The 57,671-nt window shown below is 67.7% G+C and carries 50 protein-coding genes (2 of these 50 only partly in view); 33 read left to right on the top strand and 17 right to left on the bottom strand.

Annotated features, from left to right (window positions below; genetic code table 11):
* From DPM12_RS07590 to DPM12_RS07580, 3 genes are all read right to left on the bottom strand, one after another.
* Positions 1 to 218, bottom strand: partial view of a 2,4'-dihydroxyacetophenone dioxygenase family protein gene (locus tag DPM12_RS07590; protein ID WP_112257744.1) — the 5' portion only. 280 nt of this gene lie to the left of the window's left edge; the window shows 218 of its 498 coding nt (coding positions 1–218); its start codon is at positions 216 to 218; its stop codon lies beyond the left edge, outside the window.
* Positions 219 to 256: 38 nt separating this feature from the next.
* Complete coding sequence (locus DPM12_RS07585; RefSeq protein WP_211658601.1) at positions 257 to 1,000, bottom strand: SDR family NAD(P)-dependent oxidoreductase; 744 nt, start codon at positions 998 to 1,000, stop codon at positions 257 to 259.
* A 157-nt stretch (positions 1,001 to 1,157) separates the two neighbouring features.
* On the bottom strand, positions 1,158 to 2,222 hold the full coding sequence (locus DPM12_RS07580) for a peptidoglycan DD-metalloendopeptidase family protein (RefSeq protein ID WP_112257676.1): 1,065 nt from the start codon (positions 2,220 to 2,222) through the stop codon (positions 1,158 to 1,160).
* A 239-nt stretch (positions 2,223 to 2,461) separates the two neighbouring features.
* Here DPM12_RS07580 and DPM12_RS07575 point away from each other — a divergent pair, with 239 nt between their 5' ends.
* The 17 genes from DPM12_RS07575 to DPM12_RS07495 all read left to right on the top strand — a co-directional run bounded on the left by DPM12_RS07575 (position 2,462) and on the right by DPM12_RS07495 (position 22,943).
* Positions 2,462 to 4,045, top strand: coding sequence for an ABC transporter substrate-binding protein (locus DPM12_RS07575; RefSeq protein WP_112257675.1), 1,584 nt, complete (start codon positions 2,462 to 2,464; stop codon positions 4,043 to 4,045).
* A 100-nt stretch (positions 4,046 to 4,145) separates the two neighbouring features.
* On the top strand, positions 4,146 to 5,102 hold the full coding sequence (locus DPM12_RS07570) for an ABC transporter permease (RefSeq protein ID WP_112257674.1): 957 nt from the start codon (positions 4,146 to 4,148) through the stop codon (positions 5,100 to 5,102).
* 228 nt (positions 5,103 to 5,330) lie between these two features.
* A complete protein-coding gene (locus DPM12_RS07565; RefSeq protein WP_425467580.1) occupies positions 5,331 to 6,218 on the top strand; it encodes an ABC transporter permease in 888 nt (295 codons plus the stop codon).
* Positions 6,215 to 7,225: an ABC transporter ATP-binding protein gene (locus tag DPM12_RS07560; protein ID WP_112257673.1), complete on the top strand. Its 1,011-nt coding sequence runs from the start codon at positions 6,215 to 6,217 to the stop codon at positions 7,223 to 7,225. The genes DPM12_RS07565 and DPM12_RS07560 overlap by 4 nt, the downstream gene beginning before the upstream one ends.
* 4 nt (positions 7,226 to 7,229) lie before the next feature.
* Complete coding sequence (locus DPM12_RS07555) at positions 7,230 to 8,291, top strand: ABC transporter ATP-binding protein (protein ID WP_112257672.1); 1,062 nt, start codon at positions 7,230 to 7,232, stop codon at positions 8,289 to 8,291.
* A 292-nt stretch (positions 8,292 to 8,583) separates the two neighbouring features.
* Complete coding sequence (gene rpsB, locus DPM12_RS07550) at positions 8,584 to 9,513, top strand: 30S ribosomal protein S2 (RefSeq protein WP_112257671.1); 930 nt, start codon at positions 8,584 to 8,586, stop codon at positions 9,511 to 9,513.
* 132 nt (positions 9,514 to 9,645) lie between these two features.
* The gene (tsf, locus tag DPM12_RS07545) at positions 9,646 to 10,464 is read left to right on the top strand and encodes a translation elongation factor Ts (RefSeq protein ID WP_112257670.1); all 819 of its coding nucleotides are present in this window, start codon (positions 9,646 to 9,648) and stop codon (positions 10,462 to 10,464) included.
* Between the two features lie 178 nt (positions 10,465 to 10,642).
* Positions 10,643 to 11,449, top strand: coding sequence for a UMP kinase (pyrH, locus tag DPM12_RS07540; protein WP_112257742.1), 807 nt, complete (start codon positions 10,643 to 10,645; stop codon positions 11,447 to 11,449).
* A 145-nt stretch (positions 11,450 to 11,594) separates the two neighbouring features.
* The gene (gene frr, locus DPM12_RS07535) at positions 11,595 to 12,152 is read left to right on the top strand and encodes a ribosome recycling factor (protein WP_112257669.1); all 558 of its coding nucleotides are present in this window, start codon (positions 11,595 to 11,597) and stop codon (positions 12,150 to 12,152) included.
* 23 nt (positions 12,153 to 12,175) lie between these two features.
* A complete protein-coding gene (locus DPM12_RS07530; protein ID WP_112257741.1) occupies positions 12,176 to 13,054 on the top strand; it encodes a phosphatidate cytidylyltransferase in 879 nt (292 codons plus the stop codon).
* Positions 13,055 to 13,189: 135 nt separating this feature from the next.
* Positions 13,190 to 14,311 (top strand): dual-specificity RNA methyltransferase RlmN, encoded by a 1,122-nt coding sequence (rlmN, locus tag DPM12_RS07525; RefSeq protein WP_112257668.1) that lies wholly within the window; start codon positions 13,190 to 13,192, stop codon positions 14,309 to 14,311.
* A gap of 156 nt (positions 14,312 to 14,467) precedes the next feature.
* Positions 14,468 to 15,568, top strand: a complete 1,101-nt coding sequence (locus DPM12_RS07520) for a DivIVA domain-containing protein (RefSeq protein ID WP_158542811.1) — start codon at positions 14,468 to 14,470, stop codon at positions 15,566 to 15,568.
* 87 nt (positions 15,569 to 15,655) lie between these two features.
* Positions 15,656 to 16,492 (top strand): M55 family metallopeptidase, encoded by an 837-nt coding sequence (locus tag DPM12_RS07515; protein WP_112257666.1) that lies wholly within the window; start codon positions 15,656 to 15,658, stop codon positions 16,490 to 16,492.
* Positions 16,485 to 17,828 (top strand): M20/M25/M40 family metallo-hydrolase, encoded by a 1,344-nt coding sequence (locus DPM12_RS07510; protein WP_112257665.1) that lies wholly within the window; start codon positions 16,485 to 16,487, stop codon positions 17,826 to 17,828. Before DPM12_RS07515 ends, DPM12_RS07510 begins: the two co-directional genes overlap by 8 nt.
* A gap of 14 nt (positions 17,829 to 17,842) precedes the next feature.
* A complete protein-coding gene (locus tag DPM12_RS07505; protein ID WP_112257664.1) occupies positions 17,843 to 19,843 on the top strand; it encodes a prolyl oligopeptidase family serine peptidase in 2,001 nt (666 codons plus the stop codon).
* Between the two features lie 262 nt (positions 19,844 to 20,105).
* Positions 20,106 to 21,059: a S66 peptidase family protein gene (locus DPM12_RS07500; RefSeq protein ID WP_170313676.1), complete on the top strand. Its 954-nt coding sequence runs from the start codon at positions 20,106 to 20,108 to the stop codon at positions 21,057 to 21,059.
* 303 nt (positions 21,060 to 21,362) lie between these two features.
* Positions 21,363 to 22,943, top strand: a complete 1,581-nt coding sequence (locus DPM12_RS07495; protein ID WP_112257739.1) for a PucR family transcriptional regulator — start codon at positions 21,363 to 21,365, stop codon at positions 22,941 to 22,943.
* Between the two features lie 80 nt (positions 22,944 to 23,023).
* On the opposite strand, the gene DPM12_RS07490 is transcribed toward DPM12_RS07495, so the two are convergent.
* On the bottom strand, positions 23,024 to 24,097 hold the full coding sequence (locus tag DPM12_RS07490) for a LacI family DNA-binding transcriptional regulator (RefSeq protein WP_158542809.1): 1,074 nt from the start codon (positions 24,095 to 24,097) through the stop codon (positions 23,024 to 23,026).
* 146 nt (positions 24,098 to 24,243) lie between these two features.
* Between DPM12_RS07490 and DPM12_RS07485 the strand changes: the two genes are divergently transcribed.
* Complete coding sequence (locus DPM12_RS07485) at positions 24,244 to 25,248, top strand: asparaginase (RefSeq protein WP_112257662.1); 1,005 nt, start codon at positions 24,244 to 24,246, stop codon at positions 25,246 to 25,248.
* 119 nt (positions 25,249 to 25,367) lie between these two features.
* The gene (locus DPM12_RS07480) at positions 25,368 to 26,258 is read left to right on the top strand and encodes a polysaccharide deacetylase family protein (RefSeq protein WP_112257661.1); all 891 of its coding nucleotides are present in this window, start codon (positions 25,368 to 25,370) and stop codon (positions 26,256 to 26,258) included.
* Between the two features lie 69 nt (positions 26,259 to 26,327).
* Here the strand turns inward: DPM12_RS07480 and DPM12_RS07475 are convergent, their stop codons facing one another.
* The 5 genes from DPM12_RS07475 to DPM12_RS07455 form a co-directional block, all read right to left on the bottom strand.
* The gene (locus tag DPM12_RS07475) at positions 26,328 to 27,476 is read right to left on the bottom strand and encodes an oxidoreductase (protein ID WP_112257660.1); all 1,149 of its coding nucleotides are present in this window, start codon (positions 27,474 to 27,476) and stop codon (positions 26,328 to 26,330) included.
* A 129-nt stretch (positions 27,477 to 27,605) separates the two neighbouring features.
* A complete protein-coding gene (locus tag DPM12_RS07470) occupies positions 27,606 to 28,262 on the bottom strand; it encodes a DUF1989 domain-containing protein (RefSeq protein ID WP_112257659.1) in 657 nt (218 codons plus the stop codon).
* Positions 28,263 to 28,418: 156 nt separating this feature from the next.
* The gene (sppA, locus tag DPM12_RS07465) at positions 28,419 to 30,089 is read right to left on the bottom strand and encodes a signal peptide peptidase SppA (protein ID WP_112257658.1); all 1,671 of its coding nucleotides are present in this window, start codon (positions 30,087 to 30,089) and stop codon (positions 28,419 to 28,421) included.
* Positions 30,090 to 30,215: 126 nt separating this feature from the next.
* Positions 30,216 to 31,184: an ornithine cyclodeaminase family protein gene (locus tag DPM12_RS07460; protein ID WP_112257657.1), complete on the bottom strand. Its 969-nt coding sequence runs from the start codon at positions 31,182 to 31,184 to the stop codon at positions 30,216 to 30,218.
* The gene (locus tag DPM12_RS07455; RefSeq protein WP_112257656.1) at positions 31,181 to 32,008 is read right to left on the bottom strand and encodes an alpha/beta fold hydrolase; all 828 of its coding nucleotides are present in this window, start codon (positions 32,006 to 32,008) and stop codon (positions 31,181 to 31,183) included. The genes DPM12_RS07460 and DPM12_RS07455 overlap by 4 nt, the downstream gene beginning before the upstream one ends.
* Positions 32,009 to 32,136: 128 nt before the next feature.
* Between DPM12_RS07455 and DPM12_RS07450 the strand changes: the two genes are divergently transcribed.
* Positions 32,137 to 33,015 (top strand): N-acyl homoserine lactonase family protein, encoded by an 879-nt coding sequence (locus tag DPM12_RS07450; RefSeq protein WP_211658591.1) that lies wholly within the window; start codon positions 32,137 to 32,139, stop codon positions 33,013 to 33,015.
* Between the two features lie 201 nt (positions 33,016 to 33,216).
* Positions 33,217 to 35,451, top strand: coding sequence for an MMPL family transporter (locus tag DPM12_RS07445; protein ID WP_112257655.1), 2,235 nt, complete (start codon positions 33,217 to 33,219; stop codon positions 35,449 to 35,451).
* A gap of 129 nt (positions 35,452 to 35,580) precedes the next feature.
* Here DPM12_RS07445 and DPM12_RS07440 read toward each other — a convergent pair whose 3' ends face one another.
* The 5 genes from DPM12_RS07440 to DPM12_RS07420 are packed head-to-tail and all read right to left on the bottom strand — an operon-like array spanning position 35,581 to position 41,632.
* Positions 35,581 to 36,585, bottom strand: a complete 1,005-nt coding sequence (locus tag DPM12_RS07440; protein ID WP_112257654.1) for an ABC transporter ATP-binding protein — start codon at positions 36,583 to 36,585, stop codon at positions 35,581 to 35,583.
* Positions 36,582 to 37,703: an ABC transporter ATP-binding protein gene (locus tag DPM12_RS07435; protein WP_211658590.1), complete on the bottom strand. Its 1,122-nt coding sequence runs from the start codon at positions 37,701 to 37,703 to the stop codon at positions 36,582 to 36,584. Before DPM12_RS07435 ends, DPM12_RS07440 begins: the two co-directional genes overlap by 4 nt.
* 10 nt (positions 37,704 to 37,713) lie before the next feature.
* Positions 37,714 to 38,643, bottom strand: a complete 930-nt coding sequence (locus tag DPM12_RS07430; protein WP_112257653.1) for an ABC transporter permease — start codon at positions 38,641 to 38,643, stop codon at positions 37,714 to 37,716.
* A complete protein-coding gene (locus DPM12_RS07425) occupies positions 38,640 to 39,743 on the bottom strand; it encodes an ABC transporter permease (RefSeq protein WP_112257652.1) in 1,104 nt (367 codons plus the stop codon). Before DPM12_RS07425 ends, DPM12_RS07430 begins: the two co-directional genes overlap by 4 nt.
* A gap of 11 nt (positions 39,744 to 39,754) precedes the next feature.
* Positions 39,755 to 41,632, bottom strand: a complete 1,878-nt coding sequence (locus DPM12_RS07420; protein WP_158542807.1) for an ABC transporter substrate-binding protein — start codon at positions 41,630 to 41,632, stop codon at positions 39,755 to 39,757.
* Between the two features lie 636 nt (positions 41,633 to 42,268).
* Between DPM12_RS07420 and DPM12_RS07415 the strand changes: the two genes are divergently transcribed.
* Positions 42,269 to 43,648: a multidrug effflux MFS transporter gene (locus tag DPM12_RS07415; RefSeq protein WP_211658589.1), complete on the top strand. Its 1,380-nt coding sequence runs from the start codon at positions 42,269 to 42,271 to the stop codon at positions 43,646 to 43,648.
* 136 nt (positions 43,649 to 43,784) lie between these two features.
* Here the strand turns inward: DPM12_RS07415 and DPM12_RS07410 are convergent, their stop codons facing one another.
* Entirely contained in the window at positions 43,785 to 44,471 is a 687-nt protein-coding gene (locus tag DPM12_RS07410; RefSeq protein ID WP_112257650.1) for a GAP family protein, read from the bottom strand.
* A 68-nt stretch (positions 44,472 to 44,539) separates the two neighbouring features.
* On the opposite strand from DPM12_RS07410, the gene DPM12_RS07405 reads away from it, so the two are divergent.
* The 9 genes from DPM12_RS07405 to DPM12_RS07365 all read left to right on the top strand — a co-directional run bounded on the left by DPM12_RS07405 (position 44,540) and on the right by DPM12_RS07365 (position 54,799).
* Positions 44,540 to 45,178, top strand: a complete 639-nt coding sequence (locus tag DPM12_RS07405) for a TetR/AcrR family transcriptional regulator (RefSeq protein WP_112257649.1) — start codon at positions 44,540 to 44,542, stop codon at positions 45,176 to 45,178.
* Positions 45,179 to 45,270: 92 nt separating this feature from the next.
* A complete protein-coding gene (gene dxr, locus DPM12_RS07400) occupies positions 45,271 to 46,476 on the top strand; it encodes a 1-deoxy-D-xylulose-5-phosphate reductoisomerase (RefSeq protein WP_112257735.1) in 1,206 nt (401 codons plus the stop codon).
* Positions 46,477 to 46,598: 122 nt separating this feature from the next.
* Positions 46,599 to 47,918, top strand: coding sequence for a M50 family metallopeptidase (locus tag DPM12_RS07395; protein ID WP_112257648.1), 1,320 nt, complete (start codon positions 46,599 to 46,601; stop codon positions 47,916 to 47,918).
* A 115-nt stretch (positions 47,919 to 48,033) separates the two neighbouring features.
* The gene (gene ispG, locus DPM12_RS07390; protein ID WP_112257647.1) at positions 48,034 to 49,188 is read left to right on the top strand and encodes a flavodoxin-dependent (E)-4-hydroxy-3-methylbut-2-enyl-diphosphate synthase; all 1,155 of its coding nucleotides are present in this window, start codon (positions 48,034 to 48,036) and stop codon (positions 49,186 to 49,188) included.
* A 152-nt stretch (positions 49,189 to 49,340) separates the two neighbouring features.
* Positions 49,341 to 50,186: a GNAT family N-acetyltransferase gene (locus DPM12_RS07385; protein WP_211658588.1), complete on the top strand. Its 846-nt coding sequence runs from the start codon at positions 49,341 to 49,343 to the stop codon at positions 50,184 to 50,186.
* A gap of 98 nt (positions 50,187 to 50,284) precedes the next feature.
* A complete protein-coding gene (locus DPM12_RS07380; protein WP_112257733.1) occupies positions 50,285 to 51,511 on the top strand; it encodes a CapA family protein in 1,227 nt (408 codons plus the stop codon).
* Between the two features lie 128 nt (positions 51,512 to 51,639).
* Positions 51,640 to 53,397 carry a proline--tRNA ligase gene (locus tag DPM12_RS07375; protein WP_211658586.1) on the top strand — a complete coding sequence of 586 codons (1,758 nt, stop codon included), beginning with the start codon at positions 51,640 to 51,642 and terminating at the stop codon, positions 53,395 to 53,397.
* A 69-nt stretch (positions 53,398 to 53,466) separates the two neighbouring features.
* Complete coding sequence (locus DPM12_RS07370) at positions 53,467 to 54,321, top strand: helix-turn-helix domain-containing protein (protein WP_112257645.1); 855 nt, start codon at positions 53,467 to 53,469, stop codon at positions 54,319 to 54,321.
* 73 nt (positions 54,322 to 54,394) lie between these two features.
* Positions 54,395 to 54,799 (top strand): VOC family protein, encoded by a 405-nt coding sequence (locus DPM12_RS07365; protein WP_112257644.1) that lies wholly within the window; start codon positions 54,395 to 54,397, stop codon positions 54,797 to 54,799.
* 36 nt (positions 54,800 to 54,835) lie between these two features.
* Here the strand turns inward: DPM12_RS07365 and DPM12_RS07360 are convergent, their stop codons facing one another.
* Positions 54,836 to 55,336, bottom strand: coding sequence for a ferritin-like domain-containing protein (locus DPM12_RS07360; RefSeq protein WP_112257643.1), 501 nt, complete (start codon positions 55,334 to 55,336; stop codon positions 54,836 to 54,838).
* On the bottom strand, positions 55,333 to 55,947 hold the full coding sequence (locus DPM12_RS07355) for a hypothetical protein (protein ID WP_123788429.1): 615 nt from the start codon (positions 55,945 to 55,947) through the stop codon (positions 55,333 to 55,335). Before DPM12_RS07355 ends, DPM12_RS07360 begins: the two co-directional genes overlap by 4 nt.
* 239 nt (positions 55,948 to 56,186) lie before the next feature.
* Here DPM12_RS07355 and rimP point away from each other — a divergent pair, with 239 nt between their 5' ends.
* Both rimP and nusA read left to right on the top strand, forming a co-directional pair.
* Positions 56,187 to 56,663 carry a ribosome maturation factor RimP gene (rimP, locus tag DPM12_RS07350; protein WP_211658585.1) on the top strand — a complete coding sequence of 159 codons (477 nt, stop codon included), beginning with the start codon at positions 56,187 to 56,189 and terminating at the stop codon, positions 56,661 to 56,663.
* A 7-nt stretch (positions 56,664 to 56,670) separates the two neighbouring features.
* Positions 56,671 to 57,671: the 5' portion of a transcription termination factor NusA gene (gene nusA / locus DPM12_RS07345; protein ID WP_112257640.1), read on the top strand. 4 nt of this gene lie beyond the right edge of the window; the window shows 1,001 of its 1,005 coding nt (coding positions 1–1,001); its start codon is at positions 56,671 to 56,673; its stop codon lies off the right edge, out of view.

The raw sequence follows: 57,671 nt of genomic DNA, 5'->3' as shown, positions 1-57,671 counted from the left end.
CCGAACACGGCGCCAGGATGGCGGTGCCGGGAGACGATCCCGGCAGCGGTGACCTTGAGCAGGTTGCACCACTGGCCGATCACGGTGTTGAACATCAGCGGGCGAAACCACACGTCTGGTGCCTGCGGCACCCACACCCTGGGATCGTCCGGCTCGGCAGCGACGGCGATCTCGTCGGGAAAGTCACCGGATTCGGCGATCAATGGTGCGATAGTCATGGGCTCCTCCTTCTCGATGTTCAGGCTGCTCGTGCCGCTCACGTGGCCAGGTAACCGCCGTCGACCGGCAGGACGACACCGGTGATGAACGCCGCATCCGGGCCAGCGAGGAACTCCACCGCGCCGGCCACATCGGAGGCCTCGCCCCACCGTCGCATGGGCGTGCGTTCGATGATCTTCCGGTCGGCTTCCGGCTCCTGGCGCAAGCCGTGTGTCAGGTCGGTGCGGATCCAGCCCGGCGCGATAGCATTGACGCGGATACCGTCGGCTGCCCAGGCGACGGCCAGGGACTTGGTCAACTGGACGACGCCGCCCTTGCTGGCGGCGTAGCCGGGCACCCGTGCGCCGCCGAAGAAGCTCAGCATTGATGCCATGTTGACGATGCATCCGCCGGATCCGGCGAGAATCTCCCGGGCCGCGACACACGCCCGCATGGTTCCGATCAGGTTGACGGTGAGTACGTCGTCGAAGACGTCGGGCTGGAACTCGTCGTCCCGCTGGATGACCCCCGCGGCGTTCACGAGGACATCGAGCCCGGGCATTCGTGTGATGAGTTCTTCGATCTGCGCAACACGGCGAAGATCGACCTCGACCACGGAGGCGCACTCGGTGAGTGTCTCGGCCGCACCGTCGGCTCCGAGGCCCGCAGCCGTGACCTCGGCACCCGAGCTGGCGAATCGGCGAGCGATCGCTGCCCCGATACCGCTGGTACCTCCGACCACGAGAACGCGCCGTTTCGGAGCTTCGGCCTGTCCGCGGTTTCCAGGGTGGTCGTCCGGCACGGCGTTCCCTTCTGGGTATGGACACGTCGAGCGTCCGTGGGCAGTGACCTCGGCGCGGCGTGCAGCAGATCGTTGGCGATCGGCACAACCACATTCTGACGTGCCGGGACGGTGGGGCGCTGTGGTCATTCACGTCAGGAATAGGACCTATCCGGCGCTACTGTCCTGATGGCAACCACGGCATGGGATTTTTCAGAGAACCATCGATATAGGTCATGAAGTGCAGGTGACAGCCCGTGGATCGGCCCGTGGTGCCGGCCCGGCCGATCACCTCTTGGCTGGCGACCCTCTGGCCCTCGTGCACGCCGACATGTGACAGATGGCTGTACGAGGTGGTGATCGATACTCCGGACAGCGAGCCGTGGTGGATGGTGACCTGTAACCCGTATGGGCCGTAATGGCCGGTGGCGCGCACCCGGCCAGGTGCGGCGGCCCGGATGGGTGTACCGCAGCGAGCGCGGAAATCAGTACCGTCGTGTAATCGGCGTTCTCCGGTCACGGGGTGGATGCGCATGCCGTAAGGCGAGGTCACGTAGGGATTGGTGACCGGCCAGTGCAGCCGCTCGGCGGTGCGATCGGTGTCATCCGGTGGATCCGGCGAGCCGTCCTCGAAATCGTCGGGTTTGTCGGGTTCGCCTGGTTCATCGGGTGGAGGTTCTTCGGTGAGGGCGCGATTGCCCAGCGGAAGCAGGCGCACGGCCAAGGTGTCGACGAGGGTGAGCGGATCGATGTAGGTGTTCGCCTCGATCGCACCCCAGTGCACGCACGACTCGGGGGCGCAGTGGTTGCCGTGCGCGGCCACGGTGCCGATCGGTTCCCCGGCCGATACCAGGGCGCCAGCCGAGACCGTGGCGTCGACCGGCTCGTATGTGGTGCGAAGCTCGTCGTGCTGGACGACGACCACACCGCGTCCGGCCAGGGGCCCGGCGTAGGTAACTTCTCCGGCGTTGGCAGCGCGCACCTCCGATCCGACGGGTGCGCGCAGCTCCACGCCCCGGTTACCCGCCAGCCAGGCCTGCTCTGGTGGCTCGAATCCGCGGACGACGTCGACCGGGCCAGCCGGGGGTCCCACCGGGTAGACCCAACCCTCATCCGGGGCTGCCGCAGCGGCCGTGGAGGCGAGCGGCAACGCGATCAGGAGAAGCGTGGCCACGTTTCGGACCGCGCTCACGGACCTGCGCAGGAGTCCGGCGACGGCATGAGAGATGCGAGCTCGGTTCATGCGCCCGAGCCTGGTCGTTCGGTGTGTCGAGGTCACTCCGGTCACGACAGAATGTGGATGAGTGGAGCCCTCGATTTCGGCCTGTGGATAACGTCACACCGAGGTGCACCGATAGCGTGGGTGCCACGTCAGTGAGCCAGGAAACGGGCTGACCTGGAACGGCACGAGTCAGCACGCGACGATCGGGCCATACCCAGCGGAATGGCCTGGCAGATGGGTGAGTGGGCATGACGAGAGTGATGACGGTGACGCCGCGGAATCGGCGATTCCCGACGATACTCAGGTTCCGAGCCTGGCGATGGGGTGCCGCGGTTCTTGCCGCGTCCCTCGCTCTCGCCGCATGCGACACGGGCGAGGGTGTCGACGTGGATGGTGACGAGGAGGGGACGGCAGGTGACGCACCTGAAGGCGGCACCTTGATCGCGGCGATCGGTGGTGAGCCCGACCAGTTCGACCCGCATGTCACCACCGCCCATGTGAGCTTTCAGGTCCTGGAGAACGTCTACGACACGCTGGTGGCACCAGATGCCGAAGGCGAATACCAGCCCAGCCTCGCACGCGACTGGAGCACCAGCGACGACGAGCTCACCTGGACATTCGAACTGCGGGACGACGTCACGTTCCACGACGGCAGTGACCTCACCGCTGACGACGTCGTCTATTCCTACAACCGGATCATCGAGGATGAGCTGGCCAACGCCTACAAGTTCTCCGAGGTCGACGATATCGAGGCGGTGGCCGAGCACACGGTAGAGATCACGCTGAACCAGCCGACGCCGGCCCTCCTGGACAATCTGGGCAGTCACAAGGGTCTGGCGATCATCCCGGAAGGTGCCGACGAGGACCTCGACCTCGTGACCGAGGCCGTCGGGACCGGGCCGTTCGAGCTCGGTTCACCCGAGGCCAGCGGGGTGACGATCACGGCGTACGAGAATCATTGGAATGGCTCACCCACACTCGACGCCGTGGAGTTCCGCTACATCTCTGAGGCCACGACGGCGTTGACGTCGCTGCGGGCCGGCGACATCCACTGGACCGACAACATCGCGCCGCAGGCGGTCGAGGATCTTCAGGGGGATGAGGAGGTCGAGCTCGGCATGTCTCCCAGCGTCGACTACTGGTACCTGGCCCTCAACCAGGAGCGAGAACCCTGGGATGAGGTCGAGGCACGGCAAGCCATCGCCTACGGCATCGATCGCGAGCAGATCGTCGAGGCCGCCCAGTTCGGCGCGGCGACGATCAACCAGACGGCCATTCCCGAACACAATCTCTGGCACCACGAATACGCGCCCTACGAGCACAACCCCGACGAAGCCGCGTCACTGCTCGAATCGGCGGGTGTCGACGAGGGGCAGCAGCTTGACGTGATGGTGGTGCAGGAGACCGAGGGTGTCCAGATCGCTCAGGCACTGGAGTCGCAGCTGGCGGACATCGGTATCGAGGTCACGATCGAGCAGGAACCGGAGAGTACCTGGCTCGACCGGCAGAGCGAGGGCGATTTCGACGCCTTCATGTGGAGCTGGGTCGGCAACCTCGATCCGTTCGGCTTCTACCATGCACAGCACGTCTGCGACGGTGGCCTCAACTTCCAGGGTTACTGCAATCCCGACGTCGATGAGCTCCTCAACGAGGCGGCGGGCGAGACCGACCAGGATGCTCGCAAGGAGTTGTACGACCAGGCCGCGGAGATGATCGTCGACGACGTCAGCTACCTGTACTTGTACAACCCCGACGTCGTCCAGGCGTGGGTTCCGGGCTTGGACGGCTACGAGGTCCGGCCGGACCGTGCAACCGAGTTCGAGAACGTGACGTTGCCCGAGTGAGCACGATGGCGTCGACGCCCGGGTGCCCGTCGGCAGCGTCGATGTCCCGAGACCGGCACCCGGCACGGCAGGTGGACACCGTCCGTAGGGAGAGCGATCGGTGACCGGTTATGTGCTGCGACGGTTGTGGCAGTCAGCCGTCGTGCTGATCGGTGTCAGCATCCTGGTCTTCGCGATCATGCATCTCGTGCCCGGCGATCCGGTGCGCCAGGCACTGGGTACGCGCGCCACGGAGGCGGCCTATCAGGCGATGCGCGAGCGAGCTGGCTTGGACGAGCCGCTGCTCACCCAGTACCTCGACTGGATCGGCTCGGCGTTCACCGGTGATCTCGGCGTGAGCTTTCGCACGGGCCGGCCGGTCATGGAGATGATCCTGGAGCGGGTGCCGGCTACGGTTTCCCTCGCCGCGGCAGCGATCGTCGTGGCGTTGCTCATCGCCATACCTCTGGGAACTATCGCCGCACTGAAACCCCGGTCACCGGTCGATTGGTTCGCGACGGCGAGCAGCCAGGCCGGTCTGAGTATTCCCGACTTCTGGATGGGGATCATGCTCATCCTGCTGTTCGCCGGGACGTTGGGGTGGTTTCCCTCCGGCGGCTACGTGGGGCTGACCAGCGATCCCGTGGGGTGGGCGCACCATCTCGTGATGCCCGCGGTCACCGCTGGCGTGGCCAGCGGTTCGATCCTGACCAGATTCGTCCGTTCGTCGGTTTTGGAGGCCCTGGGCCAGGACCATGTCCGTACCGCGCGGGCGAAGGGCATGCGCCGGCGGGACGTTCTCGGCTGGCACGTGTTGCGCAACGCGTTGATTCCGCTGGTCACCGTCGGCGGGGTGCAGCTCGCGTATCTGTTGTCGGGCGTGGTGATCGTCGAGATCGTCTTCGCCTGGCCAGGGCTGGGTCAGATGGCCTTGCAGGCTGTCGAGTCCCGGGACTATCCGTTGCTGCAAGGGTCTGTCTTGCTATTCGCGGTGATCTTCTTGCTTGTCAATCTCCTGGTCGATTTGTTGTACGCGAGGCTTGATCCCCGAATCTCGTATGTCGGAGCGGCGAAGTGACGAGCGAGCGGAGCTGGCGCGTGAGGGACGAGCGGGGCGGCGGAGTGAGTGAGGAGCTGAGCGTGACTGGTGGGGTTGGTGCGGCGAAGTGACGAGCGAGCGGAGCTGGCGCGTGAGGGACGAGCGGGGCGGCGGAGTGAGTGAGGAGCTGAGCGTGACTGGTGGGGTTGGTGCGGCGAAGTGACGAGCGAGCGGAGCTGGCGCGTGAGGGACGAGGCGCTCGATGCTTTGCCGGTCGAGGGGAAGCATCGGTCGCGCTGGGTGGAGACGTTGTTGCTTCTCGGCCGGAATCCGATGGCGCTCGTGTCTGGCGCGGTCTTGTTCGCTCTCGTGGTGGTGGCGGTGTTTGGTGCCGCTGTCGCTCCGTATGGATACAACGAGCAGTTCGCGGGGGGCCAGTTGGAGGCGCCGTCGGGCCAGCACTGGTTCGGCACGGACGAGTTCGGCCGCGATGTCTTCTCCCGGGTGCTTTTCGGCGCGGAGGTGTCGTTGCGCGTCGGGCTGGTGGCGGTGGGGATCTCCCTTGTCGCCGGGGTGCTCATGGGCCTGCTGGCCGGCTATTTCGGCCGGTGGCTGGATGACGTGCTGATGCGTTTCTCCGACATGCTGTTCGCGTTTCCGGCGATGCTGATGGCGATCGCCATCCTTGCCATCTTGGGGCCTGGTGAGAACAACGCGATGATCGCGATCGGTATCGTATACACGCCGATTTTCGCGCGGGTGACGCGTGCGAGCGTGTTGAGCGTGCGTGAGGAGATCTACATACGGGCGTCGAGGGCGAGCGGAGCGGGCAACACGCGGGTGCTCGCGCGGCACGTGTTACCCAATGTCTCGGCTCCGATCATCGTTCAGACGACGGTGAGCTTGGCCTTTGCGATCTTGTCGGAGGCCGCGTTGAGTTTCGTCGGGCTGGGAACGCAACCCCCGGATCCGTCGTGGGGCCGCATGCTGTCCGAAGGTCGCGGCTTCATCGAGCAGGCGTGGTGGATGGCCCTGTTCCCGGGCCTGGCGATTTTCGTCACGGTCTTGGCGTTCAACGTCTTGGGTGACGCGCTCCGCGATGTGCTGGATCCGCGGCAAAGGTCGGCGCTCTCGGGTAAAGGTGGTGGCGCGTGAGGGATGAGCAGGGCGGCCCGGTCCTGTCGGTGCGCGACTTGCGGGTCGCGTTTCGCACGCCACGAGGGCTGGCGAGGGTGGTGAACGGGCTGTCCTACGACGTCGAGCCGGGCCGCACGCTGGCGATCGTCGGGGAGTCCGGTTCGGGAAAGAGCGTCGGGGCGCTCGCGCTGCTGGGCCTGTTGCCAGGCGACGTGGCTCGAATCAGCGGTAGCGCGGTATTCGATGGATACGAGCTGATCGGCCGCGACGAGGAGGAGATGCGTGCGGTACGGGGTGCCGGCGTCGGCATGGTGTTCCAGGACCCGGCGACGTCGTTGAATCCGGTGCTGACGGTGGGGCGGCAGCTCGTGGAGGCGCTGCGGGCGCATGCGTCGATGCCGAAGGATGTGGCCCGGGCGCGGGCGGAGGAGCTGCTGGCGGAGGTCGGAATTCCGGATCCGCGGTCGCGTCTCGAAGCGTATCCGCACCAGCTTTCCGGGGGGATGCGCCAGCGGGTGATGATCGCGATCGCGCTGGCCGGGCAGCCGCGCGTGCTGATCGCCGACGAGGCGACGACGGCTCTCGACGTCACGGTGCAGGCGCAGATTCTCGACCTGCTGATGCGATTGCAGAAAGAGCACTCGACGGGCGTCATCTGGATCACCCACGATCTGGGTGTGGTGGCGGGGATCGCCGATCACGTACTCGTCATGTACGCGGGGCGTTGTGTTGAAGAAGGCAGCGTGGACGCGCTGTTCGAGCGTCCGGTTCACCCGTACACGCGGGGGCTCCTCGGTGCCACGCCCGTGGTCGACGATCCGCGCCCGGCACGGGAGCGGGATCTGCTGGTCACCATGCCGGGTCTGCCACCCGATCCGGTCGAGCTGCCGGAGGGATGCGCGTTCTATCCGCGTTGTCCGGTGCGCGCCGATGTGCGGTGCCGGACCGAGGAGCCACCGCTGGCTTCCGTGGCCGGGGACCCGGGTCACCGTGCCGCCACGTTTTACACGCCCGAGGGGGTGTGACGCCATGGCTGGCGAGCCGCCCCTGGTGCGTGCGTCGGGATTGCACGTGCATTTCCCGATGCGCTCGCAGATGCCCTTCCGCCGCTCCGTCACGGAGGTCGTGCGCGCGGTCGACGGCGTTGACCTGCACGTGCGTAGGGGAGAGACGCTGGGCCTGGTAGGGGAGTCGGGATGTGGGAAGTCGACGCTCGGTCAGGCGCTCGTGCGCCTCATCGACCCCAGCGCCGGCACGGTCGAGTTCGACGGTGTGGACACCGCCACGTTGTCCGCGTCGGCTCTGCGGTCGTTGCGCCGGCGCATGGCGGTGATCTTTCAGGATCCGTTCGCCTCGCTGGATCCCCGGCGCACCGTCGGCGACACTATCGGTGAACCGCTGGCCATCCACGGGCTGCACCGGGGCCGGAGGCGGCGCCGGGCCCGGATCGGTGAGTTGATGGAGGTTGTCGGGCTGGACCCTGATCACCGTGGCCGGTACCCGCACGAGTTCTCCGGTGGCCAGCGCCAGCGGGTGGGGATCGCCCGCGCGCTCGCGGGTGAACCGGAGTTCGTGGTCTGCGACGAGCCGATCGCCTCGCTCGACGTCTCGGTGCAGGCGCAGGTCATGAACCTGCTCGTGCGATTGCAGCGTGATTTCGGCCTGACGTATCTGTTCGTGTCGCACGATCTCGCAGCCGTACGGCAGGTGGCGGATCGGGTTGCGGTGATGTACCTGGGCCGGATCGTGGAGATCGGAGCGGCACCGTCAGTCGTCGACGATCCGCAACATCCGTACACCGAGGCGCTCGTGTCGGCGGTGCCGGCGCCGTCACCTCGCAAGGAACGCGCCCGTGACCGGATCGTGCTCGGTGGCGACATTCCCAGCCCGGCCGCTCCTCCGTCGGGATGCCGGTTCCGGACCCGGTGTCCGAAGGTCTTCGATCCCTGTCCGCACTACGATCCGGTGCTCCAGCCCGTCGGCGGCGACGACGCTCTCGGTGGCGACGACGCTGTCGGTGGCGACACGGGCGACGCGGATGCAGCGCAGGGGCACCAGGCTGCGTGCCATCTGCATGGCGTGCGAGGTTGAGCCGACCACTCCAGGCCGACCACTCCAGGCCGGCGATGCCTGGCCCGCGTGCTGACTCGCCAGCACGCGCGCCGGTGTGGAGAGACGCGCCATTGTGCCGTACACTGGCGGTGATCTGGCATGACTAGATCGACTACGCGTGTTCTCGACACGGCATTCCCCTGTGGTCCCCGGTGGTTTCCATCGGGGCGGCGGTTATGCCGAGGACACCAGGAGCGGCAGCAAGACCGCTGACCGCTGAAACCACGACGAAACGCCCCGTGGGTGGGCGTAGAAGGAGGCGGGCGCGGCCATGGCCGTCGTCACAATGAAGCAGCTCCTCGAAAGCGGAGTGCACTTCGGGCACCAGACTCGGCGCTGGAACCCGAAGATGAAGCGGTACATTTTCACGGAACGTAACGGCATTTACATCATCGATCTTCAGCAGTCGCTGAGCTACATCGATGGCGCCTACGAGTTCGTCAAGGAAACGGTCGCGCACGGCGGCACGGTGCTGTTCGTCGGGACCAAGAAGCAGGCCCAAGAGGCAGTGCGGGAACAAGCTACCCGGGTCAACATGCCGTACGTCACCGAGCGGTGGCTCGGTGGGATGCTGACGAACTTCCAGACGGTCAACAAGCGGCTGCAGCGGCTCAAGGAGCTTGAAGAGATCGACTTCGACGACGTCGCGGCATCCGGGCTGACCAAGAAGGAACTTCTCATGCGCAGGCGTGAGAAGGACAAGCTGGAGCGCACCCTGGGCGGCGTGCGCAACATGACCAAGGTTCCCAGCGCGATCTGGATCGTCGACACCAAGAAGGAACACCTGGCCGTCGACGAAGCCCGGAAGCTGGGCATCCCGGTCGTGGGAATCCTTGATACCAACTGCGATCCCGACGAGGTGCAGTTCCCCATTCCCGGCAACGACGACGCGATCCGCGCGGTCACATTGCTGACTCGGGTGGTTGCCGATGCCGTTGCGGACGGGTTGATCGCCCGGCACGGGCAGCGCGGCGGCGACGAGGGCACCGCGGAGGTCGCGGCTGACGAGCCCTTGGCCGAATGGGAGAAGGAACTACTGGTCGGATCCGATGCCGAGGCGGAGGGCACGGGCCAGGCCAGCGATGAGACGCCGGCCGGTACCGATTCCACCTCCGATTCGGCCTCCGAGTCCGGCGCTGCGCAGCCGGAGGCTGCGCAATCGGAGTCCGATCTCGCGCAGACTGCGACATCGCAGGCCTGAGCCAGGTAGGACGGCGGGACGGCACGCACGGGTAGCGTCTCGCAACCTGACGGACAACGGCAGTGGTGCTCCCGGGAGGCCGGGGAGCGCCGCTGCCGTCGTATGTGGACAACGAGGAGAGAGAAGCACACGATGCCGAACTTCACTGCCGCGGATGTGAAGAAGCTCCGCGACACGACCGGCGCCGGGATGATGGACGCCAAGAAGGCGCTCGAGGAGAGCGACGGCGACTTCGACGGTGCCGTCGAAGCGCTGCGGATCAAGGGCGCGGCGAAGGCCGCCAAGCGCGCCGCCGAGCGTACGACGGCGAACGGGTTGGTCGCCGCCGAGGGCGGCGCGATGATCGAGCTAGCCTGCGAGACGGATTTCGTGGCGAAGAACGCCGATTTCCAGAAGCTGGCATCCGACATTGCCTCGGCCGCAGCCGTGACGATGCCGGCCGACGCGGCGGCGTTGAACGCGGCGACCTTGCCGGATGGACGCACGGTGGCCGACGCGGTCGAGAACGCGAACGCGGTCATCGGCGAAAAGGTCGAGGTGCGCCAGGTGGCCAGCTTCGACGGCAATGTCGTGACCTACCTTCACCGGCGTTCGGCCGACCTTCCCGCCCAGGTCGGCGTGATTGTCGAGTACGAGGGCGACGACGAGGCGGTGGCGCGCGATATTGCCATGCAGGTCGCTGCCATGCGCCCGCAGTACGTCACCCGCGACGACGTGCCGGCCGAGGTTGTGGAGAACGAGCGCCGGATCGCCGAGGCGACGGCGCGCGAGGAAGGCAAGCCCGAGCAGGCGCTGCCGAAGATCATTGAAGGCCGGGTTAACGGTTTCTACAAGGACAGTGTTCTCGTGGACCAGCCGTCGGTGAAAGACTCGAAGAAGACGGTCAGTGCGATTCTCGAGGAGGCGGGCGTGACCGTGACGCGTTTTGCCCGGTTCGAGGTGGGTGCCTGAGCGAATATGACCGAATTCGTGATCATCAACGATCGTGGGCGTGGTGACGCGTCAGATCGTTGATGATCACGAGGGGAGCAGCCGAGCATGCGAGGAGGCCGGCACCATGGCGGAGACAACAGCGGGAGGGGTGCCAGCCGTGGCGTTGAGCGATGGCGTGCCGAAACAGGACGGCGAGATGTCGCGGCACAGTGGCGATCCGGATGCGGCGGACACGTCTCCGGCGCCCGACGTCTCCCCGCAACAGGCGGCCGAACGGCGACGGGTGCTGCTCAAGCTCTCCGGTGAGGTCTTCGGCGGTGGCAAGGTGGGCGTGGATCCGCAAGTGGTCAAGTCCATTGCTGAGCAGATCGCCGGAGCGGTCAGCGAGGGCGTGCAGGTCGCCATCGTCGTTGGCGGCGGGAACTTCTTCCGCGGCGCGGAGTTGCAGAACAACGGCATGGACCGGGCTCGCGGCGATTACATGGGCATGCTCGGGACGGTGATGAACTGCCTGGCGCTGCAGGACTTCCTGGAGCAACGGGGGGTCGACACCCGCGTACAGACGGCCATCACGATGGGCCAGGTGGCCGAGCCGTACATTCCCCGGCGTGCCGCGCGCCACCTGGAGAAAGGCCGTGTCGTGATCTTCGGGGCCGGGGCGGGAATGCCCTACTTCACCACGGACACGGTGGCGGCCCAGCGCGCACTGGAGATCGGATGTGACCGGCTCCTGATGGCCAAGAGCGGGGTCGACGGCGTATACGAGGCCGACCCTCGCGAGGACACCTCGGCCCGCAAGTACGTGAGCATCACCTATCGCGACGTGATCCGGCGCCGGCTGGAGGTCGCCGATCCGGCGGCGTTCAGTCTCTGCGCGGACAACAAGCTTCCCATCGTGGTCTTCGGGCTGGACGAGGACCACGGCATCGCCCGTGCGATCCGTGGCGATCCGATCGGTACCATCGTCGCCGCTGGGGTGGATACGGTCGTGACTGAGGAATGAGGTCCCGATACTGTCATCGACAACTTGAAGCCCGATGCGGGACACTGCGTTTTCTCGGCGGCTTGAACGGGCAGATCGCCGAGAGCTGCTGATTGGCGTCACCCGCATGTCAGAGTCAGGGCGCACACGAGGCAAAGGAGCAGCGGTGATCGAGGAAACACTCTTCGAGGCCGAAGAGAAGATGGACAAGGCGGTATCGGTCGGCAAGGAAGACTTCGCGGCGATCCGGACGGGACGGGCTCATCCGTCCATGTTCAACAAGATCATGGTCGACTATTACGGCTCACAGACACCTATCAACCAGCTGGCCTCGTTTCACGTCGCCGACGCCCGGATGATCACGGTTCAGCCGTATGACAAGTCCTCGATGGGTGTGATCGAACGGGCCATCCGGGACTCCGACTTGGGAGTCAACCCGTCGAACGACGGGCAGGTCATCCGGGTCGTGTTGCCAGAGCTGACCGAGGAGCGCCGGCGGCAGTACATCAAGCTGGCCCGGGAGAAGGCCGAGAACATCCGGGTTTCGATCCGGAGTGTCCGCAGGCATGCCAAGGACGCGCTGGAGAAGCTGGTCCAGGACAGCGAGGTGGGTGAAGACGAGGCCGCCCGTGCGGAGAAGCAGCTGGAGACGATGACGAAGAATCACGTCGACCAAGTCGACGAGCTGCTCAAGCACAAAGAGTCCGAGCTTCTCGAGGTCTGAGAGAGCCGGTGTCGGGCTCGGTGATGGCAGACCAGCCGGCGGACTCTGATGACAACTCGGAGCCGTCGCGGCGACCGCCGGGCCGAGCGAAACGGCGTCCCGGGCGGGATTTGCGCGCGGCGACGGCAGTGGGCTTCCTGCTGGCGGGCCTTGCCGTGGGAACGTTGTTCCTGTACGCGCCGGCCTTCGTCGGGCTCGTCGTCGTCGTGATGGTGGTCGCGGTATGGGAGCTGGCGCACGCGTTCGCCTCCCGTGAGGTGCACGTACCCGTCGTGCCGGCCGTACTCGGTACGGTGCTGATGCTCGTGGGTGGCTTTGTCGCCGGGGATTCGGCGCTGGTCGTGGGGTTGGCGCTGACAGTCCTGGCGATCGTGGTGTGGCGGCTGGGCAGCCCGATGGCCGGATACCTTCGCGACGTCGCGTCCGGCATCTTCACGGTTGTCTACGTGCCGTTCCTGGCCGGTTTCGCGGTCTTGATGGTTCGCGCTGACGACGGGCACTGGCAGGTCTTCGCGCTGCTGGCCGTGGTCGTGGCCTCGGACGTGGGCGGATACTTCACCGGCGTGCTGATCGGCAGGCATCCGATGGCGCCGAGTGCGAGCCCGAAGAAGACGTGGGAGGGATTCGCCGGCTCGCTGCTGCTGGGAGTTCCCGCAGGTATGGCGATCGCCGTACTCGCGTTCGAGGCACCGTGGTGGAGTGGCGTGCTGCTGGGCGCCGTCGGCGTCCTCGGGGCGACGCTGGGGGATCTGGGCGAGTCGATGATCAAGCGTGATCTGAACATCAAGGACATGAGTTCGCTGCTTCCGGGCCACGGCGGGATCATGGACCGGCTGGATTCGCTGCTGCCCACCGCCCCGCTGGTGTGGCTCGTGCTCGCTTTCGTGGTCACGGCGAACTGATGAGGTGATCATTAGTGTCCATATGTTGGGACACGCCAGGTGACATAACGAGAGCCAAACGAGGCAACGCAGAGTTGTCGCTCCGGCAGCGTGGGAGAATCGATACCGTCAACACCCGAGCCGGAAGGATGCACCATGCCCAGACCAGGAGAGCTTCAGCTCACGCCGGCGCGCCGGGGTAAGCCTCCGCGACACCTGGCAGATCTGGACGTGGATGCCCGGCGCGAGGCGGTGTCCGAGCTCGGTGAGCGGCCGTTCCGGGCCGATCAGCTCTCGCGCCACTATTTCGCCCGGTTCCTCGCGGATCCCGAGGCGATGACGGACATTCCCGCGTCCGCCCGTTCCGGGCTGGTCGGTGAGCTCCTGCCGCCGCTGGTCTCGCCGGTGCGGCACCAGGACACCGATGGCGGTTACACGCGCAAGACGCTGTGGCAGCTGTTCGACGGCTCGTTCGTGGAGAGCGTGATGATGCGCTACACGGCCAGCCGGGACCGGATCACCGTCTGCGTGTCCAGCCAGGCCGGATGCGGAATGAACTGCCCCTTCTGCGCCACCGGCCAGCAGGGCCTGACGCGCAACATGTCCGCAGCGGAGATCGTCGAACAGGTGGTGGCCTCCGCACGGATGGCTGGCGCTGGCGAGCTCGCCGGCGGGCCGGGACGGATCACCAACGTGGTGTTCATGGGGATGGGCGAGCCGCTGGCCAACTACAACGCCGTGCTCTCCGCCGTGCGCAGGTTCATCGATCCCGTTCCCGCCGGTCTCGGGATCAGCCAGCGTAGCGTCACCGTCTCCACGGTCGGCCTGGCTCCGGCGATCGATCGGCTGGCTGAGGAGGATCTCTCGGTGACTCTCGCGCTTTCGCTGCACGCACCCGACGACGGCTTGCGCGACGAGCTGGTCCCCGTGAACACGCGATGGAAGGTCGGCGAAGCGCTGGACGCGGCGCGGCGGTACTTCGACCGCACCGGCCGCCGCGTGTCCATCGAGTACGCGCTGATCAGAGACATCAACGATCACGAGTGGCGGGCGGATCTCCTGGGCGAGCTGCTCACCGAGCGCGGGCGCGGCTGGGTGCACGTCAACCCGATCCCGCTGAACCCCACACCAGGTTCGCGCTGGACGGCGTCGGACCCCGAGGTGGAGCGCGCGTTCGTCGCCGCCCTGGAGCGGCACGGTATTTCGGTCACCGTGCGTGACACTCGCGGGCGTGATATAGACGGGGCGTGTGGCCAGTTGGCTACGTCACCGACCTGAGTTGTCCCTCGCGCGTCGTGGAGCGTTTAGACTACGTTCTGCTTGGAGTGGCCGATCTCGGGGGATTCGACGGCTCGGATGGTGCGCGGTGTCTGCCGCGGGCTGTGGACGTGTCCGAGGTCGGTCGTTCTCGTTCCTGAGGAGTGTGACGACACCGTGGCTGTGAGTCGCGAACCCGAGTTTCGTACGGTACGGATGCGCGAGGGCTACGACCTCGACGCCGTGGATGACTTTGTCGATCAGGTCATCGAAGCGCTCGACGGCCGCCCGGGGGGAAGGGGGATCACGCCCGAGCGGATCGAAGCCGAGGAGTTCAAGGTCGTGCGGATGCGCGAAGGCTACTCGATGGATGACGTTGACGACTGGCTCGACGCCGCAGCGGCCGAGCTTCGTCAGCGTCGCGATGCCGAGCGCAAGTCGCAGCCCTCGCAGCAGCATCAGTATGCCGCTCCCGCGCAACACACCCAGAACATGCCGCGTGGCCCCGAGCACGGTTGGCCCGGCAGCGATCCGATGGGCTATCCAGCAGGCGGGATGCCGCCCGCTGCTCCGCCGGCCGGCGGACCACCCGCTGGTGGCCCGCCGGCGGGCGGGCCACCACCAGGCGGACCACCGGCTGCCCCTGCTCCGCCGGCCGCGCCATCGGGATACCCCCCTGGATCCCCGCAGCCTACGTATCCGGGATACAACGAGCCACAACGTATGGACGAGCCGTTGACCGATTCGGCGGTCAACGAGCTCGACCCCGCCCTGCGGGCTCTCGAGACGGGATACTCGGCGCCGGCGCAGCGGACACACCAGCAGCCGGCGGTGAACGCGTACGAGCCCGCAGATGACCCGTCGCTGTCCGATGTCCGCACGCCGTCCACCGGCCTGCATCACGTCGAGATCTGGACGCGCGATATCGAGGCTGCGACCCGCTCGTTCGGATGGCTGTTCGAGCGATTGGGCTGGACGCTGTTCCAGGTATGGGACACCGGCCGGTCGTGGCAGTCGCCGGGCGGCGGCCCATACGTGGTGATCGAGCAGTCGCCGGACATGTCGTGGGCGCCGTATGATCGCAAGGCACCGGGGCTCAACCATCTCGCGCTGGCCGTTCCGGAGCGGTGGATGGTGGACCGGATTGTCTCCGAGGCGCCGACCTACGGATGGCGGCTGATGTTCAGCGACCGTCACCCGTATGCCGGGGGTCCGCACCATTACGCCGCCTACTTCGAGAACGAGGAAGGCTTCGAGGTCGAGGTGGCAACTCCCTGAATATTCTCGGCATGAACTCGACATTCGGGAAGATTTCCGGGTAGCCCCCATGAGGGCATGACTTCGTTTCGCGTATCGTAGCGCCACATGAAGATTTTGATATCGGCCGACATGGAGGGCGCCACGGGCGCGACGTGGCCGGCCGATGTCGAACCGGGCACCGAGCCGTGGCAGCGATGCCGCGGCATGTTCACCTCTGACGTGAACGCCGCCATCGCCGGCCTGTTCGACGGCGGCGCCAGCGAGGTGCTCGTCAACGAGGCCCACGCGACCATGCGCAACCTTCTCCTCGAAGAGCTCGACCGGCGCGCGGAGATGATCACCGGCCGGCACAAGGACTTGACGATGGTCGAAGGCATCCAGGCTGGCGACGTCGACGGCGTGGTGTTCCTCGGCTACCACGCGGGCGCCGGCATGGAAGGTGTGCTGGCGCACACCTACCTCCCGAACTCCATCACCGGCGTCTGGGTCGATGGCGAACCGGCCAGCGAGGGGCGGCTCAATGCCCACGTGGCCGCCGAATACGGCACGCCCGTCATCCTGGTCACCGGCGACGACCGGGCATGCGCCGACGCCTCGACCTACGCGCCTGACGCCCAGACGGTCGCGGTGAAAGACTACGTGTCGCGCTACGCTGCGCGGTGCCGGACTCCCGCCCAGAGCTTCTCCGACATCCGTGCGGGCGCCACCGCCGCGGCGTCGCTGGCCACTCGTCATCCTCCCGTCACCCGCGAGGAACCGTTCACCGTGGACATCGAGGTCGACGCCACCCAGCTGGCGGGATTCGCGGCGATGGTGCCGACCGTGGAATGGATACGGCCACGGCGGGTGCGCTTTCTCGCTCCCACCGCCTACGACATGATCCGCTGCTTCAAAGCCGTCACGACGCTCATCTCCAACGCCATGGAGGAGAGATATGGCTGAGTCCGATGTCGCAACGAGACCTGGGGGCACCATGACCGATCCGGACGTCGTCACCCTCGCGTCCGAGCTCATCCGCATCGATACCACCAACCGGGGCGGAGGCGACTGCCGGGAGCGCCCGGCCGCCGAGTACGTCGCACGTCGCCTCGACGAGGTGGGAATCGAGTCGAAGCTGCTCGAATCGGCACCTGGCCGCGCCAACCTGGTGGCGCGGATTCCCGCGGCCGAGCGCGAGCGCCCGGCACTGCTCGTGCACGGCCACCTCGACGTCGTCCCGGCGGACGCTGCCGACTGGACCGTGCATCCGTTCTCGGGTGAGGTGCGCGACGGCATGGTGTGGGGCCGCGGCGCGGTGGACATGAAGAACATGGTCGCGATGATGATCAGCGTCGCCCGGGCCTGGGCGCGCGAGGGACGCGGCCCCCGTCGTGACATCGTGTTCGCCTTCACCGCCGACGAGGAAGACACCGCGGCCTACGGTGCGTCGTGGCTGGTCCGCGAGCACCCAGAGCTGTTCGAGGACTGCACGGAAGGAATCAGCGAGTCTGGCGGCTACACGTACCATGCCGACGGCCGCCGGATCTACCCGATCGGCGCCGGCGAACGCGGCACCGCCTGGATGAAACTCACCTCCCACGGCACGGCCGGACATGGCTCCAAGAGGAACGACGACAACGCCGTCGCGGCGCTGGCCGCCGCCATCACGCGCATCGACGAGTACCGGTGGCCGATGCGGCTCAGCCCGACGGTGCACGCCGCGCTGGTGCGGCTCGGCCAGGCGATGGGCGTGAAGATCGACCCGGATGCGCCGGACTTCGACGTCGACGCCGCGCTCCACCAGCTCGGCCGGGCCGGCAGGCTCGTGGAGAGCACGGTGCGCAACAGCGCGAACCCGACGATGCTCTCGGCTGGCTACAAAGTCAACGTCATACCGGGGGAGGCCACGGCACACGTCGACGGCCGGATGGTTCCCGGCGCCGAAGCGGAGTTCGAGGCGACCATGGACGAGCTCACCGGTCCGCGTGTCGAGTGGGACTACTACCACCGCGAGATCCCGCTGACGGCGCCAGTGGACTCGCCGACGTTCGCGGCGATGGCCGAGGCCATCCACGCCGAAGATCCGGATGGGCACGTCGTGCCGTACTGCATGGGTGGCGGCACCGACGCCAAGCAATTCTCCCGGCTGGGCATCGCCGGCTACGGCTTCACGCCGATGACACTGGCGCCCGACATCGAACTCGCACCGCTCGTGCACGGCGTGGACGAGCGGGTTCCCGCGCAAGCGCTGGAGTCCGGGGCACGGGTCCTGGACCGGTTCCTCAGCAGCGTGGGCTGACCGGAGGGCCCGTGATGACACGAACGGCACCACATGGCACCTGGCAGTCGTCGATCGACGCCCGGTCCGTGGCGGAGGTGGACGGCCGGCCGGGCTGGGTGAGCCAGTACGGCGGCGAGCTGTGGTGGACCGAGCCCCGGCCCACCGAAGGCGGCAGGCTGGCACTGCTGCGCGGCACCGGCGACGTCGTGCTTCCGCCGCCGTGGAACGTGCGCAGCCGGGTACACGAGTACGGAGGGCGCGCCTACGTCATCGCGCCGGCGCCAGGCGGAGCCGGTCCCGCCGTGGTGTTCTCGGAGTTCTCCGACCAGCGCCTGTACCGATACGAGCCCGAGGCGGGTGAGCGACCGGAACCGCTGACGCCCGAACCGGACCGGCCGGCGGGGCTGCGCTACGTCGAACCGGTGACAGCGCCGGACGGTCACGAGATCTGGTGCATCCGAGAGGAGCTCACCGGGCCCGAACCCACGGACGTGCGGCGGTGCGTCGTCGCCGTGCCACTGGACGGCTCCGGGGCCACCAAGCCGGAGGCCGTGCGCGAGCTCGTGGCGGACACGCACTTCCTGAGCTGCCCGCGTCCCTCGCCGGACGGTAGCTGGCTGTCGTGGATCGGCTGGAACCATCCGGCGATGCCGTGGGATTCGACCCTGCTGCGGGTGGCGCGGGTGCGTGCTGACGGCAGCGTCGGCGAGCCCGTCACCGTCGCCGGTGGTGCCGGACAGGCCATCGTGCAGGCGGAATGGGAATCCGACGGAGCCCTGCTGTATGCCGCCGACCCGGTGGGGTGGTGGAACCTGCACCGCGTCGAGCTCGACGCCGACGGGCACCCGGCGGGCGCACCGGTGAATCTGTGTCCACGGGAGGAAGAGTTCGGCGGGCCGCTGTGGCAGCTGGGTATGCAGTGGTTCACGCCGCTGGGCGGCGGGCGGGTTGCCGTCATCCACGGCCGCGCCGCGACCCGGTTGAGCATCCTGGACACGGCAGGCTCGCGAGGTGAGCTCGCGGCTGTCGAGCCGGAAAGCGGGGTGGGATTCACCGAGTGGGCACCGACCCTGGCGCCGTCGATCGCCGGCGTGGCGGGCAGCGACGAAGAACCGTACCGGGTGGTGGCGGTGGATCCGGACACGCTGGTGGCCACCGACGTCACCCGGCCGCGGACACCGCCGGGCGTCGCGGACGGGCACCTGCCGCGGGCGCAAGCACGGACCTTCTCTGGTCCGGGTGGCCGGGACATCCACGCCATCGTCTCCCCGCCGCGCAACGACGAATTCACCGGTCCCTCCGGGGAGCTCGCGCCGTACGTCGTCTTCGCGCACGGCGGGCCGACGAGCCGGGTACCGATGGTCGCCGACCTCGAAGTGGCCTACTTCACCAGCCGGGGCATCGGCGTCGTCGAAGTCAACTACGGCGGCTCAACCGGGCACGGCCGGGAGTACCGGGAACGGCTGCGCGAGAACTGGGGAGTCGTCGACGTCGAGGACTGCGTGGCGGTGGCACGGGCGCTGGCCGACGAGGGCACGGCCGACCCGCAGAGGCTGGCCATCCGGGGCGGCAGCGCCGGTGGCTGGACGGCGGCAGCCGCGCTGACGTTCACCGACGTGTTCGCGTGCGGGGTCATCCAGTACCCCATCCTCGACCTCGTGGGCTGGCGTACCGGAGAGACTCACGATTTCGAGTCGCAGTACCTGGAGAGCCTGGTAGGGCCGTGGCCGGCGGTGGAGCAACGCTACCGGGAGCGGTCACCGATGACGTTCCCGGAGCGCGTATCGGCGCCGTTCTTGCTCATGCAGGGACTGGAGGACGAGATCTGCCCGCCGGTGCAGGCGGAACGGTTCGTGGCGGCGGTCGCGGGGCGCGGTGTGCCGCACGCGTACCTCACGTTCGACGGTGAGCAGCACGGATTCCGGAAGGCAGAGACGATCGTCGCAGCGCTGGAGGCCGAACTGTCCCTGTATGCGCGAGTCTTCGGTTTCGAGCCCGCTGACGATCTCCCGCCTCTATCCCTCCACACCTGACCTGCCCCAAACGAATCTGACCTGCGCCGAATGATCATGTTTGGTACGTTTTCTCGGGCCATAACACGACTGCAGACGTCTTATGGCCCGAGAAAACGTACCAAACATGATCATTCGGAAATGAGGGGAGCTGGGAGGGTGGCACGAACCGGTGGTGTCGCGTGCTGTCGTGTGTCCGGGGATGATACGGTGTCGTGCCTGCCGCTGACGAGCCGTGGCGGCCCACGGTGAACCTGACGACAGATCCCGGAGAGAAGTGCCGATGTACTTGCAACCGCTGACCCGGCCACGAAGGTTGACCGCGGGTGACCGGGTGGTCGTTGTCGCACCCAGCGGACCGATGCCCAAAGATCGGCTCGACGCCGGATGCGAGATCTTGCGTGATTGGGGTCTCGACGTCGTGGTGGCTTCACACGTCACGGACCAGCACGAGAAATTCGACTATCTCGCCGGCGCCGACGAGCATCGCGCCGCGGACCTGCAAGAGGCCTGGTGTGACCCATCTGTCGCCGCCGTGCTCTGCGCCCGGGGCGGCTACGGTGCCCAGCGCATGATGGACCTGCTCGATTGGTCGGCGATGGCTGCAGCCGAACCGAAGGTGTTTGCCGGTTTCAGTGACATCACGGCGCTGCACGAGGCCTTCGCCAACTGCCTGGGCGTCGCCACCCTGCACGGGCCGATGGTGGCGAGCACCGCGTTCATCGACGACGTCGCCGGCACCGCCGAGCATTTCCGCCAGACGCTGTTCGAGCCCGAGTCGGTCATGACGCTCACGTCGCCGACGGCCCAGACCATCGCACGGGGGGATCCGTCGATGGTCAGCGAGGACGGCACGGTGTCCGGCGTGACCATCGGCGGGTGTATCAGCATGCTTGCCGCGGAGCTGGCCACACCCACCGGGCGGCCCAACATCAGCGGCGGGATTCTGCTTCTGGAGGACGTCGACGAGGACACCTACCGCTTGGACCGCTATATCACCCACATGCTGCGGACCGGCTGGCTGGACGGCGTCGCCGCCGTCGTGCTCGGCTCGTGGCACAACTGTGGGGCGCTGGATGAGGTGGTCCTCGATCGCTTCGGTGATCTTGGCGTGCCGGTCGTCAGCGAGCTCGGATTCGGCCACGGCGAGGGGACGTTGACCGTGCCGCTGGGCATCCCCGCCACACTGGACACCAAGACGTCGACGTTGACGCTCGACACCCCGGCGCTGGCGTAGTCCCGCCCGCGACAGGTGGCCATGCGGACCACGGGGCGCCGCGACGCGGCACAGCGGCCCGGGGGACGAGGCACAGCGGCCCGGGGGACGAAGCACAGCGGCCCGGGGGACGAGGCACAGCGGGGCAGAGTCACCGTACGTGGGACCGGCCCATCCCCCTGGGGCCGGTCCTCGCGTCTTACTGGAGTGCGCGCTGCTCGGCATGGACAGCCAACGAGCGCTCTTCCTTGTGTACGGGTCCGGCCCCTCGCGAGGGTAGGGACGAAAGTCCCTTGTGCGGGAAACTTTCTTAGAATGCCCACCGTGCCCACGATCGCTTCCCTGCTCGCCGATCCCGCCCTTCACCTCCGGGCCGTCGTCGACGGAGCCACGGGTGCGCTGGAAGCTCCGGTGCGCTGGGTGCACAACACGGAACTGCTTGACCCCTCGCCGTACTTGCGGGAGCGCGAGCTCGTCATGACCAACGGGTTGTGGCGGCACGACGACGGATCGGCCGCGAGGTTCGTGGAGAACGTGGTGGCGTGTGGGGCGGCTGGCATCGTCTTCGGATTGACGGAGCAGACCCCACGGATTCCGCCCGAGTTGATCGAAGCATGCCGTCGCGTGGACCTCCCGCTCGTGGAATTGGCGATCGAGGTGCCGTTCACGGAGCTCTCCCGGGCCGTGGCAGCCGAATACGCCGAGCATCGGCAGCACGAGCTGGCGGGATTGGTGCGGCGGGGCGATGCCCTCGCCGAGACGATCTCCCGTGGCGCCGGCCTTGCCGGCGTCCTGGACGTTCTGGAACGCGACCATCCCGAACTCGACGTCGCCGTCGTCGACCGCATGGCACGTCGACTTGCCGGCACGTGGCTGGAGGAGGGCGATCTGGAAGCCATCGCCGCTGCTCTGGCCCGGCACCCACCTCCGCTCGACGTCGAGCTCCGGGAGGGGAGGAGGGCGTCGCTGTTCCTGTGCGGGGCCCTGGGTGGCGCCGATGCCGCGCTTGCCTGCCTGTCCCCGTCGAGTGAGCTCGGCAACGCGCATCGGGACGCGCTCGATCAGGTGGCCCGGTTCGTCAGTCTCGAGCTGGCCCGGATCGAGCTCACCCAGGCGATCGAGATGAGGTTCGCGGGTGAGCTCATCGAGATGATCAGTTCCGGTACGCCGGACACGGACCTCGTCGCGGAACGGCTCGAAGGGTTCGGGATCGGCGCCGGGGATCGGCTGGCTGTCTGGTCGGTGGCGAGCGGTGACGAATACGAGGGGATGTCTTCCGGTGCTCCGGTGGATCTCGCCGAGTCGATCCGGCGGTTCTTCGTCGATGAGGGCATTCCGGCGGTGGTTGCGAGTGGCTCGAACGACGTCGTCGTGATCTTTCCGTGGCGTCGTGCCGACGCCGAGCAGGAACCGCTTGCCACGCGGTTCGTGGAATCCGCTCGTACAGTGCCCAGGCGCGAACGCGTCGTGGCCGGTCTGGGCACCGTCGGGAGCGGTATCGGGTGCCTGCGATCGTCGCTGTTCGAAGCGCGTGAGGCGTGCCGGGTGCTACGCCGGCGCGCGGCTGGGGCACCGGTGGTGCGTTTCGCCGCGCTCGGGACGCACCATTTGCTTCTCGGCCTGAACGAGCCGGCGACGTTGCGACGGTTCGCGAAGGCGGTGCTCGATCCGATCCGCGAGCACGACCGTGCGCGCGGCAGCGAGCTGGAGCGGACCGTTCGCTCCTTTCTCGACCACGACGGACAGTGGTCGGCCACCGCCACGGCCTTGCACATCCACGTGAACACCTTGCGTAACCGGCTGTCCAGGGTCACTGAGCTGACTGGCCGGGACGTGAGCCGCACGGAAGATCGCGTCGATCTCTTCTTGGCCGTGCGAGCGCTCGATGCCGTCCCGGCGGAGTGACGTCGACGTCTTGCGGCCCACGTCGAGTGCCGTCCACGCCGAATGCCGCCCACGCCGGGCGACGTCGCCGAGCCGACTACCTAGGTGCGATGTTCGTGCCGTTCCGGTGGTGGGCAACTGGTGGCGCGAACGACGAGTTCCGGAGACAGCCGCACGCTTTCGACGCGGCCCTGGTCGATCACGTCCATGAGCAGGCGAGTGGCCGTTGCGCCCATGGTGGTGTGCGGGCTGCGGATGGTCGTGAGCTGGGCAGCTTCGGCCACGGGGACGTCGTTGCACCCGACGACGGCGACGTCGCGTCCGGGCTCGCGTCCGGCCTCGCGGAGTGCGATCACGGCACCGAGCGCGTCGAAGTCGTTGACCGCGAACACGGCGGTGACATCCGGGCGGCGGGCGAGGATACGCCGCATCGCTGCGCGCCCGCTCGATGCGTCGAGCCGGGTGCCCTCCACGAGATCGTCCTCGATCTGCACGCCGCGCTCACGCGACGCGTCGAGACAGCCGCTCGCGCGCTCCGACGATGCGCTCGAGTGCGCCAGACCGGCGAGCACGGCGACGACGGTGTGATCGAGGCCGGCGAGATGGGACCCGGCGAGCTGGCCCGCCAGGTAATCGTCGAGTGTGACCGACGGGTAGTCGCCGGTACGCCGGTTGACCAGGACGAACGGCACGCCCCGCTCGTGGACCCAGGCGATGTAGCCGGGGGTGAGATGCGCGTCGGCGAGCACGAGCCCGTCGACCCGTCGTGCGAGCATGAGTTCGGCGCGACGGTATTGCTCGGCCACGGCGTCGTAGGTGTTCGCCACGATCGCCTGATAGCCGAGTTCCAGTGCGGTGTGCTCGACTGCCTCGAACAAGATCGCTTGGACGACGTCGGTGAGCCGGTGGACCAGCATCCCGATGGTTCCGGAACGGCGGGTGCGCAGGCTGGCTGCGGCGAGATCGGGACGGTAGCCGAGCTCGGCGGCGATGCTCTGGATTCGCCGGGCCGTGGGATCGGCGCGGTCGGGCTGGCGCAGTGCGCGGGAGACGGTGGAGGTGTGTACCCCTGCGTGCTCGGCGATGGTGCGCAGCGTGACCGGTAGACCGCGCGTGGCGGCCGGATCATCCTGCGCGCGCGTGGCGGCCGGGTCGTCGTCGCCTTGGTCGGTCACTCCGGCGTGTCCTCCATGAGCTCTTGACGGCGGAATCGAACCGTCCATAGGCTACCGTAACAACGATCGCGCAAACGATTGCGCATACGTTGGCTGGTCGGCTACCACCGGCGACCGTCCACTCGACATGCCTTCGGAGGTCTGGTGTGAGCACCGAGATGTCCCGTCCGCGCCCGCACGTCCGGGTCCTCACCACGGGCGGCACCATCGCCTCGCGCTGGCGTGGCGCGAGTGTCGTGGCAACCGATGGGCCCGACGACCTGCTCGCCCACCTGGATCTTCCCGGAATCGGTCTCGAGGGGCAGGAAGTGTTGCGCATCGGCAGCTACCGGGTAGGTGACCCGGAACTGCGACAGATCGCTCGCGCGGCCCACGAGGCGGCGCACGAAGCCGACGGCGTTGTGGTCACCCACGGCACGGACACGATGGAGGAGAGCGCCTTTCTCACCGATCTTGTCCATAGCGGCGAGACACCCATCGTGTTCTGCGGTGCCCAACGCCACGCCGACGAGCCGGACACCGACGGCCCGCGCAACCTGGAGAACGCGGTACGGCTGGCGGCGAACGAGCACGCTCGAGGTATCGGCACGGTGGTCTGTATGGCGGGCACGGCGTGGCCCGCGCGATTCGCGGCGAAGACGCACACCACGGCCCTCGACGCGTACTCGGCGCCGTCGGCGGGGCCGCTGGCGACGGTGGACAGCACGGCCGTGCGGGTGCTGGCGCGGCCGGCGCGGGGCGACACGTTCGATCCCGTCGTGCTCGGTGAACCGTTGCCGCGCGTGGACATCGTCACCGCCTACGCCGGAGCGGATGGCGCCTTGCTGCGCGCAGCTGTGCAGGCGGGAGCCCGCGGGATCGTCGTCGCAGGGCTGGGAGCCGGAAATCTGCCGCCAGCGCTTGCGGAGGAGATCGCGGGTGCGATCACGGCGGGTGTCCCCGTCGTGGTGGCATCGCGCTGCGGGGCGGGTCCGGTGATCCCGCTGTACGGGGGGCCGGGTGGCGGGCGTGATCTCGCGCGCTCGGGACTGATCTTCGCCGGCACGGTGCGGCCCGCCCACGCCCGGCTTCTGCTGGCGCTGGCGCTGTCGACGGCGTCGACGGCGTCGATGATGGAGCGTGTCGCGGAGATCCTCGCCCGGCACATGTGAGGACGCATGTACGGCGCTGACCAGCCGAACCACCAGCCAGGCGACCCCACCAACGACATGACGATGCGAGGACTCACCCAACGGGGAGTCACGGAACGAGCGAACTCGAGGAGGCTCGGATGGCCAAGGAGATCATGTGTGCGTTCGGTGTCGACGTCGACGCCGTCGCCGGCTGGCTCGGTTCATACGGCGGTCAGGACTCGCCGGACGACATATCGCGCGGGATGTTCGCGGGTGAGGTGGGCACGCCGCGGCTGCTGACGCTGTTCCAGCGCTACGGGTTGCGAACCACCTGGTTCGTTCCCGGGCACTCAGCGGAGACGTTTCCCGAGCAGATGAAGGCCGTCGTCGATGCCGGGCACGAGATCGGCCTGCACGGCTATTCCCACGAGAATCCGCTGGCCATGAGCGATACGCAGGAGCGAGTTGTGCTGGAGCGCTCGATCGAGCTCCTGGAAGGGCTCGCCGGGCGGCGGCCAACCGGCTATGTCGCGCCGTGGTGGGAGTTCTCCCGGCAGACGGCGCAGCTACTGCTGGATCACGGGATCACCTACGATCACTCGCTGATGCACGACGACTTCACGCCCTACTACGTGCGTGTCGGTGATCAGTGGACGAAGATCGATTATTCGCGGCCGGCTGAGGAGTGGATGCGCCCGCTAGTGCGGGGCGAGCGGACCGAGCTGGTGGAGATCCCGGCCAACTGGTACCTGGACGACCTCCCGCCCATGTTGTTCATCAAGGGCGCCCCGAACAGCCACGGGTTCGTGAACCCCCGCCACCTCGAGGAGCTGTGGCGGGATCAGTTCGACTGGGTGTACCGCGAGATGGACTACGCGGTGGTGACGTTCACGATCCATCCGGACGTGTCGGGACGCCCCCAGGTGCTGCTGATGCTGGAACGGCTGATCGAGCACATCAACGGTCACGACGGCGTGCGATGGGCCACGTTCGATGAGATCGCCGCTGACTTCCGAGCCCGCAGCGGCACGAGTACCCCGCCGCGGTGATATCGCGTCCCCTCGGGAATGCCCTGTCGCTGGCATCCCCGAGGGGACGTTGACGTTCTGGTCGAGGCATCACGCCGGCGCGCGCCCGGCCCACCACCGTTCGGCGTTGTCTAGAGTGGCCATCGGGCTCAGCATGGCGGGATCGAACCGTTCCGGCTCCTGCCCGCGTGCGATCCGCTGCGGCAGATCCGGATGGCGCAGCGCACCGCGGGCGACGGCGACGACGTCGGCGTGCTCGCCGTCGAGAACACGGCCGGCCTGATCCGGATCGTGCATGCCTCCGTTGGCGATCACCGGAAGCCTGCCGGTTCGCCGGGCCAGCGCGGTGACCGTGTCGCCGTTGTCCAGCCGCGCCGTCTCCAGCCAATCGCGCCCCTCGCTGGCGATGTGCAGGTAGTCCAGGTGCGCACGGGTCACGGCTGCCACGATCCGCTCGGCGTCACGGGCGCCACCGGGCCAGCGGTATTCGACGTCGTTCACCTTCGTTTGCGAGAGTCGCATGCCGACGACGAACCCGGGGCTGGTCGCTGCCCGGATCCCGGCAGCGACCTCCGCCAGCAGGCGTACACGGCGGTCGAGGTCCCCGCCGTATCGATCGGCACGCAGGTTCGTGTAGTCGGTGAGGAACTGATCGAGAAGATACCCGTTGGCCGCGTGGATCTCGACACCGTCGAACCCGGTCGCGAGCGCTCGCTCCGCCGCCCCGACGAACCCGTCCAGCACGGCGTCGATGTCATCCCGATCCATCTCCGCGGGCACGGGCCAGGGGCCGTCACCGCCGTATTCGGGCAACATCGCGCCGCGAGGCTGCACGGCAGAGGGCCCCGCCGTCCCGGAGACATGGGGATTTCCCTGAGACAGCGCGCCGGCGTGCATGAGCTGCATGATGATGTGCCCGCCGGCGGAGCGTACGGCGTCGACGACGTGGCGCCACCCCTGCATGTGCGCGTCGGTGACGGCGCCGGGCTGGTTGGCATATCCCTGGCTGTAGAGCTGATCGGTATAGGTGCCCTCCGTGATGACGAGACCGAACCCTCCGCGTGCGAACCCGGCGTAGTAGTCGGCCATCTGGCGCGTGGGGACGCCATCGCTGGTCGCGGAGACGCGGGTCATGGGCGCCACCGCGAACCGGTTGGGCAGCTTGATGCTGCCCAGGTACGCGGGGGAGAGGGCGGGATGCAGTGGACTCGGGGTGGCTGGGCTGCTGATGCTGGTCATGGTGCGACTCCTGTACGCAGGATGGTTTAGTGATCGGATCGAGTTCGGTGTGGATCGAGGTCGCGCGAGTCACGCAGGTGTGAATCGAGTACGTGGGAAGTCGAGCCGGCGGGAATCGAGTCAGTCGAATCAGCGGGAGTCGAGCACGTCGATCGCCAGTGATGTCGGCTGCTTCTGATTGATGTCGGAGAGATCTTGCGGGCACGCGGAAACGACGACGAGGCAGTCGAGCTCCGCCTCGAACGTGATGGCATCGCCTGGCCCGGACATCGCGGACAGCAGGCTGATCGTGCCGTCGTCGGCGACGGGTACCCGCATGAAGACGTTCACCGGCTGCGGGACTGCGGGTACGGCGTCTCGCCCGGCACCCGCCGGTAAGCCGGCGCCTGTCGAACCGTGCGCGTCGTATGCTTCCAGCGCGTCGCGGAGGTTCATCGCGCACGATGGGTGTCCCTCGGGCGCGCCGAGCTGGCGGTAGCGGGCGGGGTCACACGCCGGGACGAGCATGTCGTGGTACCCGGGCGAGGTGTCCTCGACCAGCCGCAAGATCGGCCGGCGTGCCGTGGTGACGAACTGCTCTCCCGGTCGGGGGAAGAGCCGGTTGACGTGCAGGCGGGTGTGGGCCGCGCTGAGGTGTTCGCCGGGGTTGTCCGCGACAACGACGAACACGTCGCCGACCTGCCCGCCGTGGGTGTCGGTTACCCGCACGTGCTGCCCGGGCTGTACGTGGACGGCCCGGGCGGTGCTGGCGGGCACGGGAACGTGGAGGGGCGCGTTGTTGGCCATGCTGCCAGTAGAACACCCGGGCGCGCCCAAACGAGATGGATAAATCTCCATCGCGATGGCGGTATCACTGGTCGATCACCCAACGTGCGGGTGAGACATGTGCCCGCCAGCGTGCCTCTCGCCACACGGCCGGCAACACGGCGGAGATCCCGCCACTTAGCCCTGGAAAGTACCTCCGGTCCAGAACGGCATGGTCAACGGCCCGGCTGCGGGCAGGCCCAGAGCCGTGGCCAGGTGCGTCAACGAACCCCATGGCCGTATCGACACCCCGGCGTTCGCTGGTGACTGGCTGTTCTCCGGTGGTTTGAGCCGCTCCACGAACGGCACGCGCGGGAACATCTGGACGTCGGCGAGATCGTCGCGGCGCGGCAACCCGGCACGATCCCGGGCGATCTGTATCGCCGTCGCCAGGCCACCTAGCTCGTCCACGAGCCCGCGCTCGTAGGCGTCGGCTCCCGTCCAGATCCGCCCGCGCGCGACGCCCTCGACGTGCTCGCGGCTCAGGCCCCTGTCAACGGCCACCTTGGCGGTGAAATCCTCGTAGACCCGATCGAGCCAGCGGTTGAGGATCTCCCATTGCTCCTCGGAGTACGACTGCTCGGCTTCGAACATATCGGCCTGCGCGCCGACGCTGACCCGTTCGATGGCGACGCCCAGCCGATCCAGGAGGTTCTGGGACGCGAACTTGCCGGCCAGTACACCGATCGAGCCGGTGATGGTGGCCGGAGATGCGACGACGGCGTCGGAACACATCGTCACGAAATAGCCACCAGAGCCGGCGACCGAGCCCAACGACGCGATGACCGGCTTGCTCCGGCGAGCGATGCGCACATCGTTGCGGATCGTGTCCGAGCCGACGTAGGAGCCGCCCGGGCTGTCCACCCGGAACACGATCGCGCGGACCGACTCGTCCTTCACCGCGGCCCGCAGCGCGGAACCGATTGTGTCGGCGCCGAGCGTTGCGGAACCCAGCGGGTTCGTGGAACTGCGGCCCGTCGTGACCGGGCCGCGTCCGTGGATCACGGCGACGCGTGCCGGCTTGCGTTGCAGGTACGATGCGACGGCCTGGTTCTTGTTCTGCGCGTGGTTGTACCGCCCGACGTATCGCAACCGCATCCTGCCACCGAGGCGCTTGGCCAGCTCGGTGTACGCGTCGTCGCGATATCCGATGCGGTCCACCAGGCCGGCGGATCGCGCGTCGTCGGCCGGGATCATGCTGCTGTCCACGAGCTCGCGCAGGCGTGCCCGGTCGATCCCGCGTGCCGTCGCCACCTCGGAGATGATCTGGTCTGCGGTGGACTCCACGATCCGCCCGAGCGCCTCCCGATGCGCGTCGGTGAAACCGGGCTGCGTGAACATGTCGGCGGCGTTCTTGTACTCGTAGCGCTGTGCGAGCTCCGGCTGCAGGCCGAGACGATCCAGCGCGCCGCGCAGGAAGAGGGCGGGAGCGTTCAGCCCGGGAAGGACGACGTCTCCCGACGGCTGTAGCCAGATCTCGTCGAAAGCGGTGGCGGTGTAGTAGCCGATGGTTCCCGGTGCCATCTCACCGAAGGTCTGTGCCCAGGCCACGGTGGGTTTGCCGGACTGGGCGAACTCCCGTACGGCGGCGCGGATCTCCTGGACCACCGACGTCGGCTGCGCTCCTGAGTCGCATCGCGCGATCAAACCGGCGACCTTGGGATCGTTGGCGGCCCGGCGCAGCCCTTCGAGGACGTCGGTCAGCTGCGTACGTTGGCGCGCTCGGATGGCGTTCAGCGGGTCCTGCGGGGGAGCGGTGATCAGTGGTGTGTGCAGGTCGAGCTCGAGAACGAGAGGCGCAGGAGTCATGCGTCCACCCTATGACGACCTGTTGGCCACGGGTGCGGGATGCAGGCGTGCACGGAAGGAACCGACATCGTCGAGGTCATGGCCTGGATAATGTCGGTTCCTTCGATCCTGTGGCGAGCGCAGCGCCTAGATGGTCACCTCCGTGCCAAGGCCGGCAGCGGTGGCGGCTTCGTAGGTTGCCGCGGCCGCGGCGACGTCGAGCGCGGCGTATCCGGTCGACTTGAACACGGTCAGCTCGTCCGCGGTGCGGGCCGGGACGTCGCCGGCGAGTACGTCGCGGGCGAGTACGTCGCGGGCGAGCACCTCACCCACGAGGCGGGCGTGTCCGTCGGGAACGTCCTGCAGCTCGTGCGCACCGGCAGGTGGGGCGCAGGTGCTGGCGCCGGGCCACTCGACGAACAGGGATCCCCCGGTGACGGTCGCGTGTTCGAGCTCGGGCCCGAGGGAGCCACCAACGGAGCTTACATGCGCGTGCGGGCGCAGCCAGGCATGTCGCACGACGGGCTGCCCGGCATGCGTGCAGCAGAACACGACGTCGGCCCCGGACACCGCCTCCTCGACGCTCGTGCTGGCCTGCACGCCGTACTCGTCGGCCACCTCGGCGGCCGACGCGGGTGTGCGGGACACGACGATCTCGGCGTCGGCTTCCAGGTGCTGCAGCAGGGCGAGCTGGGCCCGCGCCTGCGTTCCGGCGCCGACGACGGCGATGCGCTCAACCTGGGGTGGGGCCAGTGCCTGAAAGGCCACGGTGGCACTGCCCGTGGTCCGCCTGGCCGTGATGGCCTCGCCGTTCATGATCGCCAGCAGGTGGCCGTCGTTCTCGTCGAACAGCGCGACGAGGCCCTGGTGAGCGCTGCGCCCGCCGGGGCCGAGACCCGAGAAGATGGAGACGAACTTGCCCGCGAGCCCGAGACCGGGAACGTAGCCGGGCATCGCACCGAGGATGCCGGCCGGGGCGTAGGCGGCGACACGCGGAGGTGTCGACGTATCGCCACGGCTCGTCGCGATCAGCGCCGTGCGCAGCGCACCCAGCAGGCGGTCGGTGTCTAGCGCTGCGCCGGTGGCGGCGTGGTCCAGCAGGAGGATGCGGCTCATCGGGCACCATCTCCCGGCGTGTCGACGGAGTGGAGGAAGTCGTCGACGACGCCGTTCCAGGTCTGCGGATCCTCGAAGTACGTCGAGTGGCTCAGATCCAGCTCCACCACTCGGGCGTCAGGCAGGCGCTGGGCGGCGTCGCGGACGTGGCCGGGTGTCATCACGGGATCTCGTGATCCGCAGATGAGCAGCGTGGGGATGGTGAGCTCGCCGAGCGCGTCGGCGTCGTGCACGGTCTCGGCGAGCATCGTCGCGAAGTCCGCGTCCGGTGGTCGCCGGCCGAACGAGCTCAGTGCCTGGTACAGGTAGGCGCGCGGCGGGTCGCTTTCGGGCAGGCGATCGCCGATCGCGGGATGGCGCGAGAGCGGCTTGGTGCCGTACGTGGCCTGGACCGGACCGGCGTCGAACGGCGGCAGGTGGAGCGCCGGAATGCCGGCGGTGCTGCTGCTGAGAACCAGGGAACGGACCCGCTCTGGGGCAGCGAGGGCCGCACCGAGCACGGCCCACCCGCCGAGCGACTGGCCAACGAGATGCGCGGTGTCGACGTCGAGATGGTCCAGCAGCGCGAGCTGGTCGTGGACCGACGTCTGCGGTCCGGCTCGCCCGTTGTCGTTGGACGAGCGCCCGAACCCGCGCTGATCCCAGGTGATGACCCGGTAGCGGCCGGCGAAGTGGGGGAGCTGCTGGAACCAGACGACGGCGTTGCCGCCGAGGCCGTGCGCGAGAACGAGCGGTGTACCGGTGCCGGCCGTCTCGTACCAGAGGGTGTCACCGTCGGAGGTGCGAAGGTAACCCTCGGTGCGCTCGATTGCCCGCCCCGCCATCTTGTCGATCTTACGGGACCTTGGGATGATCGAAAGAGCACCTCTTTACCCGCTGATCATGAACACTAGTCGTGCTATGTAGCCGCAAAGTGTTCATGATCAGCGGGAAGGGGGTTGGGGGTTTGGGGGTGACGGTGACGATGGGTGGCACGCCGACAGATCCGATCGCACGGGTGGCCGTGTTCAGCACGGGTACGGTCCGTATGCATCCCGAACACGTGGGGCCAACACGAAAGCCGACGCCCGTCTGGCTGCTCACCTCGCGGCGATGGACCGAGCCACGCCCGATCAACGTCTTCGTCGTCGAACATCGAGACGGCCTCGTCCTGTTCGACACCGGCCAGGATCCCGCATCGGTGACCGATCCGGACTACTTTCCCGGGCGGGCGAACAAGCTGGTGAACGCCCGGATGGCGAAGATCCACCTCGATCCGTCCGACACGGTGGAGGCGAACCTCGCACGCCTCGGTTACCGGATCGCCGATGTCGGCACGGCCGTGCTCTCGCACCTCCACCCCGACCACGTGGGGGGACTCCCGGTACTTCGGCACGCGAACATCGTGGTCAGCCGCAGCGAGTGGGACACACTCCAGGTTCCCCGTCCACAGATGCGCGGCATCTACCGCTCACACATCGACATGCCGGGGCTCACCTGGAAACTGATCACGCCGGAACCGCTCGGAGATCCGGATCTCGCGCCGTTCCACGAGGGCTACGACCTGTTCGACGACGGCAGTGTCGTTCTCCTGTCGACCCCCGGACACACCCCGGGCTCGTTGTCGATGCTGGTTCGGCGTACCGATCGTGCTCCGCTGCTCCTGGTAGGGGATCTGACCTACGACGCGAGACTACTCGCGGCCGGGCAGCCGTCGGGGCTGTGTGACAAGCGAGTGACCCGTTCGGTGATGGAGAAGGTGAACGCGCTGCGCTACACCTGGCCCGACATGGCCGTACTGCCAGCTCACGATCCCGGATCGGCCTCCCGGCTGGCTGCTGCCGTCGCGTAGCCTCCCGGGCGTCGGCCGGCGGCGGTGTCTGCCGGCGGTGCCGGGGTCTGCGGGCAGTGCCGGGGTCTGCGGGCGGTGCCGTCGTCTGCGGCCGGCGTCACCAATGTGGCTTCGCGCACATTCCCCGACCCTCTCAGTATGCTCACAGCTCCTGCATGTTCTCCTTGTTCAGGTTTTTCTGACACGTCTCATGGAGTATCTGTGGCTACCTTCCTCTACCGGCTGGGCCGGCTCTGTCACCGCGGCCGACGGCTCGTCGCCCTCCTCTGGCTGGCGGTACTGATTGCCGTCGGTGGTGCGGCTGCCACGTTGTCCGGCCCCACCTCCGATTCGTTCTCCATCCCGGGTACCGAGTCCCAGGAAGCGTTCGACCTGCTCGAAGAGCGATTCCCCGATATGTCCATGCAGGGCGCCGAGGCGCGGGTCGTGTTCGCCGCGCCAGAAGGCAGCACGATGGAAGACCCGGAGACGGCTTCCGTGGTGGAGGAAGTCGTCGGGGAGCTGCGGGACGCGCCCCAGGTCGCGAACGTGGACAGCCCGTTCGACTCCGGCATGGTGTCCGAGGACGGCACCATCGCGATGGCCCAGGTCAGCTACGAGGTCGACTTCTTCGAGCTGGAGGACGCGGCACGCGAAGCGCTCTTTGACGCGGTCGAGACCGGACGCGACGCCGGACTGACCGTCGAGGCCGGCGGCGACGCGACCATGGAAGAGGAGGTCGAAGGCGGAAGCGAGATGATCGGTCTCGCCGTCGCCGCCGTCGTGCTTCTCATCACCTTCGGCTCGCTCGCTGCCGCCGGTATGCCGTTGATCACGGGTGTCACCGGGGTCATGATCGGTATTTCCGGCATCTCCGCAGCCACCGGATTTCTGGAGCTCGGAGAGACCACACCGATCCTGGCGACGATGCTCGGTCTGGCCGTCGGCATCGACTATGCGCTGTTCATCGTGTCGCGTTACCGGCACGAGCTGTCGGTCGGCAATCGCGTCGAGGAAGCTGTCGGCCGGGCCATCGGCACGGCCGGCTCGGCCGTCGTGTTCGCCGGGCTGACCGTGATGATCGCGCTCGTCGGCCTGTCCGTCGTCGGCATTCCCATCCTGACCGAGATGGGTCTGGCCGCCGCGGTCACCGTGGGGATCGCCGTCCTGGTCGCGCTGAGTTTGCTCCCGGCCCTGCTCGGTTTCGCGGGGAATCGGGTACTGCGCTGGCGCGTGCCCGGGCTGAAGATCAGCGATCCCGAGGCCGACAACGGCAACGGCAAGGGAACCCTGAGCAAGCGTTACGTCGGGATGATCACTCGCCGACCGCTCACCGTCCTCGTTATTGCCGTGGCGGCGCTCGGTGCGCTGGCGCTTCCCGCACTCGACCTGCGGCTCGGCCTTCCCGACGACGGCGACCAACCCCCCGAGACGACGCAGCGTCAGGCTTACGATCTGACCGCCGAAGGTTTCGGGCCCGGGTTCAACGGCCCGCTCCTGGTCGTCGTCGACGGCGCGCAGAGCTCCGACCCGCAGGCCACAGCCGAGCAGGTGTCCGGATCGCTCGCGGAGATGGACGGCGTCGCCCGGGCCGCGCCACCGCAGTTCAACCAGGCTGGCGACACGGCCATCATCAACGTCATTCCCACGACGGGCCCATCCAGCCAGGAGACTGAGGACCTGGTAGAGACGATGCGGTCCGAGCTCACGACGCTGGTCGAGAACGACAGTGCATCCGTGGCGGTGACCGGCAACACCGCCATCATGATCGATTTCTCGGACACGATGGGCGATGCCATGCTGCCCTACCTCATGGTGGTGGTCGGCCTCTCGCTGATCCTGTTGATGCTGGTGTTCCGCTCGATCGTGGTGCCCGTCAAGGCGGCGGCAGGCTTCTTGCTGACCATGGCCGCAACGTTTGGCGCGATCGTGGCCGTGTTCCAGTGGGGCTGGCTCAGCGATGTGTTCGGCATCGACCAGACCGGGCCGATCATCAGCATGCTGCCGATCTTCATCATCGGTGTGGTCTTCGGTCTGGCCATGGACTACGAGGTCTTCCTCGTCACCCGGATGCGGGAAGAGTACGTGCGTGGACATCAGCGCAACGCCGCGATCACCGTCGGATTCCAGCACGGATCCCGGGTGGTCGCTGCGGCCGCGCTCATCATGATCAGCGTGTTCTTCGGGTTCGTGCTCGGCGACGATGACATCATTACGCAGGTTGGTCTGGCCCTGGCCGCTGCGATCGCGTTCGACGCGTTCGTGGTGCGGATGACGATCGTCCCGGCGGTGCTGGCGCTCGTCGGCGACCGGGCATGGTGGTTGCCGAGGTGGCTCGACCGGGTATTGCCGAACGTCGACGTCGAGGGTACGAAACTCGCTCGGTATCTGGCCGCACGCGATTCGCAGGAACCGGCGACGGCCGAACCCGCCGGAGTGGGCTCGCGCGAGCACTGAGTGGAGGGCCGCTCGCCGTAACACGTCTTCTTGGGCCGTGACACGTCTACAGCCGTGTTACGGCCCAAGAAAACGTACCAAACATGATCATTCGGAAGGGGTGGCCGCGTCGTGGCGAACGGCGGGGTCCTACGAGGTGACAGCCTGCGCGCGACTGGTGGCGTAGTGGCAGGCGACCTGGGTCTGCTCCCCTCCGGTCAGGATCGGCAGGTCGTCGGTGCGGCAGTGGCCGTCGACGCCTTCGGCCGCGGCCGCGCCTGACGCCAGCACCTGGCACCGCGGGTGAAAGCGGCACCCCGCGGGTACGTCCGTGGCATCCGGCGGCTCACCCGCGAGAACCACGGGTTCCGGGATGGGCGAGTGGGGCAACACCGAGACGAGCGCCCGGGTGTAGGGGTGCTGCGGATCGGTAAGCACGTGGTCAACAGAGCCCTGCTCGACGATGCGCCCCAGGTACATGACCGCGATGCGGTCGGCGATGTTCCAGGCCAAGCCCAAGTCGTGCGTGACGACCACAGCGGCCAGCCCCAGCTCGTCGCGCAGCCGCATCAACAGGGCCAGGATCTCGCCCCGGACCGAGGCGTCGAGGGACGCCACCGGCTCGTCGGCGATGATCACTTGGGGATGCAGGACCAGCGCACCGGCGATGACCACGCGCTGGCGCTGCCCACCCGAGAGCTCGTGCGGGTACGAGAGGAAGAATCGCTCCGGCGGGCGCAGCCCGGCACGTGACAGCGCCTCGGCCACCCGATCGTGCTCGTTGTCGTCGATGCCGTGAATCCTGAGCCCTTCGGCCACCGCGTCATACACCGTGTGCCGAGGGTTGAGTGCTCCCGTGGGGTCTTGCAAGACCAGCTGCACCTGGCTGCGGTACGCCTTGAGCGTCTTGGTGCTGTAGGCGAGTGGCGTGCCCTGAAAGCTCACCGTTCCCGACGTCGGGTGTTCCAGGCCGAGCAGCGTGCGCGCGAGGGTGGTCTTGCCGCATCCGGATTCGCCGGCGAGGGCGAGGATCTCGCCAGGCAGGAGGTCGAGGTTCACACCGTCCACGGCGCGGGCGATGCGCCCGCCCGGGGCCGTGAATCGAACCGCCAGATCTGTGGCGCTCAGGATCGGCTTCGTCGTCCCGTCAGTCATGTGTCGTCCTCCGAGGTCGCCCGGACGCGCAGGTCGCCGGCGCCGCGTTCCTGGGACCCGGCATCGCGTTCCTGGGCCCTGGCATCGCGTTCCCGGGCATCTGGGCCGGCGGCGACGCCGAGCGCGCTCGGCGTCGCCGCGGGGGGTTGCGTGGGTTCGGCCTCGACGCGGAGGCAGGCGGCTTGCCAATCGTGCCGGACCGCGCGAAGTTCCACCGTGGTAGATGTGCACTCGTCCATCGCCACCGGGCAGCGAGGATGGAATGAGCACCCGGTGGGCAGCGCGGCCGGATCGGGCGGGTCTCCCGCGAGGCCCTGCGGGTTGCGCCGTTCGTCCGGGTCGCCCACGATCGGGAATGCTGCGGAGAGTGCCTGAGCATAGGGGTGCTGGGCGTTGCCGAAGACCTCATGGGACGGGCCGTGCTCCACGAGCTTGCCCGCATACATGACCGCGAGCTGGTCACAGGTGTCGGCAAGCACGGACAGGTCATGGCTGATCATGACGAGCGCGATGTCCCGTTCTGCCACCAGCCTCTTGATGAGCGCCAGCACCTGCGCCTGGATCATGACATCGAGCGCCGTTGTCGCCTCGTCCGCGATGATGAGCTGGGGCGAGCAGGCGAGCGCCATCGCGATCATGACGCGTTGCCGCTGCCCACCCGAGAGCTGATGCGGGTAACTACGTGCGCGCCAGGTGGGCAGGCCCACTTGCGTCATGAGCTCGACCGCCCGTTCCTCGGCGGCGCTGGCCGAGATGTGCTCGTGCAACACGATCGGCTCGGCGATCTGCCGGGCGACGCGTTGCACCGGATTGAGCGAATGCATGGCGCCCTGGAAGACGATCGACGCACCAGCCCACCGGACCACCCGCAACGTGCCGAAGGACATCTTCAGCACGTCCTCGCCATCCAGCATGATCCGTCCGGACACCTGGGTGCCCCGAGGCAGCAACCGGAGCACGGCAGCCGCGACCGTGGACTTGCCGCATCCGGACTCTCCGGCGAGGCCGAGAGAGTCACCCGGCTGCAGGCCGAACGAGATACCACGCACGGCGGGAATCTCGCCGCGGGCGCTGCGGTAGGTGATCGTGAGATCGTCGATCTCCAGTAACGGCGTCACGGAACCCCTCTCATGTGTTGTCACGAAGCCGCGGGTTGAGGACGGACTCCATGGCACGCCCGCACAGCGTGAATGCCAGCACCACCAGAAGGATGGCGATACCGGGTGGCAGCATGTACCACCAGGCACCCACCGAGATGGCGCCCGCGTCGAATGCCCGTTCCAGGATGGTTCCCCACGAGGGCTGGCTCGGATCGCCCAGGCCGAGGAAGGAGAGCGATGCTTCGGCCAGGATGGCGCTGGAGACCTGCAAGGTGGCGCTGGCCAGTACCAGTGGCATCAGGTTGGGCAGGACGTGCCGCGTCATCTGGTGCCAGTGACCGGCACCCAGCGCCTGCGCGCGCTCGATGTACGGGCGGCCCTCGATCGCCATGGTTTGCGCCCGCACCACCCGCGCCGTGCTCGCCCACGACGTCAGCGCGATCGCGGCGATGATTGTGATCCTGCTCGGCCCCAGGGCGATGACCAGGGCGATCGCAAGCACCAGGTTGGGCAGGACGATGAACCAGTCGGTCAGCCGCATCAGCACCCACGAGATCCAGCCACCGAAATGCGCCGCGGCCATGCCGATCAAGGTGCCGAGCGTCACGGCGAGCACTGCGGCCACGACGCCGACTTGCAGCGACACTCGCGCGCCCCAGATCACCATCAGCAAGATGGAACGTCCGGTCTGGTCGGTGCCGAACCAGAACTCCGTGCTCGGAGACTCCATCCGTCCACCCGGAGCATTCGACGCCCGCAGCTCGGCCTCGTCCGTGTACAGCGGGGCCAGCACGGTGAGCAGGGTGATGGCGATCAGGATGGCCAGACCAACCAGGCCCGCGCGCTGGGTCCGGTACAGCCGCCAGAACGTGGACAGTGCGGCGCGCCGCCGGGCCCAGACGATGGCGCGGGCGGAGTGCAGACGCTCCTCGCCCTGCTGCGTGCCCTGCTCGCTCATGCCGACCTCCGCACTCTCGGATCGAGAAACCGGTACAGGATGTCGACCAGGAGGTTGGCCAGGATCGTGGTACCGGCGAAGAAGATGAACAGCAATTGCAGAAGGGGGATGTCCGGTATCTTGATCGCCTGGTAGAAGAGCAGCCCAAGGCCCGGCCAGCTGAATATGGTCTCCGTCAGCAACGCGCCGTTGAAGATCGCGCCGAACTGCAAGGCGATCAGGGTGACGGTCGGAAGCATCGCGTTGGGCACGGCGTGCCGGCGGCGTACCACGGCGTCGCGCAGTCCCTTGGCTCGGGCGACGGTCAGGTAATCGTTGTTGCGCTCCTCCAGGATGGACGAGCGCATGATGAGCACGTACTGCGCGTAGATCACCGCGGCCATCGTGACGGCGGGCAGCACCAGGTGATGCGCGACGTCGAGCGCTTCCGGCCAGAAACCGTCGGCCACGCCCCGGGTGGAGCGCATGCCGTTGACCGGGAACATCCCCAGCTCTACCGAGAATACGATGATCACGATCATGCCCAGCCAGAACGTGGGCGCCGACCACAGCGTCAGCGAAATGCCGACCTGGCTCTTCTCGAAGAAGCTGCCCTGCTTCCACCCGGCGCGAGCACCAATCCAGATCCCCAGCCCGGCGGCCAGGATCAGGGCAGTGCCGGTGAGCAGCAGCGTGTTGGGTAGCCGGTCCCACATCAGGTCGGTGACCTGCGCACTGGAAACGTACGATTCACCCCAGTCCAGGGTGAAGAGGTCCTTGACGTACTCCCAGAACTGGACCGCCATCGGCTCGTTGAGCCCGAGACGCTCCTCGATCTCGGCCCGCTGCTCCGGCGTCATCGGGGAGTCCCCGCCGATCGCTCGCACCGGATCGCCGCCGATGATACGGAAGATGAAGAAGGCGCTGAACAGCACCAGGATCATCGATACGGCGGCACCGGAAATCCGTCCAGCGAGATAGCGCCAGAGCTCCCGGCGCGCCGCCGAGCGCTCCGGGCGGGGTGGGGTGTCGCCGTCGAGATCGTTGCCGTTTCCGTCGCCGGCGCCGATGCCACCACCAGGTGGTGACACCGACGCCTGCGTCGTGGAGAGCTTACCCATCGTGGTCGCCGTTACTCCCGTTCGTGGGCGGTCGCGCGGCGGCGCACGAGCCAGATGGCCCCACCGATGACAATCAACGCCACGACGACGATCGCGACGATCAATCCGGTGTTGGAACCATCGTCGTCGGAGGCGGCCGCGGTGTCGTCACCGTCGTCGGCGCTGCCGTCGCCGGCCGCCGCGTCCTCGGCCATGTCGGCCGGCACCGCCTGGGTGTACCCGTAGTCGCCCTGCTGCCGGGCGATCGTGCCACCGGATTCAGGCAACATGCCGAAGCCGGTCCAGTCGTTGGAGTAGGCCTCGATCGCGTGATCATAGTAGAGAATGATCTGCGGGCTGTCCCGGTAGACGATCTGCTGTAGTTCCTTGACCGCCTCGGCCCGCTCCTCGGAATCGGTGGCCCGCAGTTGCTGTTCCCACAGCGCGTCGACCTCTTCGTTGCAGTAGAAGTCGAACGTCAGGTCGGTCGGTTCCGGCTCGTCGGGCAGCCGATCACAGGTGAGGTAGGCGAGGTCCTCGCTGGGGTCCGGGCCGTAGTTCCAGCCGCCTGTCGAGATGTCGTAGTTGCCCGCGTCCAGCTCCTCGTTGAGCGGGACGGTCTCCATCGGAGTCGGTTCCACCGCGATGTCGAGCTCGCCGATCCAATCCACCAGGAAGTCGACGATGTCGGCGTAGGCTGGCCGGTCCGAGTGGTATTGCAGCCGGAAGTTCAGCGGCTCGCCGCTCTCCGGGTCGATACGGATGCCGTCGTCCGTACGCTCGTCGTAGCCGGCCTCGTCCAGCAGCTCGTTGCCGCGTTCGGCGCTGACTTCGAATCTCTCGTCGCCCGGGTCCCAGAAGTGCTCGGAGAAGATCGGCGCGACCCAGCTCACGCCGGGGGTGCCGTTGCCGTCCAGGATGATGTCGACCAGTTGTTCCTTGTCGATCACGTGGTGAATGGCCTGGCGCACCACCGGGTCGGTGAGCGCCGGGTGCCCGTCGCCGAACTCCTCGCCGTCCTTGGTGCGAGCTCCGGTGTTGAAGCTGATGTTCTCCAGATGGCGGCTGGGCTGGATGCTGACCGTGACGTCCTCGTTGGATTCCAGCGCCGAGGCTTGTTCCGGGTTCAGGTTGTCGAGGAAGTCGATCTCGCCTTGCTGCAGGGCCTGAACGGCAGCCTCGGTGGTCTCGAAACTCTGGAAGACGAGCTCGTCATAGGCCACCGGCTCGTCCCAGTAGTTCTCGTTCGCGGTCAGCACGACGCGCTCGCCGGGGCTGTACTCGGTTAGCTGGAATGCGCCCGAGGTGGGCTGGCCCGGTTCTCCGGTGTACTCGCCCGGGTCGTCGATCTCGCTCCAGACGTGTTCCGGCATGGGCATCAAGCCGTTCAGGTGGTTCATGATCGCGCTCGGCTCGTCGGTGGTGATCTCCACCGTGTGGTCGTCGAGCGCTTCGACCGACGTCATCTGGTCCACCAGGCCGCCGTGCCGGGAGTTGAGGATGTCGTTGGTCTGCATCAGGTCGATGGTGAACACCACATCCTGTGCGGTGACCGGCTCGCCGTCGGACCACGTGGCGTCGGGGTTGAGATGGTAAGTCCAGGTCAGCCCGTCGTCGGAGACTTCCCAGTCTTCGGCCAGCCCCGGTGCGGGTGTGAAGTCTTCCTGGCTCCACCGGATCAGCGGGTCGTACATCAGGTGGTTGATCTCACCCTGGACGACCCAGCCGGAGTCCAGCGGGTTCAGATGGGGGATGTCGTTCAGTCCGACCTTGCCCACGACCAGCGTGGCGTCGGACGTGTCGTCGTCAGCGGCGAACGCCGGCGATGCAGCGACAGCCGCAGCGGCGAGCATCGGAGCCAGCGCTATCGCGGTCATCCGCCGCCAGCGTCGGATGGGTGTCGTAGCCATGATGCGGGAAGTACCTCGCAATCGAGTCGAGGAGCACATGTGGTGTTCGCCACTTGCGGGGAGTTGGTTCCTTCCACGGCAGGAGGCGGAGCGTCCGGTAGAAGGTCCATTGTGTGGACCTATTGACCGGTTGGTCTATCACCGTCGTGTAGGTGCGTCAATGGTCTGGACCTCTTGGTGCCTCGGAACCGCAGAGGTCTATACCGAATCGAGATGATCCTGGAAATATTTCTGTAACATAACTCGATCGACGGATGATCTCCGGGCTATCGCGGAAAAATGGCCAACGCCTACACATGACGCGCCAGATTGCTAGCCGTAGTGATCTGCCGTCAGTTCAAGTCTGTCATGTGTGTCCCGCGGGACGCGTGTGGCCCACGTTTGCCGAGTGGCTCGCCACGCCGGCCGGCTTTCGCGTGCCGGGAAATGTGGTTGGGAAACGCGACTGGACTTGACATGCTGGCTCGCAGGGTCGCTGAAAGCCCGCGCGGACCAGGGTTCCACATCGATCGTGCGAGCCGGGAATGTCAGGCTCGTCTGGCATGGTTGTTGCTGGCGGGGCCGTGCCGACGCCGCCACGAGACCGCCCCGGCGCATTCTTGCTGTCTTCGGAAAAAACACGGAAAGGGCTCTCGCATGCCATCAGAGTTCCACGCGACGTCTCCGGGCGCGTCCGGAACCAACGGATCCGACGGAGCTGATCGAACCGAGCCCGTCAACGACGCCGATACCGTCCGGCAGCGACGGGACCGGAAGTGGGCGATGGTGCGAACGGTGCTCGTGCTCGGTTCCCTCACCGCCCTGGGTCCGCTCACCATCGACCTGTACCTTCCCGCGTTCCCGTCCATCTCGGAGACTCTGGGCGCGTCCGAGTCACAGGTCCAGCTCACCTTGACCGGCACGCTGATCGGGGTCGCGCTCGGCCAGTTGATCATCGGCCCGCTCTCGGACCGGCTCGGGCGCCGGCGTCCACTGATAACCGCCGTCATGGTCCACGTCGTGGCCTCCGTGCTGTGCGCCCTCGCACCGAACATCGCAACCTTGGGAATGTTCCGTGTCCTGCAGGGCATGGCCGCGGCCGCGGGGGCCGTGGTGTCCATGGCCGTGGTGCGGGACATGTATACCGGACTGCCGGCGGTGCGCATGCTCTCGCGCCTGATGCTCGTGATGGGTGCCGCGCCGGTCCTCGCGCCGACCCTGGGCGGGCAGATCTTGCGCTTCACCGACTGGCGGGGCGTGTTCTGGCTGCTGGCGCTGCTGGGCGCCGCACTGGTCGTCGTCGTGGTCGTCGGCCTGCGCGAGACCCTCCCTCCGCAGCGTCGCCGCGGCGGCTTCCGGGACACGGCGCGCGCGTTCCGGCCGGTACTGCGCGATCGCACCTTCGTCGGCCTGATGTTCACGGGCGGGCTGATGATGGGCGCGCTGTTCTCGTACATCTCCGGCTCGTCGTTCGTCTTCCAGGGCGTCTACGGCCTGTCGGAACAGCAGTACGGGCTGCTGTTCGGGGTCAACGCTGCCGGCTTGATCATCGCCACGCAGATCAACCCGCGGGCAGGGCGCCGGTTCGGGCCGCAATGGGTCCTCGCCACCGCCGTGTCGGTGGCCGCGACCGCCTCAGCCGTGCTGATCGTGATATCGCTGACAGGCGCGTTCGGCATGCTCGGTATCGCGGTCCCGCTGTTCTTCATGCTGGCGACGATCGGCTTCACGTTGCCGAACGTGCCGGCGTTGGCGCTGGCGAACCACGGCGAGGCGGCCGGTACCGCGGCGTCGCTCATCGGGGCGATGAACTTTCTCGTGGGCGGAGCCATCGCGCCGATCGTGGGCATGTTCGGTGCCGACTCGGCGGTGCCGATGGCCAGCGTCATGGTGGCCGCCACCGGTGTGGCCGTGACCGTGGTGTTCACTGTCGTCCGGCCGGGCCGGCTCGTGGAGCCACAGACCGCTGAGGAACCGGCGGACGAGCCTGCCCGCCGGACCGTCGAGCCCGCGGAGCACTCGCCCGCCACCCCGTGATCACCCGCCCCGTGATCGCGGGCTGCGATTGTGCGTGCCGTGATCGCGCGTTGTGATCGCCCGCGCTCCCGTTGGTGATCATCGAGGATCGTGTACACCATGGTGTGCGCGATCCTCGATGATCGCGAGGGCGAGCTCAGAAGGGGAAGGCGCTGCCGTCGCCGGAGAGGCGGAAGACGGCATCACGGAGGACGAGGAAGCCGGCGATGCCGAGGATCCAGGCCATGGTTTCGCGGGTCCCGCCGGCGATCTTGTCCCGCCAGCGTTGCAGCCGCGGGCGGATGCGGGCGCCGAGCAGATTCCACGCGAGATACATCAGCACCGGCGGCAGCACCATCACCAGGTTGTAGCCGGCGATCACGGGTAACCACTGGTGTGCGCCCACGTCGGCGCTGATCAGAATGCCGATCGCGCCGAGGTAGGGCAGTGCCATGCCGGCTTCCAGCAATCCGGTGGTGAGGCCGAAGCCAATCATCGCGGGAAGCGTGTGCACGCGCGGCGTCCTGGGGGAGGGGGCCGCGCGCTTGGTGGGGATCAGGAAGCTGCCGATCAGCATCGCGGCCCCGATGACTGCCTGGATCCAGAACGACGTCCGGGTGTTCAGCGCGTCGCCGGCTGCGGCCAGGAAAACATCGAGGCCGAGTACGAGCGCCACGCCGAGCGTGAAGTAGAAGGCGGCGACCGTGCCGAGGTACGTGAACAGCAGTGGGGCGAGCCGGCGATCCGCGGTGAGCAGGAGGTAGATGGTGACGCCGATGGTCGCAGGGCTCAGGGTGTCGAGCAGCGCGAGACCAGCGACGGTGAGCAGGATCTCGGCGGTCATGTGAACTGTCCCCTCTTTGTGACACGGTTGTGCGATTTAATTTAACACATCTGTGATAGAAAAGAGGTATGCCCAAGGTCGTCGACCACGATCGCCGGCGCCGGGAGCTCGCCGAGGCGGTACTGCGCGTCGTCGTGCGGCGCAGCGTGGTCGGCGCGTCCGTGCGCGCGGTCGCTACCGAAGCGGGGTGGTCCACGGGAGCGCTGCGGTACTACTTCGCCAGCCAGGAGGAGCTGCGCGCGTTCGCTGCCGAGACGGCCTGGACCCGGCTGCGCGAGCGCGTGCGGGCGAGGGTGGAGCAATTGCGGAGCGAGCCGTCCAGCCGGGAGCTCATGGCGCGCATCGTGGAAGAGCTCATCCCGCTCGACGACGAGCGGCGGCAGGAGTACGCGCTCTGGCTGGCCCTCACCGAGTGGGAGCGTGGACGCCCCGCGGCGGAGCGTTCGGCCATGTGGGAGGCGCAACGCGCGCTGTATCGGGCCGTGGTCGCCGTGCTGACCGGATCGGCCGGTGACACGTCGTTCGCGGAACTCGTTGGCGTCGCGTATGTCGATGAGCAGGTTGAGACCTGGGCAGAGTACCTCCATGTATTCGTCGACGGCCTCGCGAGCCAGGCGATGAACGTGCCCGACGACATGCCTGCCGAGCGAGTGCGAACCCTGCTGCGCTCGTTTCTGGCCCAGATCGCTCGCTCCACGGCGCCGTGATGATCGAGGATCGCGCACATGATGATGTACGTGATCCTCGATGATCACGGGGACCGGCGACACGGACGCGGCTCCGGGTGGAGAATGGGCGCGTGAGCAACCCGCGCGACGTGATCGTTCTCGGCTCCACCGGCTCGATCGGGACGCAGGCGATCGACGTGATCCGCCGCAACCCGGATCGGTTGCGAGCCGTCGGCCTGGCGGCCGGGGGCTCGGATCCGGAGACCCTGGCCGAGCAGGCACTGGAGCTCGGCGTGGACGTCGTCGCGGTCGCGAAGTCCGGATCCGCGGAAGATGTCCTGCTGGCGCTCTACGCAGAGGCACAGAAGCGCGGATACAGTGCGGGCGAGTTCGCCCTGCCCAAGGTCCTCGCCGGTCCCGATGCGGTCACCGAACTGGCTGCGCACCCGTGCGACGTCGTGCTGAACGGCATCGATGGTTCCATCGGCCTGGCTCCCACGCTCGCCGCCCTGGAGGCGGGGCGCACCCTGGCGCTGGCCAACAAGGAATCCCTGATCGCCGGCGGGCCGCTGGTCAAGGACGCTGCCACGCCGGGCCAGATCGTGCCGGTGGACAGCGAGCACAGTGCGCTGGCCCAGTGCCTGCGGGGTGGCCGTGCGGAGGAAGTGCGCAAGCTCGTGGTCACCGCCAGCGGGGGGCCGTTCCGGGGCTACAGCCGCAAGCAACTGGCGACGGTCACACCCACCGAGGCGTTGGCGCACCCGACGTGGAACATGGGGCGCGTCGTCACCACCAACTCGGCGACTCTGGTCAACAAGGGCCTCGAGGTCATCGAGGCGCATTTGCTGTTCGACGTGCCGTTCGACGCGATCGAGGTCGTCGTGCACCCGCAGTCGGTGGTGCACTCCATGGTGGAGTTTGTCGACGGATCGACCATCGCCAAGGCCAGCCCTCCCGACATGCGGCTGGCCATCGCGCTGGCACTGTCATGGCCGCAGCGGTTGGCCGACATCGCACCGGCGTGCGACTGGACGGCCGCGGCCCGATGGGAGTTCTTCCCGTTGGACGACGACGCGTTCCCTGCTGTCCAGCTGGCCCGCGAGGCGGGGCGGCGGGGCGGCACGGCACCCGCGGTGTACAACGCCGCCAACGAGGAGTGCGTGGGTGCCTTCCATGATCACCGGCTGGCATTCACCGGAATCGTGGATACCGTTGAAGAGGTGCTCGCCGAGTATCCTGACGGGAACGTCACGAGCGTCGAAGACGTTCTCGCGGCTGAACGGTGGGCCCGCAACCGTGCCCACGAGATCATCGCGTCGGGAGAAGTGCGTCCGTGAACCTGGGGGAAGCCGTGCCGGTTGTGGCTGCCGGTGTCGTGGGCAGCGAAGCGAACCGTGACAGTAAAGTCAGCAGTGGCAGCTACCGGAATGTAGGCCACCCGGGGAGAGCGGGGCGCTAGGTGGACTGGCTCGTCATTGTCGGCATCCTGCTCTTCGCCCTGGGGCTGATTCTTTCCATCGCGCTCCACGAGGTCGGCCACCTGGTGCCGGCGAAGCTGTTCGGTGTCAAGGTCACCCAGTACATGGTCGGGTTCGGACGTACCGTCTGGTCGCGCCGCCGGGGTGAGACCGAGTACGGCGTGAAATCCGTTCCCCTGGGCGGCTACATCCGGATGATCGGTATGTTCCCTCCCGAGCCGGGGGGCGACCCGAAACGGCTGCGCAAGGCCAGCACGGGCCCGATCCAGGCGCTCATCGAAGATGCCCGCAAGACAGCCGGGGAGGAGATCCAGCCCGGAGACGAGGAGCGGGTGTTCTACCGCAAACCGTGGTGGAAGAAGCTCATCATCATGCTGGGCGGCCCGGCGATGAACGTCATCCTGGCCCTTCTGCTGGCTGGGGGCGTGCTGATGACCTTCGGCAACCCCGAGAAACCCGTCCTGGCGCCGACCGTGAGCGAGGTCAGCGAGTGCGTCATCCCGGCCGGGGCGGAGCGGACCGCGTGCGCGGCCGAGGACCCGCCGGCGCCTGCTGCCGAGGCGGGATTCGAAGCCGGTGATCACATCGTCTCCTTCGACGGCCGGCCGGTCGATTCGTGGGAGGAGGTGTCGGGCGCCATCCGGGCCGCGGGCGCCGGCACCGTCGACGTCGAGGTGGAGCGCGACGGTGAGCGGCTCACGCTCACGCCGGACCTGGTCCGTGCCGAGCGTCCCGTGGCGGGCGGAAGCGATGCCGAGGAGCCGGAGTACGCCGAGGTGGGCTTCCTCGGCGTACGGCCACTCATCGTCGATTACGAACAGGAAGACGTCACCGGTGTCGCCGCGTGGAGCGGCACGTTCGTCGTGCGGATGCTCGATGCGATGGCCGGCATTCCGGAGCGCATGGGCAACGTCTGGGACGCCGCGTTCAACGGGGCGGAACGTGACCCCGATACTCCGGTGAGCATCGTCGGCGCCGGGCGGATCGGCGGGGAGATCGTCTCCGAGCTGGCCGGTGCCGAACGGATCGTCACGTTCGTCATGCTGCTCGCGACGTTCAACATGGCTATCGCCATCTTCAACCTGATCCCGCTCCTGCCGCTGGATGGTGGGCACGCTGCCGGTGCCATCTGGGAGGGGATCAAACGTGGCGTCGCCCGTCTCGTACGGCGTCCCGCTCCACGTCCGGTGGACGTCGCCAAGGGGTTGCCGATCGCGTACGGGGTGGCGGTCGTCCTGATTGGAATGGCGGCATTGTTGATCTACGCCGACATCGTCAGCCCCATCACGCTGTTCGGTTGAGGACACGAGGGACAATAGGGGTGACCACCCACCCGTGATCATGAACACTTCTCGGCCATGGAAGACGAGTTGCGTTCATGATCAGCGCAGGGATAGCTGAGGAGTGTTGCGGGACATGAGCGTTGCGTTGGGATTGCCGGGGATGCCCGCCCCGGTGCTGGCAGAGCGCCGCCAGACCCGGAAGATCCGGGTCGGCAAGGTCGAGGTCGGTGGCGACGCGCCGGTCAGCGTGCAGTCGATGACGACGACGCCGACGACGGACATCAACGCCACACTCCAGCAGATAGCGGAGCTGACCGCGGCGGGCTGCGACATCGTGCGAGTCGCCGTGCCCAGCGCCGACGATGCGGAAGCGCTGCCGGCCATCGCGCAGAAATCGCAGATCCCGGTGGTGGCCGACATCCACTTCCAGCCCAAATACGTGTTCGCGGCGATCGACGCGGGCTGTGCCGGTGTCCGGGTGAACCCGGGCAACATCAAGAAGTTCGACGACCGGGTCGGCGAGATCGCGCAAGCGGCCAAGGACGCCGGCGTCTCGTTGCGTATCGGTGTGAACGCCGGCTCTCTCGACCCGCGGCAGCTGGAGAAGTACGGCAAGCCGACGGCGGAAGCACTGGTCGAGTCGGCCGTGCGGGAGGCGTCGCTGTTCGAGGAGCACGACTTCCACGACTTCAAGATCTCGGTCAAGCACCACGATCCGGTGGTCATGGTGCGCGCCTACGAGATGCTCTCGGAGAGGGGCGACTGGCCGCTGCATCTCGGCGTCACGGAGGCGGGGCCGGCGTTCCAGGGCACCGTGAAGTCGTCGGTCGCGTTCGGCACGCTGCTGGCGAGGGGCATCGGTGACACCATCCGGGTGTCGCTGTCCGCGCCACCCGTCGAGGAAGTCAAGGTCGGCATCCAGATCCTGCAATCGCTGAACCTCCGCGAACGCAAGCTTGAGATCGTTTCGTGCCCGTCATGCGGGCGGGCGCAAGTCGACGTGTACTCGCTAGCCGACCGGGTGACCGCCGGTCTTGAGGGGATGCAGGTCCCGCTGCGGGTTGCGGTTATGGGCTGCATCGTCAATGGACCGGGCGAGGCGAGAGAGGCCGACCTCGGTGTCGCCTCGGGCAATGGCAAGGGCCAGATCTTCGTCAAGGGCGAGGTCATCAAGACCGTGCCGGAGGCCGACATCGTCGAGACGCTGATCGACGAGGCGTCGCGAATCGCGGAGCAGATGGAGACCGAGGGTGTGGAGTCCGGCGAGCCGCAGGTGACCGTCACCTAGCAGGCGCGGGCGCCCGACGCGACGGGCCGGACCCGGGTGCAATCGTGACAATACGGGCTTCGTCTTGTGTCTCGCGCCATGCACCGGTTCCATGGAGCTGGTTGACTGGAAAGCGGGAATTGCACCCGCCTGCTGGAAGGAGGTCGGATGCCGTGCTGGACAGTCTGACCTCGACGCGCGTGCTCGGCCCTTCAGACCTCGGCGCGGTGACGCGGGTGGTCGACCGCGAGCCGCTGATCGACGTGTTTGTCGGGTCCCGGGTGCACGGCTCCGGAATGGTGCCGACGAAACTGGGCGGGGAGCTGTGGGGGTATTTCATCGATCACCAGCTCGTCGCCGTCTGCTACGCGGGTGCCAATCTCGTACCCGTCGGGGCCGATCCGGTGGCGGCGCGAACCTTTGCGGACGTGGCGTTGCACCGGGGCCGCCGATGCTCCTCCCTGGTGGGCCAGGCCGATGCCGTGATGAGCATGTGGGATCTGCTTCAGCCGGAGTGGGGACCGGCGCGGGATGTGCGCTCGTCGCAACCGGTGATGGCGATCACCGAGGAGGCGGCCGTCGAGCCCGATCCGGCCGTGCGCCGGGTCCGTCCGGACGAGGTCGAGGTGCTGCATCCGGCCGCCGTGGCGATGTTCACCGAAGAGGTTGGCATCTCGCCAAACGGTTCCGATGGTGGGGCCTATTACCGCGCCCGGCTGAGCGAGCTCGTCCGGGCGGGGCGGGCATTCGCCCGGTTCGAGGACGGAGAGGTCGTGTTCAAGGCGGAGATCGGCGCGGTCACACCGAAGGCGTGCCAGGTTCAGGGTGTGTGGGTGCGCCCGGACCGGCGTGGGCACGGGCTGTCGGTGGGCGGGATGGCCGCGGTCGTCAGCCATGCCCTGCGGGAGATCGCCCCGGCCGTGTCGCTGTATGTCAACGAGTACAATCACGCCGCCCTCGGTGCCTATCGCAAGGTCGGCTTCACCGAGGTGGGCCGCTTTGCGACCGTCATGCTCTGACCCCCCCGGGCCGCACGACCCGCTGATCATGAACACTAGTCGACTACATAGGTCGACTAGTGTTCATGATCAGCGGACAAGGAGATACTGGTTCGGTGATGTTCCGACTGGGACGGATGCCAGCGATCCTCGCGGCCTGCGCCCTGGTGGTGGCGGCCTGCGGTGACAGCGAAAGCCAGGCGACCTCCGGGCCGGAGTCGCCGTCCACCGAGGCTGCCGGCGAAACGACGCCGCCCTCGACGCCTGCTCCCACTCCTACCCCTACGCCCGACCCGAAGCCTCGCGATTTCAGCGTGGCGGCGACGGGCGACGTGTTGCTGCACGAGCGGCTGTGGACCCAGGCCAAACGCGACGCCGATTCCGACGGAACCTGGAATTTCGCGCCGCAGCTCGCGAATATCGAGCCCGTGGTCAGCGAATCCGACCTCGCGATCTGCCATCTCGAAGTGCCGATCGCGCCCGAGGACGGCCCGTTCGAGGGCTATCCCAGGTTCTCCGGTCCGCCGCAGATCGTCCCTGCCCTCGCAGAAACCGGGTACGACGCGTGCACCACCGCGTCGAACCACGTCTTCGATCAGGGGGCCGACGGAGTGCAGCGCACGCTCGACACCCTGGAGGAACACGGGTTGGCCCATGCCGGATCGGCCCGCACGAAGGAGGAGAGCCAGGAGCAGACCATCATCTCCGTTGAAACACCCGAGGGCAGCGTCAATGTTGGCCTCATCTCCTACACGTTCGGGTTCAACGGCATTCCCTATCCGAACGGTGAGGAGTGGCGCAGCAACCGCATCGACGAGGAGGACATCCTCGACGACGCGGCCGCCGCCCGCGATGCGGGTGCCGAAGTCGTCATCGTGGCCTTGCATTGGGGTGACGAGTACGTTCACGACCCCAACCGCCAGCAACGGGAGCTGGCGCCGCGGTTGATCGCATCCGACGACGTCGACGCCCTGCTGGGACATCACGCGCATGTCGTGCAGCCGATGGAAGAGTTCGACGGCCAGTGGGTGGTCTACGGCCTCGGAAACCTGATGGCGAACCACGCGCGGCCCGAGAGCCCGCTTTCGGAAGGACTGCTGGCCCGCCTGACCTTCACGGAAGACGTCACCGACGGCTCGTTCTCCACCACCGCGGCGGAGTACTTGCCGCTGTACCAGACCTACGAGCTGCCGGTCGAAGTGCTGCACGTCCCGGCGGCCCTGGCCACCGGAGAGTCCGGGACGGCGAGCGAGTCCCGCCTGGAGGAGGCGCTGGATCGCACCACGTCCATCGTCGAAGATCGGGGCGGCGCCGACGCCGGCCTGGAGATGATCGAAGCGGAATGACCGCCGGGCTATGCCCCGCCCGATGCGGAGGCACGGGTATCGGGTGTCGCGGCAGCCCGCATAGCAGCTATTCTCGGCGTCGTTCGTAGTTCAATCGCCGCACAGTCAACTGGAGTACGCCCGTGGTCATGCGCATGTCGACCCTGTTCCTCCGCACCTTGCGGGAGGATCCTGTCGATGCCGACGTCGTCAGCCACACGCTGCTGGTTCGCGCCGGATACATCCGCCGCGCGGCCCCCGGAATCTACAGCTGGTTGCCGCTCGGATATCAGGTGCTGCGCAACATCGAGGCGATCATTCGCGAGGAGATGGACGCGATCGGCGCGCAGGAGGTGCACTTCCCGGCGCTGCTGCCGCGCGAGCCCTACGAGGCAAGCAACCGCTGGGCGGAATACGGCGACAGCGTCTTCCGGGTCAAGGATCGCAAGCAGGCTGACTACCTGCTGGGTCCGACCCACGAGGAGATGTTCACCCTCCTGGTGAAGGACTTGTACTCGTCGTACAAGGACCTGCCGCTGTCGCTGTACCAGATCCAGACGAAGTACCGGGACGAGCAGCGTCCACGGGCCGGCCTCCTGCGCGGACGCGAGTTCGTGATGAAGGACTCGTACTCGTTCGACGTCTCGGACGAGGCGTTCCTGCGCTCGTACAACGCGCACCGCGAGGCATACATCAAGATCTTCGACCGGCTGGGCCTCGAGTACGAGATCGTCGCGGCGATGTCGGGCGCCATGGGCGGATCGGCCAGCGAGGAGTTCCTGGCCACGGCCAAGAACGGCGAGGACACGTATGTGCGCTCGCCGGGAGGCTACGCGGCGAACGTCGAGGCGGTGGTGACGCCGGCGCCCGATCCCGTGCCCTACGACGACGCGCCAGCGGCACACGTGGAGGACACGCCGGACACGCCGACGATCGAAACCCTCGTTGACTTTCTCAACGAGCGCTTCCCGCGTGACGACCGTCCGTGGACGGCCGCAGATACCCTCAAGAACGTCCTGGTCATGGTGCGCCAGCCGGACGGGACACGCGAGCCGCTCGCGGTCGGCGTGCCCGGCGACCGCGAGGTCGACGAGAAGCGCCTGCAGGCACAGCTCGAACCGGCGACGCTGGAGACATTCACCGACGACGATTTCGCAGCCTACCCGGCCTTGACCAGGGGATATGTCGGCCCGGGGGTGCTGGGTGAGAAGAACGTATCCGGCATCCGCTACCTGGTCGATCCCCGCGTCGTCGCGGGCACCAGGTGGGTGACCGGCGCCGATCAGCACGGTCACCACGTGGTGGATCTCGTGTGCGGCCGCGACTTCACCCCGGACGGCACCATCGAGGCCGCCGACGTCCGCGAAGGTGACCCCGCGCCGGACGGTTCGGGTCCGCTAGAGCTGGCGCGGGGCATCGAGATGGGCCACATCTTCCAGCTGGGACGCAAGTATGCCGAGGCCCTGGGCCTGCAGGTGCTGGACGAGAACGGCAAGCTGGTCACGGTCACCATGGGCTCGTACGGGGTCGGTGTGTCGCGTGCGGTCGCGGCGATCGTCGAGAATTCGCACGACGAGAACGGCATCATCTGGCCGCGTGAGGTCGCACCGGCCGACGTGCACATCGTCGCCACCGGCAAGGATGCATCGGTGTTCACCGCCGCGGACGAACTTGCCCGCGAGCTCGAGGCGGCGGGAGTTTCGGTGCTTTACGACGACCGCGAGAGCGTCAGCCCGGGTGTGAAGTTCAACGACTCGGAACTCATCGGGGTGCCGACGATCATCGTCGTCGGGCGCGCGCTGGCCGGGGGCAACGTCGAGGTCAAGGATCGGCGTTCCGGCGAGCGCACCGAGGTGGCCGTGTCCGACGCCGTCGGCTACATCCGGTCGCTGGTGCGCCGTTCCTGAGCAGTCCGGCCGCGCCGCCGGTCTGCCGGCGTCGAGCGATCACGCCCACCGGCGGTGGATAATGCGAGCATGACGTCCCGGACCATCTCGACGTCGCGGCACGAGGACGCCGACGTCTCGTGGGCGTTCGCGGCGTGTCCGCCACATCCGGCCCTGGCCGCCGACGTCGTCGGCTATGTCGGGTACCGCGAGCACGCGCTCCGGCCGGTCCGCCGGCGCGAGGTCCCGTCGGCGCGCGTGCCGGTCATCATCAGCTTCGGGGACACGCTGCGGGTGAGCGGTCTCGTCGACGGTGCGGGAGCGCCGATCAGGTTGACATCGTTCGTGGCGGGCTTTTCCGACACCTACGCGGTTACCGAGTACGCGGGCGGTCAGCGGGGCTTGCAGATCGATCTCACCCCGCTCGGCGCGTTCCGCATGCTGGGCCTGGCCGGTGATGAGCTCCGGTCCGGTTCGCTGGAGCTGGCGGACGTGCTCGGTCCATCGGCGGCGGATCTGGTCGACCAGCTGGTATCGGCGCCCGACTGGGGCACCCGGTTCGGCATCGTCGACACGTTCTTGCTCCGGCGCGCCGAGCGGGCCCGGGCCGTGGAACCTGCCATCGGGTGGGCATGGGAACGGATACGCCGCTCGGAGGGGCAGATCGAGATCGGTCGACTTGCCGCTGACATCGGATGGAGCCGGAGACATTTCGGTGACCGTTTCCGGCATCACGTCGGTCTCCGGCCCAAGGCGGCCGCGCGGGTGCTGCGGTTCGCCCGGGCGGTGCGCATGCTCGACGGATCCCGAGCCATCAGTGATGTCGCGGCGGACTGTGGCTACGCCGATCACAGCCACCTGGTGCACGAGGTCCAGGAGATGGCTGGCTGCACTCCTACCGACCTGATGGCGGAGCGGAACCCTCCGCCCGGCTCGTCGAGCTGACGGCCTGGCACCGATGCCGGGGAGGTCACATTTCTCCAAGCGGGCATCCGGCGTGGTGCCTAGGATCGCGAGCATGAATCACGAACCGCACCAGACGATCTTTCCAGTGGTCAGCTACCGCGACCCCCGCAGCGCCCTGGCGTTCCTCGCTGCGGCGTTCGGGTTCACCGAAGAGGAGGTCGCCGAGCACGACGGCCAGGTGGTGCATGCCCAGATGAGCTGTGCCGGCAGCATGATCATGGTGAGTGGCATCCGCACCGGGGATTCGGTCTTCGATATCACGCCCTCGTGCGTCTACGTCGTAGTAGAGGACGTGGACGCGCACCGTGATCGCGCTGCCGCGGCGGGTGCCGAGATCGTCATGGAGCCCACGGACCAGGACTATGGCTCGCGCGACTACGCGGCGCGTGACCCGGAAGGCAACGTGTGGGCATTCGGGACGTACCAGCCGGCGCCCGCCGGTGCGGCACGATCCTGACCGGAGCCGCTGGACATGTCACTCGCCGGCGTCCGGTCACTCGCCGGCGGCATCCGGCGCCCCCTCGCGGCCCTCGAGGCCGGGGAAGGCGGAGAGCGCCACGCCCCATCGGGCTGCGCGCACCGCGGTGTCGACGACGGCTTCGGCAGCCAGCTCGCGAAGATCCACGCCGGTCCCGGCCCCGATGAGGTCGATGTAGACGGCGCCGAGGCGCTCCTCCAGGACACCGGCGAGTTCCCGGGCCGAGGTCGCATCGTCCACCGCGAACGGTAACGCATAGGCGGGCAGCGCGGCCTCGGGCTCGACGTCCATGGCGAGGAGATGCTCGCGGAGCGTGTCCCGCCGCTGCTCGTGAACCTCCAACGCCTGGCGTGCCGCCGCGAGCTCGTCGTCGTCGAGATACGCCCCTGCCACGCCGTAGCCGTACACGCAGGCGTGTTCTCCAGCAAGTGTGGCCTGGAGCGCCGCGACGACGTCGTCGGGTGGTGTCGCGTCGTCGGACACGTCACTGGTCGGAAACCGCACGGAACGGTTCATGCGGCGCCACCGTCGAGGTCCGCGTCGTGTGCCGCCTCGGCCGCGGCGAGTGACCCCAGAAGGGCCGCCAGGCGCGGGCTCGTGGCGTTCACGCACTCCGTGATGTGCAGGTCGGACGCGGTGCGTTCCGCGTCGCGGATGGCTGCGAGGGCATCGCCGGGATTGGCGGGGATCTCGGGCGGCTCGGTCTCTCCCGGGCCGGTCTCTCCCGGGCCGGCGTCGCCCGGGCCGGTGTCCGTTCCGGACCCGGACGTCCTCCCGTCTGCGGCCGTCCCGGAAACGCCGGATGCGTCATCGACGGATGCGAGGCGGGGGAGTGGACCGTCGTCGAGCAAGGCTTCGAGATGCGCCCGATGGTGCGCCGTGGGCGTGCCGAGCAGGTCCTCGAGTTCTGGATGGTGCGTGACCGTCTCGGCGTGCCGCGCGAGCAGCCGTTGCTCCAGCTGGATGGCACGCCACCGGACCACGGAGTCGCGGTCGGGGTGGTGGTGAGGTGCGCGGCGTTTCGCGGGATGAGTCTCGCTGCATGACGCGAGCGCCATCCCCGCGACGGGGATGCCGGCCAATGCCAGGAGCGCGCGTCGTCGGGATACGTCGACCATGAGGCTCACCGGGTAACCGTAACCGTTCGCATGCCGGAGCCGTCCGCGTGGTCCCCTTCGTCATGATCATGAACGATTTAGCCCGGTATGACCCTGAAAAATGCCGATGATCATCGACGTGGGAGCGGCGTGTCTCGGGCGGTTCACCTCGTGGTTCACTCCTCGCCGCATGGGTGCGACGCATCGGTTAAGGTTGACAGCGTGACCGGCCAGCTGGGCCGGACAACTCGAGAGCGAGGAGGGTGCGTGTGAGTCCGGCGGATCGTGACCTCCTGAAGGAGATCATCGCGCCGATTGTCGAGCGCGAAGGCTTGGATTTCGAGGAGCTCAGCGTCTCCCAGGCCGGACGCCGGAGCCGGGTGCAGGTCATCGTCGATGCCGAGGGCGGGGTCGACCTCGACCGGTGCGCGGAGATCTCCCGGATCATCTCCGAGGCTCTCGACGAGAGCGCCGCCATGGGGGAAGCGCCGTACACGCTTGAGGTCAGCTCACCCGGCGTGTCCCGGCCGCTGCAGCTTCCGCGGCACTGGGCGCGAGCCGAAGGCCGGCTCGTCAAGGTCAAGAAGACCGACGGGTCGGTGGTGACCGGACGTGTCGAGTCGAGCGACGACACCTCGGCGGTTCTGGACGTGGACGGCACCAAACGCGAGATCGTGTACGGCGATGTCGACAAGGCGCGGGTTCAGGTCGAGTTCAGCCGCGCCACCGACATCGAAACGGGGTGAACGTGACGTGGACATCGACCTTTCCCTCCTTCGCTCCCTCGAACGGGAGAAGGAGATCCCATTCGATCGCGTCGTCGAGGCGATCGAACGGGCACTGCTGCTGGCCTACCAGCGCACCGACGCTCCGCACACGCACGCGCGGGTGGAGCTTGACCGTACGTCGGGGCACGTGACGGTCTGGGCGCAGGAGGTCGACGACGACGGCACGGTGGTGCGCGAGTGGGACGACACCCCGATCGGCTTCGGGCGGATCGCCGCGACCACCGCCAAGCAGGAGATCCTGCAGCGCTTCCGGGACGCCGAAGACGAGGCCACGTTCGGCGAGTTCCACAGCAAGGAAGGCGACATCGTCTCGGGCACCATCCAGCAGGATCCGGATCCGCGACACGTGCAGGTCGATCTCGGCCGCATCGAAGCGTCGCTTCCCAGCGCCGAGCAAGTTCCCGGTGAACAGTACCCGCACGGCAGCCGGATCAGGTGCTACGTCGTTCAGGTGCGCAAGGGCTTGCGCGGACCGCTCGTGACGTTGTCGCGCACCCACCCGAATCTGGTCAAGCGGCTGTTCGCCTTCGAGGTGCCCGAGATCTCGGACGGAACGGTCGAGGTCGTGGCGATCGCGCGGGAGGCCGGCCACCGCACCAAGATCGCAGTCCGGTCCACCATCGCGGGGGTCAACGCCAAGGGCGCGTGCATCGGCCCGATGGGGGCCCGGGTCCGGTCGGTCATGACCGAACTCAACGGCGAGAAGATCGATATCATCGACTGGTCGGAGGATCCGGCCGAGTTCGTGGCCAACGCGTTGTCGCCGGCGCGGGTGCAGAGTGTCGACATCGTCGATATGGGAGGCAAGGCCGCCCGGGTGATCGTGCCCGACTTCCAGCTCTCGTTGGCGATCGGCAGGGAAGGCCAGAACGCCCGGCTCGCGGCCCGCCTCACGGGATGGCGTATCGACATCCGCCCGGACACGCAGCCGGACGAGTCGATGACGACGATCCACCCGGACGAGGC

The organism is Phytoactinopolyspora halophila (assembly GCF_003287285.1).
GTDB classification, from domain to species: Bacteria; Actinomycetota; Actinomycetes; order Jiangellales; family Jiangellaceae; genus Phytoactinopolyspora_A; species Phytoactinopolyspora_A halophila.
The sequence above is the reverse complement of the archived record's forward strand: the minus strand, read 5'-3'. Positions and strand labels throughout refer to the sequence as shown.

What these genes read in the sequence shown, in the direction of transcription:
- DPM12_RS07580 (WP_112257676.1), bottom strand. Translation starts at nt 2,222, where the DNA reads ATGAACCGAGCTCGCATCTCTCATGCCGTCGCCGGACTCCTGCGCAGG.
- DPM12_RS07575 (WP_112257675.1), top strand. Translation starts at nt 2,462, where the DNA reads ATGACGGTGACGCCGCGGAATCGGCGATTCCCGACGATACTCAGGTTC.
- DPM12_RS07555 (WP_112257672.1), top strand. Translation starts at nt 7,230, where the DNA reads ATGGCTGGCGAGCCGCCCCTGGTGCGTGCGTCGGGATTGCACGTGCAT.
- rpsB (WP_112257671.1), top strand. Translation starts at nt 8,584, where the DNA reads ATGGCCGTCGTCACAATGAAGCAGCTCCTCGAAAGCGGAGTGCACTTC.
- tsf (WP_112257670.1), top strand. Translation starts at nt 9,646, where the DNA reads ATGCCGAACTTCACTGCCGCGGATGTGAAGAAGCTCCGCGACACGACC.
- pyrH (WP_112257742.1), top strand. Translation starts at nt 10,643, where the DNA reads ATGTCGCGGCACAGTGGCGATCCGGATGCGGCGGACACGTCTCCGGCG.
- DPM12_RS07530 (WP_112257741.1), top strand. Translation starts at nt 12,176, where the DNA reads ATGGCAGACCAGCCGGCGGACTCTGATGACAACTCGGAGCCGTCGCGG.
- rlmN (WP_112257668.1), top strand. Translation starts at nt 13,190, where the DNA reads ATGCCCAGACCAGGAGAGCTTCAGCTCACGCCGGCGCGCCGGGGTAAG.
- DPM12_RS07515 (WP_112257666.1), top strand. Translation starts at nt 15,656, where the DNA reads ATGAAGATTTTGATATCGGCCGACATGGAGGGCGCCACGGGCGCGACG.
- DPM12_RS07510 (WP_112257665.1), top strand. Translation starts at nt 16,485, where the DNA reads ATGGCTGAGTCCGATGTCGCAACGAGACCTGGGGGCACCATGACCGAT.
- DPM12_RS07505 (WP_112257664.1), top strand. Translation starts at nt 17,843, where the DNA reads ATGACACGAACGGCACCACATGGCACCTGGCAGTCGTCGATCGACGCC.
- DPM12_RS07500 (WP_170313676.1), top strand. Translation starts at nt 20,106, where the DNA reads ATGTACTTGCAACCGCTGACCCGGCCACGAAGGTTGACCGCGGGTGAC.
- DPM12_RS07480 (WP_112257661.1), top strand. Translation starts at nt 25,368, where the DNA reads ATGGCCAAGGAGATCATGTGTGCGTTCGGTGTCGACGTCGACGCCGTC.
- DPM12_RS07475 (WP_112257660.1), bottom strand. Translation starts at nt 27,476, where the DNA reads ATGACCAGCATCAGCAGCCCAGCCACCCCGAGTCCACTGCATCCCGCC.
- DPM12_RS07470 (WP_112257659.1), bottom strand. Translation starts at nt 28,262, where the DNA reads ATGGCCAACAACGCGCCCCTCCACGTTCCCGTGCCCGCCAGCACCGCC.
- sppA (WP_112257658.1), bottom strand. Translation starts at nt 30,089, where the DNA reads ATGACTCCTGCGCCTCTCGTTCTCGAGCTCGACCTGCACACACCACTG.
- DPM12_RS07460 (WP_112257657.1), bottom strand. Translation starts at nt 31,184, where the DNA reads ATGAGCCGCATCCTCCTGCTGGACCACGCCGCCACCGGCGCAGCGCTA.
- DPM12_RS07455 (WP_112257656.1), bottom strand. Translation starts at nt 32,008, where the DNA reads ATGGCGGGGCGGGCAATCGAGCGCACCGAGGGTTACCTTCGCACCTCC.
- DPM12_RS07440 (WP_112257654.1), bottom strand. Translation starts at nt 36,585, where the DNA reads ATGACTGACGGGACGACGAAGCCGATCCTGAGCGCCACAGATCTGGCG.
- DPM12_RS07430 (WP_112257653.1), bottom strand. Translation starts at nt 38,643, where the DNA reads ATGAGCGAGCAGGGCACGCAGCAGGGCGAGGAGCGTCTGCACTCCGCC.
- DPM12_RS07425 (WP_112257652.1), bottom strand. Translation starts at nt 39,743, where the DNA reads ATGGGTAAGCTCTCCACGACGCAGGCGTCGGTGTCACCACCTGGTGGT.
- DPM12_RS07420 (WP_158542807.1), bottom strand. Translation starts at nt 41,632, where the DNA reads ATGGCTACGACACCCATCCGACGCTGGCGGCGGATGACCGCGATAGCG.
- DPM12_RS07415 (WP_211658589.1), top strand. Translation starts at nt 42,269, where the DNA reads ATGCCATCAGAGTTCCACGCGACGTCTCCGGGCGCGTCCGGAACCAAC.
- DPM12_RS07410 (WP_112257650.1), bottom strand. Translation starts at nt 44,471, where the DNA reads ATGACCGCCGAGATCCTGCTCACCGTCGCTGGTCTCGCGCTGCTCGAC.
- DPM12_RS07405 (WP_112257649.1), top strand. Translation starts at nt 44,540, where the DNA reads ATGCCCAAGGTCGTCGACCACGATCGCCGGCGCCGGGAGCTCGCCGAG.
- ispG (WP_112257647.1), top strand. Translation starts at nt 48,034, where the DNA reads ATGAGCGTTGCGTTGGGATTGCCGGGGATGCCCGCCCCGGTGCTGGCA.
- DPM12_RS07380 (WP_112257733.1), top strand. Translation starts at nt 50,285, where the DNA reads ATGTTCCGACTGGGACGGATGCCAGCGATCCTCGCGGCCTGCGCCCTG.
- DPM12_RS07375 (WP_211658586.1), top strand. Translation starts at nt 51,640, where the DNA reads ATGCGCATGTCGACCCTGTTCCTCCGCACCTTGCGGGAGGATCCTGTC.
- DPM12_RS07370 (WP_112257645.1), top strand. Translation starts at nt 53,467, where the DNA reads ATGACGTCCCGGACCATCTCGACGTCGCGGCACGAGGACGCCGACGTC.
- DPM12_RS07365 (WP_112257644.1), top strand. Translation starts at nt 54,395, where the DNA reads ATGAATCACGAACCGCACCAGACGATCTTTCCAGTGGTCAGCTACCGC.
- DPM12_RS07360 (WP_112257643.1), bottom strand. Translation starts at nt 55,336, where the DNA reads ATGAACCGTTCCGTGCGGTTTCCGACCAGTGACGTGTCCGACGACGCG.